The organism is Catellicoccus marimammalium M35/04/3 (genome assembly GCF_000313915.1).
Lineage (GTDB): Bacteria > Bacillota > Bacilli > Lactobacillales > Catellicoccaceae > Catellicoccus > Catellicoccus marimammalium.
Genome location: NZ_AMYT01000017.1, coordinates 230,687 through 288,357, shown reverse-complemented (window position 1 = coordinate 288,357; position 57,671 = coordinate 230,687). Strand labels below are relative to the sequence as shown.

Below are 57,671 nucleotides of genomic sequence, written 5' to 3'. Positions count from 1 at the left end.
ATCGAATTTGTATTTTAGAATACATGTTATGTTATCATATTCGCAAGATGGAAAGAGAACATCTTAAAGTTGATACAAAAGAAATTCGAAAAGAAGTAGCTGAAATTGAAGAGACGTTAGAGCAAGAACAATCTTTATCTTTGCTTTGTCACCAAATGAATAATATGCTACGTTCTTTTTGCTCTGAGCAAAAGAATCAATACTTTAGTACGATTATGGTAAATATTTTACAAGATATCTGCCATTTAACAGATCGTCATGCTCAAAAGAAAGTACGCTCTGTTTATAAGAAGATTGTTGAAGCTATTCAAAGTTCGGCAGAAATTTTAGGTGAAAATCAAGAAATTACTTTAGATAAAGTAATGGAAGCTACAAAAGTTTTACGCTATCATTTTAACGATATACAAATTTTACTATTAAAATAGATAATAAAAATAAAAAAAGGATGTTAGAAACAACATCCTTTTTTTGTCTATTTATAATTGACAAAAACGGCAGAAGAACGAGGACCTAACTCTAGTCCAGAATCAATCGCATGATAGACAAATTCTTTTGCATCACGTACAGCATCAGTAATATCTTTCTCTAAAGCGAGATTAGATGTAATTGCTGCGGCAAAAGAACATCCTGCTCCGTGATTAAATCCTTCGGTAATTTTTTCTCTTTCAAAATAATGGAATTCTTTTCCATCAAAGAGTAAATCTACTGCAACATCGCCTTCTAAACGCGCGCCGCCTTTAATAACTACATACTTAGGTCCTAACTCATGAATTTTTTCTGCAGCAGCAGCCATGTCTTCTTTTGTTTGGATTTTCATATCGGCTAATGCTTCTGCTTCTACTAAGTTAGGAGTGGTTACTGTAGCGAGAGGTAATAATTCCTTTATAATACTTTCTTTTAGCTTCTCTAGATTTTCTTCACCATTGTTCTTGCAGACCATCACAGGATCAATAATAATCGGTACATTATTTTCAGCTTGTGATTTTAGCCAACGAGCAACTAGATGAATTTGTTTTTCTTCGGGAAGCATTCCTGTTTTAATGGCATCTAAACGATTTAAATCTGTAATCGTATCTAATTGGTCTTTTAAAATAGACGCATGAACAGGATAAATTTCCGGCATATACTGATGAGCTTTGCTAAAAGTAACAATACAACTTAGAGCGCTCATTCCATAACAATGGTGAGCAGAAAAAACTTTCAAGTCAGCAGCTTGGCCTGCTCCACCTGTAATATCTGAGCCAGCAATAGTTAAGATTTTTTTTGTCATATAAATACCTCCTACGCCCTTTATTATAGCAAAAGTTAGCGTTTACAGCACGCTAAAATTATTGTGAAAATGAAAACTTTTTCATTTTGAGCAAAATAGTTGATTTGTAAAAACATTAAGTGATATTGTGAAATCAAAATAGGGGGAAAAGGAGCCAACATAATGATAGATTATAAAAAAATAAAAGAGCAAAGCAATCAACCAATGGATAATTTCCAATTATTAGATGAATCAGGAAAATTATTAGATGAACAAATTTGGGATTGGATGACAGAAGAAGAAATGGTTGAATTGATGAAACGTATGGTATTCATGCGTATTTTAGATGAACGTTCAACTAAATTAAATCGTCAAGGTCGTCTAGGATTTTACGCACCTACTGCTGGACAAGAAGCAAGTCAATTAGGGAGCGTCTTTGCTTTAAATAAAGGTGATTATGTCTTACCAGGATATCGTGATGTGCCACAATTACTATGCCATGGTTTATCTTTAAAAGATGCATTTTTATGGTCTCGTGGTCATATGGATGGAAACCGTTATGCGGATGATTTTTATGCATTACCACCCCAAATTATTATCGGGGCACAATATGTGCAAGCAGCTGGTGTTGCGCTAGGTTTGAAAAAACGAGGAAAAGAACAAGTTGTTGTTACTTATACTGGAGATGGTGGAACTTCTCAAGGGGATTTTTATGAAGGAATTAACTTTGCTGGTGCTTACCAAGCGCCTGCATTATTCTTTGTCCAAAATAACCACTTTGCGATTTCTACCCCACGTGAAGTACAAACAGCTGCCGAAACATTAGCACAAAAAGCAATTGCTGCAGGGATTAGTTATGCTAAAGTTGATGGAATGGATCCTTGCGCAGTCTTTGTAGCTACTAAAATGGCAAAACAATTTATTTTAGAAGGAAATGGTCCTGTCTTAATTGAAACCGATACTTTCCGTTATGGACCTCATACTTTATCTGGAGATGATCCTACTCGTTATCGTACAAAAGAAACAGAAAATGAATGGGAAAAACGTGACCCATTAATCCGTTTACGCTTATTCTTAACAGAACGTGGTGTGTGGAATGAAGAGATGGAAACAACAGTCATTGAAAAAGCAAAAGAAATGATTAAAGAAGCAATTCAAGAAGCAGATAAAGCACCTAAGCAAACAGTAACAGAGTCTTTACAAAATATGTATGAAGTGACTCCACAAAATATTGAGGCACAATTGAAGCAATATGAAGGAAAATAAGGAAGAGGACGAGAATTATGGCACAAATGACAATGATTAAAGCAATTACACAAGCTTTGGAAGTTGCTTTAGAACGAGATGAAAATACATTAGTTTTCGGAGAAGACGTAGGGAATAACGGTGGAGTGTTCCGTGCAACAGAAGGATTACAAGAAAAATTTGGTCCAGATCGTGTATTTGATACTCCATTAGCAGAATCAGGAATTTTAGGACTGGCTTATGGATTGGCATTAGAAAATTATCGACCAATTCCAGAAATTCAATTCTATGGTTTTATGTATGAAGCAATGGATGAAATTGCAGGGCAAATTGCTCGTGCTCGTTTCAAAATGGCTGGAACAAGAAATATGCCAGTAACAATTCGTGCGCCTTTTGGTGGAGGAGTTCATACTCCAGAAATGCATGCGGATAGTTTAGAAGGATTATTAGCACAAACTCCAGGGATTCGTGTAGTTGTTCCATCAAATCCTTATGATGCAAAAGGGTTATTATTATCTTCCATTGAAAGTAATGATCCAGTAATGTTCCTAGAACATATGAAATTATATCGTTCTGTGCGCGATGAAGTACCAGAAGAATATTATACAGTGCCTTTGGATAAAGCGCGTGTAGCGAAAGAAGGTTCTGATGTAACATTAATTGCTTATGGATATATGGTCCAAGAAGCATTAAAAGCTGCACAACAATTAGAAAAAGAAGGTATCCAAGCTGAGGTAATTGATTTAAGAACCATTTCTCCATTGGATACAAATACGATTTTAAATTCAGTGAAGAAAACAGGACGTGCAATTGTTATTCAAGAAGCACAACGTCAAGCTGGAGTTGCGGCACAAGTGGTCGCAGAAATTGCAGAACACGCGATTTTATACTTATCTGCACCTGTAATGCGTGTTACTGCTCCAGATACGGTTTATCCATTTGGTCAAATGGAAAATGCATGGTTACCAAATGCTAAAGATATTGAAAAAGCAGCCAAAGAGGCAATGACTTATTAGGAGGATTATTATGGATTACATTTTTAAATTGCCAGATATCGGAGAAGGAATTGCCGAAGGAGAAATTTTACAATGGTTTGTTAAAGAAGGCGATACAGTAACTGAAGATGATGTCTTATTAGAAGTACAAAATGATAAATCAGTAGAAGAAATTTATGCACCTGTAGAAGGGACGATTCGTTCTATTAAAACAGAAGCCGGTACATTAGCGAGTGTTGGTGATCCATTAGTGGTAATTGAAACTGATCATTTACCTCATGGCGAAGAAGCAACAGAAGAAGCAAGTACAGAAGAGGCATCAGCAAATGAACCAGCTGGAGAAGCAAAAGAAGAGCTAGCACCGCAAGTTCCAGCAAGCAAAAAAACAGATGATATTTTAAATCAACCATTAGCTTTCCCATCTGTTCGTCGTTTTGCTAAGGAAAATAGAGTAGATTTACATTTAGTAACACCAACTGGAAAACATAATCATATTTTACAATCCGATGTAGAAAACTTCTTAGAAAATGGTTCTTCTACAGCAGAAGCTCCTGTGGCTAAAGAAACGGCTTCTACACCAGTCGTAGAAAAAGCAGCTCCTGTTGCGATTGCCAAAGGTGAAGATGAAACAAGAGAAAAAATGACGCCAATGCGTAAAGCCATTGCTCAATCAATGAAACAATCTGCAGACAATATTCCAGCAGTAACTTTATTTGATGAAGTAGAGGTATCTGCACTTTGGGAACATCGTAAAGTATACAAAGAATATGCAGCAGAACAAGATGTTAAACTAAGCTTCCTACCATATATTGCGAAAGCATTAGCGATTGTTGTAGAGAAATATCCAGAATTAAATGCAAGTCTAGATATGGTCAATGAAGAAGTAGTCTATCATCATACATGCAATGTAGGAATTGCAACAAACACAGATCAAGGTTTATATGTTCCTGTATTAAAAGATGTAAAACGTAAAGGATTGTTAGCTTTAGCTAAAGAAATTTCTAATAATACAAGTGATGCTTTAGCAGGAAGTTTATCTGCAGAAGCAATGCGTGGTGGAACGATTACGATTACTAATATTGGTTCTATCGGTGGTGGATTCTTTACTCCAATTATTCGTTACCCAGAAGTAGCAATCTTAGGTATTGGTAAGATTAAAGAAGCACCAATTGTTAAAGATGGAGAAATTGTTGTTGGTAAACAACTTGCCTTATCTTTAAGTTTCGACCATCGCTTAATTGATGGTGCGTTAGCTCAAAACGCGATGAATGAATTGAAACGTCTGTTAGCAGATCCACAATTATTATTATTAGAAGGGTAGGAAGAGAAGCATGGTTGTAGGAGATTTTCCAATTGAATTAGATACAGTTGTTATTGGAGCAGGACCAGGAGGATATGTTGCTGCGATTCGTGCGGCTCAAATGGGACAAAAAGTAGCAGTCATTGAAAAAGGAAATGTCGGCGGTGTTTGTCTAAATGTGGGTTGTATTCCTTCTAAAGCATTAATTCATGCAGGAGAAGTGTTAGAAGCTGCTACTCACAGTGAATTTATGGGAATTCAAATCGAAAAAGCAACAGTTGATTTTGCTAAAACACAAGAATGGAAAGCAAGTGTAGTGAATAAATTGACTTCCGGTGTACGCTATTTATTAAAGAAAAATGGCGTTGAAATTATTGAAGGGGAAGCAATTTTTGTTGATGATAATCATTTGCGTGTAATGACAGAAGAAAGTGGCCAATCTTATTCTTTTGAACATGCGATTATTGCTACAGGAAGCACACCAGTAGAAATCCCATCTTTAGCTTATGGAACAAGAATTATTGATTCTACAGGAGCTCTAAATTTACCAGAAGTACCAAAATCTTTAGTCATTGTAGGTGGAGGAGTTATCGGTTGTGAATTAGGAACTGCTTACGCTCATTTAGGATCTGAAGTTACAATTTTAGAAGGTGCAGATCGCATTTTACCACCATTTGATGCTGATTTATCTAAATTGGTTACAAAAGAAATGGAAAAACAAGGTATGAAGATTGAAACTTCAGTTATGGCTAAATCTGCAACAGAAACAGAAACTGAAGCAACTCTAGTTTATGAAAAAGATGGGGTAGAACACACATTAACAGCAGATTATATTTTAGTTGCTGTAGGTCGTAAACCAAATACAAAAGAATTAGGATTAGAAATGGCCAGTGTTGAAGTCGATGAACGTGGCTTTATCCAAGTCGATGAATGTGGACGCACAACGAATGAAAGTATTTTTGCCATTGGTGATATTGTAGCAGGACCACAATTAGCGCATAAAGCTTCTTATGAAGGAAAAGTTGCAGCAGAAGTAATTAGTGGAAAAGATGTGACTGTAGATTATCGTGCGATTCCAGCAGTAGCCTTTACAAGTCCAGAAGTAGCCACTACTGGAGTTACGCTAAGTGAAATCGAAGGTGATGATCGTTTTGTTGTAAGTACTTTCCCACTAGCAAGTAATGGTCGTGCGTTATCTTTAAATGCAACCGATGGATTTATTCGCTTTATCTCAACAAAAGAAAATAAAATTCTAGTAGGTTGTCAAATTGCAGGACCAAGCGCAAGTGATTTAATTGCCGAAGCAACTTTAGCAATTGAAGCAGGAATGAATGTAGAAGATATTGCATTAACGATTCATCCCCATCCATCTCTTTCTGAGACATTGATGGATACTGCTGAACTTGCACAAGGAATGCCTATCCATATATAATAAGTCTTACTTAGTGTGAAGATAGAAAAGCAAACAGAAGTTCTGTTTGCTTTTTGTTTGGAGGAAAAGATGAAAGAAAATTATAGTTATCCTATTGATTTAGATTGGACGACAGAAGAAATGATTGCAGTAGTAAATGCTTTACAAGCTGTAGAAAAGGCTTATGAAGGAAAAATTAGGGTAAAAGATTTTGCAACTGCCTATAAAGCTTTTAAAGAAGTGATTCCTAGTATTGGAGAAGAAAAACGAATCGGTAGAGAATTTGAACAATTAACGAGATATTCTTTATATCGAGTAGTTCAAGAAATGAAACAAAAAAAAGAAACCGATTGGATCCAAATGCCTTGTAAAAAAATGAAAAGAAATGGAAAAAACTAGAAATCCATTTCATTTTTAATTTGAAAAGTGCTACAATAGAAAAGTATTAAGTCATAGAAGAATGGAGAGTATACTATTGAAAACAAGAGATGACATTCGTAACGTTGCTATTATTGCCCACGTTGACCATGGGAAAACAACATTAGTAAACGAATTATTAAAACAATCAGATACATTAGATGCACATACACAATTAGATGAACGTGCGATGGACTCTAATGATTTAGAAAAAGAACGCGGAATTACAATTTTAGCGAAAAATACTGCGGTTGATTATAAAGGTACTCGCATTAATATCATGGATACTCCTGGACACGCCGACTTTGGTGGGGAAGTAGAACGTATCATGAAAATGGTAGACGGAGTAGTTTTAGTTGTGGATGCTTATGAAGGTACAATGCCACAAACTCGCTTTGTATTGAAAAAAGCTCTAGAACAAAAATTAACTCCAATTTTAGTAGTCAACAAAATTGACCGTGATGCTGCTCGTCCAGAAGAAGTAGTGGATGAAGTGTTGGAATTATTTATCGAATTAGGAGCAGATGATGAACAATTAGAATTCCCTGTAGTTTATACTTCTGCTTTCAATGGAACATCAAGTTTAGAAAGTGATCCTGCTACACAAGAGCATACAATGGATCCTTTATTCGATACTATTATCGACCACATCCCAGCTCCAGTGGATAACAGTGATGAACCATTACAATTCCAAGTATCATTATTAGACTACAATGATTATGTAGGTCGTATCGGAATTGGCCGTGTTTTCCGTGGAACAATCAAAGTAGGAGACCAAGTATCATTATTAAAACTAGATGGTAGCGTGAAAAACTTCCGTGTTACTAAATTATTTGGTTTCTTTGGATTAAACCGTTTAGAAATTCAAGAAGCAAAAGCAGGAGATTTAATCGCTGTTTCTGGTATGGAAGATATCTTCGTTGGTGAAACTGTAACTCCTGTAGATGCCCAAGAAGCATTACCAGTATTACGTATTGATGAACCAACTTTACAAATGGAGTTCCGTGTAAATAATTCTCCATTTGCAGGTCGTGAAGGTAAATTTGTTACTGCACGTAAAATTGAAGAACGTTTAATGAGCGAATTACAAACAGACGTATCTTTACGTGTAGAACCAACAGATTCTCCAGATGCATGGATCGTTTCTGGCCGTGGGGAATTACATTTGTCTATCTTAATCGAAAATATGCGTCGTGAAGGATATGAATTACAAGTATCTCGTCCACAAGTAATTGAACGTGAAATTGATGGCGTATTATGTGAACCATTTGAACGTGTACAAGTAGATACACCAGAAGAATATATGGGTAGCGTTATTGATACATTGAACCAACGTAAAGGTGAAATGCAAGAAATGATTAACCAAGGAAATGGACAAGTTCGTTTAATTTACTTAGTGCCAGCTCGTGGTTTAATTGGATATCCAACAGAATTCTTATCATTAACTCGTGGTTATGGTATCTTGAACCATACATTTGACTGCTACCAACCAGTAATTAAAGGTCAAATTGGTGGTCGTCACAATGGTGCTTTAGTATCTATTGATACAGGAAAAGCAACAACTTATTCTATTATGTCTGTTGAAGAACGTGGTACGATCTTTGTTAACCCAGGTACTGAAGTTTATGAAGGTATGATTATTGGTCAAAATAGCCGTGATAACGACTTAACTGTAAATATCACAAAAGCAAAACAAATGACAAACGTTCGTTCTGCTACTAAAGACCAAACTGCGGTTATTAAAACTCCACGTATTTTAACACTAGAAGAATCATTAGAATTCTTAGCTGATGATGAATATTGTGAAGTAACTCCTGAAAGCATCCGTTTACGTAAGAAAATTTTGAATAAAAATGAACGTGAAAAAGCGGAAAAACGTGCTAAAAAAATGGAAAACAATAAAGATTAATAAAAGTGCTCTCGTAAAAGAGAGCGCTTTTTTTGTTGTAACCAAACTGTAACAATTGTTAGGAAATCGTTATTCTTTTGTTGCCCAATGTCATAATTAATTTGGTATAGTATAACAGTAGACAAGAACAGATACGAAAAGGAAGGAATTTATATAATGAATAATCAAAAATTAAAATTAGCTGTTATTACTGCCGCTCCAATCGCAACAATGTTCTTAGCACATACTGCTAGTGCGGATGAAACTTATACAGTACAATCAGGTGATAGTTTATCTGCGATTGCTAGCAAGTTTAATTCAAATATTGATTCTATTGCGAAAGCAAACAATATTCATGACATTAACCAAATTTACTCAGGACAAGAGTTAACTATTCCAACAGATAAAAAAGCAGAAAAAAATTATACATCTACAGCAACTGCTGTAACTACTTATAAAGCTGCTCCAGCAGCACCAAAAACAACATCTGCTCCAGCAACAGGAAACACATCAAGTGCTAAAGCTTGGATTGCGATGAAAGAATCAACAAATAACTACAACGCTCGTAATGGTCGTTACATTGGTAAATATCAATTAGACGCTGCTTACTTAAATGGTGACTTCTCACCAGCGAACCAAGAGCGTGTAGCAGAAAATTATGTGAAATCTCGTTATGGTTCATGGGAAGCTGCTAAAGCATTCCATCAAGCAAACGGATGGTACTAATTTGTAATTTAATCGTTAAAAGTTCAACCTCAGATGATATTCATCTGAGGTTTTTTGTTTGTTTTCTATTGATCTACTGTCTTATTTATGATCTAATTTTATTAGAATAATAATAAGGAGTGTTTTTTTGAAAGAGATTGTTGCACGAAGCCAAAAAGTAAAATCATTTTTAGATGATAATTATTTTAGAATTCCTGTCTATCAAAGAAGATATAGTTGGGGAGAAACTGAAATTGAAACTTTGATGGATGACATCAAAAATAATTCAGAAGGATATTATATCGGTAATATTCTTTTAGCAAAATCAGATAAGGAAGATAAAGATGTAGTTGATGGACAACAGCGACTAACAACTATTTTTTTAATTTTATTAGCAATTTATGAACAATATTACCTATTAATTAAGAAGGGAGAAAATAGTTTCAATTATTTAAAACGCTTTGAAAATATTTCAGAGGAATTAGGATTAAAAGAAATTCCATTAGATGATCTTGATGAAAATGAACCTCTTCGTCTAGAAAACTTAAAGCTGCTATTGCTAGAAAAAGATAAAAAATTATTGGAATGTTGTATAGAAGCAGCTCAAAGTCAAAATAAAGAAACAACAAAACCAAGTTATGCCAATCAGAAATTAGTAAAATCATATTTATATATTCGTTCTTATTTAGAAACCGAAATCATTGAAGAAGAGATAGAATCGAAGAAAATTTTTAAAAGGCTGACAGAATTTGAAAAAAAAGTACAGGAAGCAGTAGTTTTACCAATTATTTTAGAAGACTTATCGGATGTTTTTTCTATTTTCTCTTCGATGAATAGTAAAGGGCAACCTTTAACAACGATTGATTTATTAAAAGCAGATTATTTAAGTTATAGCCAAGAAAATCAAGAGGAAGCGTTGAAAGAGTGGCAGACATTTATCAGCTTATTATCATTTGATAAGAAAAAAGATGAAGTGAAAAAAGGAGATGCCGATCGCTTTTTACAAAATAATTATGATGCCTTTTGTAGTACGACAAGTAGTTCGATTACTGTTAAACAGTCTTTACGAAAATACCAGGATTTAATAAGAAAAAGAGTAGAAGAAGATAGAAGTGTACTTCCTTTCATTAAAGAGTTACAAAAAACGGCTTTGATTTATCGACAAATCGAGCAACCAGAAGAAAAACAAGAAGCGTTAAAGGAAGTATTGAACGAAGAAATTTTCGATTTATTAAAACAATTAAAGCTTTTAGATACGAATTCAGCGTATCCATTACTTTTCTTTTTATTACAAGAAAGGAGAAAGGAAAATGTTTCTAAAGAAAAATTAGCAGAGATTTTAGAGTATTTAGTTCATCTTTTTGTTCGTCGTAATACCATTAAAGTTCCAAAAGCTTCTAATTTAAGAGGACAATTATTGGGCATTTTACGTCGAATAGAGAAAAAAGAAAACATAGATTATGAAAAAGATCTTTTGGCAGAATTGAAAAAAATTGCAGATAAATATTTGAGTGATGATAAGTTCCAAAGCTCATTATCTGGATCGGTATATAGTGAGTTTACTAAGACCACACGATTTATGTTAGTGGGAATTGAACGAAATGCCCATAAAGAAGGAAAGGCATTTTACTTTGATAAACAAAATCAAGATTCATTAGATGAAAAAGATAAAAAAGGTTATCGTTGGGAAATTGAGCATATTTTCCCGCAAGATGAGAATCTACCTTCTCCATGGAGAAAAATGATATCAGAAGAAGATGACGAAAAAGCTAAAGAAAAACACCAATTATATAAAGATAAATTAGGAAATTTAACTTTGACAGGTTATAATTCAGGAATGGGAAATAGAAGTTTCCAAGAAAAAAGAGATTACAAACATAATGGAAAATATGTTGGATTAAAAACACCACTATATTTAAATTCTTCCATTGCGGAAGGAAATATTGATGAAAAAAAAGATTGGACTCTAGATGATATTGATCGTCGTACAAAGAATCTAATTCAGGAATTAATTACCATTTATAACATATAAAAAAATCCGGGAATCATTTTGATTTCCGGATTCTTTGTATAACTCAATTTATTTATTTTTATCGGATAAAATTCGATTATATTTTTTATAAAAGACAGCAAATAGTAGAGCAATCGCAATTGCATATAAAATACTTGTAATGTAATATGCATAACCGTATCCTGCAGGTGTTACAAATAAAATATAACGAGTAAATAATCCTACTAAGAAAGATAAGATTGCAAAGACAAAGTTCATTAAAGAGCTAAATGCTGGACGTAAACTTTTATCTACTAAATGCATTTGTAATGATTGTTGAATAGGTTTAGAAGCATTCGCAAATCCTGAACGGAAGAATAAAATAATTCCAATCATCAATGCGGTATGTGATCCAAACATCATTCCATTTGGCATTAGTAATAATAGTGGAATTACCACGATTAATAAACCACCAATAGAACCGATGGCCCCTAATTTTTTCTCTAACCATGGTGAAATCATGTAACCAATAACAACTGCTAAACTTTGTAAAGATAGAATAGTAGAAATTGTTCCACGATCAATATGTAGAGAAGTATTTAAGAAAATAGGGAAGTAAGGAGCAATAATGCTTGCACCTACTTGAATAATGATTAAAAAGGCAATCCAAGAGACCACTCGTTTAGATAATAGTGGCATATATTTTTCTTTGAATGATACCTTTGGTTTTTCTACTGATTTTGTAGTTTGTTCTTGATAATCTGCTTTCTTTTCTTTCAAAAAGAAACATAAGATTACTGCCGCAATGACTAATCCCATCGCGATGTAAATCACACGTTGATACGATTGAATATAGCTCATTTTTTGTGTTGCAGTTAATAAGCTTGGATCACTAGAAAGTGTGGCAGCTTTTTGGTATGAGGTATGCAATAATTTACCAAAAATCATAACGACCCATTTTCCAGCAAAGAAAGTTACAATCGTTTGTGTCAATAAATTAATATACATTGTACGAGAAAACATTTTAACTTGTAGAGAATCTGGTACATATGTAGTTAATAATAAAGGGTAAGTGTAGTCGAACATAGAATTTCCGACATACATAATAATATAAAGAATTGCAATAAGTGATGGCGCATGAGCCATTCCTGAAAAAAAGAGCGCTAATGAACTACAAATTCCGGCTCCAATTAACATTTTTTTATACCCAGTTTTTGGAATTACAAGCAATAGTAGTGAAATTAATACTGAAGAAATAGAAGTATACATTCCCATTCCTTTCACAATATTAGGGGCTACTAAATCTAGATAAGATAAGAATACATTGGTTGTAATCCCTGTTGCCATCCCCATGATAGCGTAAGATAAGATAAATATGGAACAATTCCATCGATAGCGTTGATTCCATACTTCCTCCATGTTTTATCCCCAACCTTTCTCTTTTAATAAGTTATACTAGGTTATTGTATCATTTTTTAAGAACCATGAATACATATAATAAAAAATTAACATTAAAAAACCAATATAAATATGTTATAATAATTATTCCTATATAGACAAAAGATATACATTTCACAAGAAAATAAATAAGAAAAATAAAGTGAGAGAGGAAATGATTTGGAAGAATAAAAAAATAAAATGGATTATATTGATTATTTCTATGTTTTTTATTACAAGTTGCAGAATAGATCATTCAAAAGAGGAATCAACCAAAGAAACAAAACCAAAAGTTGAAAAACAAAAAACAATAAAAAAAGAGAAAAAGAATGAAAACAAATCCGCCTCTAAAGCTAAAAAGAAGAAAAAGAAAATTTCTTCAAAGAAAAAAACAAAAGAAACATCGTCTGCAGAAAAGGAAAATATTAATACTGTAGATAGTTCTAATGCTACTTCTTCTACCTCCTCAGTACAATCATTGAATCCACCGCAAAATGAAGTACAAAGCTCGGTTCCACCAGGAGTAGATCCTGTAACTGGAATGGGACGTTGTTTAAGTTATGATGAAATGACACCTGAACAGCGAAAAGCTTGGGATGAGGCTTATAAACAATTAGAGGAGAAAGAAAATAATAATGAAGAAGAATGGAATGATGAAGGAACTCCTATCGATGAAGAAGTAGGAATGACTTCTTATGATATGTTGACGGAAGCAGAAAAACAAGAATTAAATGAATTAATGAATACTGGAGCAACATCAGGAAGAATTCAAAGTTGGTGGATGGAGCATGATCGTTTGCATGCGAATCAATAAAAAAAGAGGTCATAGACCTCTTTTTTATTTGCTTGCTGAGAATAATTTTGGTTGTAATTTATAAATTAAAACACAGAAGATGCAAGCAACAATAGCTGTAATTAAAGCACTTCCACCATTTACAACTAAAGAATATAGTACGGCAGGGAAGTTTTTAGGCGCATATTGTCCCCAGAAAACAAATCCTGCGATGAAATGCCAGAAGAAACGAGCAAATGTACCAACGGTTGCAGATAAAATAATAACGCGTACTGGATGATTTCCTTTGATAAATTGTTTATAGAATAAACCAGTAAATCCAGCAAAAGTAAATGCTAAAATGTATTCAATAAAACCTTGACTGAAAGATAAGATTTGAGCACTACCAATAACAATTTTCATTAGTCCCCAAACCAATCCACTACTTAAAGCAGGAATAAAACCACGACGTAATCCTAAAATAACCATAGGAATCATTCCTAATGAAATATCAATGATACCAAATTGGAGTGGAATTAAAGACAAGACATAAGCGATTACAGCGCAAAAAACCACTTCAATTGAACATACTAACTTCTTGTTTTTCATAAAAAACTCCTTTCTTAACATTACCTTTATTATAACAAGTTTATAGAAATAAGAATTTGGGATCTATAAATTTAAGAGAAAAATAAGAATTCAAGCAAAATGAATTATTTTTTCGTATAATAAAGACAGTAGGATAAGGAAAAAGGTGATGTACTCATGTATCAAGGAATTGTAAAATGGTTTAATAATAGAAAAGGATTTGGTTTTATTACTAAAGAAGATGGTGAGGATATTTTTGTCCATTATACAGCAATTTGTGATAATGGTTATCGTAGTTTAGCTCGAGGAGAACACGTAACTTTTGAAATCGCAGAAGGAGAACATGGACCACAAGCTTATCAAGTAACAAAAAATAAATGATGAAATAAATCAAAAAAAGAAACGTACAACAAAAAAGAATATGGTATACTGAAGCAAAGAATAAAAGGAAAGTAGGGGGAGTATGGCGCGTAGAAGAATGAGTAAGCATGAAAAACCTAAAAAAAGAACAGGGCTAAAAGCCACAGTCATTATTTTGGTTTTATTTATTATTTCAGGATTTAGTGGGTATTTTTATGCAAATTTAACAAAACAAAAATCAGAAGAAGCAAGTAATTCTATTGAGCGAAAAAAAGAAGAAGAAAAAGAAAAAAGCGAAAAAGTTCATTCCTTTAAATTAAAAGAATGGATTCGTTTTGATGAAAATGTTCGCTTAAAGGTGACGGATATTTCTTATTATGAAACACCAAATGGACCTAAAAATCCATTAGGAATTACAGTGACAGTAGAAAATGAAAGTAATAAAAAACAAGAATTACCGCCAAAATATTTATTTGATTTGTCTGCTAATGATCAATTATTCCAATCTATTGGAATTTATGGTCTACAAGAACTAGAAGCACATCAATTAAGTGCTAAAACTGCACCATTAGATAAAAAAGAGAAACGTGAAGTAGTTTACTTATTTACGACAAAAGATAAAAAAGCATTAGAGGCAAAAGAAGGGAAATTAACGATTGAAACGCCAGAAGGAAAACAAGAAGTAACATTGAAGATGCCAAAATTATCTGATGATAAGAAAAATATGATGGCAACAGAAGAAACTTCAAAAGAAAAAGTGATTCAATCTTCATCCACAGAAGAAAGTTATGTAGAAGAAAGTAGTACATATGAAACACATTCTTCTCAAGAACCACAAGCTCAAAATCAGCAAAATAATACAAATGCTTCTGTAGAAACTCCTATGGCACAAAATCAACCGACAAATCAAGGTCAACCACAAGTTTCTCCTTCCGGTCAAAAAGAAAATATGCCTGTTCAGCAGCAACCAATGCAAAATAATCATGAACAAAATATGCAAGGAAATGGCCAAAATCAAGGGTTTGTTAATCCACAATAAAAATAATTTTACTCTGTAAAGAAAAAACTCTTTACAGAGTTTTTTTTTTCTGATAAGATAAATACCGTGATAAAAATATAGGAGGTGCAAACATGGCAGTAAAAATTCGTTTAAAACGTATGGGTTCTAAGAAAAAACCTTTCTACCGTATCGTAGTTGCTGATTCACGTTCTCCACGTGATGGACGTTTCATCGAAACTGTAGGAACATACAATCCAGTAGCAGACCCAGCACAAATTACATTAAAAGAAGAAAATATTATGGAATGGTTATCTAAAGGTGCTCAACCATCAGATACAGTTCGTAATATCTTATCTCGTGAAGGCATCATGAAAAAATTCCATGAAGCTAAACAAGCGAAATAATAAATGATAATTTGCCTCGCCTTTGTGCGAGGCTTTTTTTACAGAAAGGATCTCTATGAAAATTTTAGGTCAAACAGAATATTTAAATGTTGGAAAGATTGTCAACACTCAAGGATTAAAAGGAGAAGTACGCGTTTTAGCTGTCACCGATTTTGCAGAAGAACGTTTTGCTCCTGGCAAAGAACTTTTACTTTTTTTACCTAAAAGTAAAGAACCAATTGCCTTAACTGTAGAAACAAGTCGTCGACATAAAAATTTCTATATTTTAAAATTTGTGGGTTATGATCACATTAATGAAGTAGAAAAATTCCGTGATGGCGAACTAAAGGTAAATCGAGAAGATACAGTAGAATTGGAAGAAAATGAATTTTACTATTTTGAAATTATTGATTGCTTAGTGGAAGATGAAACTCGTGGAGAATTAGGGAAAATTACTGAGATTTTGACTCCTGGAGCGAATGATGTTTGGGTAGTACAATCCAAAAAATATGGAGAAGTATTGATTCCTTACATTGAATCTGTAGTAAAATCAGTAGATGTAAAAAATAAAAAAGTCTTTGTTGATTTACCTGAAGGATTGATAGATTAATGAAAATAGATGTATTAACTCTTTTTCCAAAAATGTTTACCGCGTTAAATGAATCTGTGATTGGTAAAGCACAGGAAAAAGGATTATTAGAATTTTCCACACATGATTTCCGTAATTATGCTCAAAATAAGCAACATCATGTTGATGATTATCCTTATGGTGGTGGAGCAGGAATGCTACTACAAGTAGAACCGATTGATCTTTGTTTAGAAGAAGTCGTGGATAAAGAAAAAAAACCACGAGTAATCTTACTTGATCCTTCGGGAGTTCCTTTTAATCAAGCGTTAGCAGAAGATTTTGCTAAAGAAGAACAATTGATCTTTATTTGTGGACACTATGAAGGATATGATGAGCGAATTCGTGATTTAGTGACAGATGAAGTATCTTTAGGAGATTATGTCTTGACCGGTGGAGAATTAGGCGCGATGGTAATGATTGATGCAACGGTTCGTTTATTACCAAATGTACTGGGAAATCAAGAAAGTGCCAAAACAGATTCTCATTCCACTGGACTTTTAGAACATCCACAATATACCCGTCCTGCAGAGTATAAAGGAAAAAAAGTACCTGCAGTATTGATGAGTGGAAATCATGAAAAAATTCGACAATGGAAAGTGAAAGAAAGTTTACGCCGCACGTATTTACGTCGTCCAGATATGCTAGAAAAGTATTCATTAAATGAAGAAGAAGCTGAATTTTTAGCTCAAATTAAAGAAGAAGTAGAATGATTTTTTCATTCTGCTTTTTTTTAATCTAAAAATTTAAAAAATAAAAAAATGAAATCATATGTTTCTATTACAATAAGAAATAAAATAAATAGATAAAAGGAGTCTTTTATGAAGAAAGTATTATTTCATTCACTTTTGATTTGTAATTTATTTTTGATTTCAAGTTGTGGGACTTCAGGAGGAGAAAAGGAATCTAAGAACAGTGATTCAAGTGCTTCTCAAGAACAAATCAATAAGAAAAAACAAAATCAAAAGAAAAAAGAAAATAAGCAAGAAAATAAAGAGAAAGATGAGAGTAATAAGGGAAATCAACTCAATCCAACGAAACCGATTTCCTTATCTGAAATTCAGAAGGAAAAAATCAATCAAGAGATGGTAAGATATTGTAATACTATGGCAAGTAGAAATCAAATGATGTTATCACGTGAAGGTTTTATAACACCACGTGGTGTGGAAGGTGGAACATATACTGTAAATACTCAAGATGGTCCTGCTCATATTTTTGATCATCCATCAGGATTGAACGTTGTTGGTAAGGAGACATTTTATACCCCAACAGAAGATGGTTCAGGCGTACAAAATGATAGAGGAATTAGTGATGTTAAACCAAATACAGAAATAAAGAGATATGTTTGGTGTAATAATGGAAAGGTATACGAGTGGACTACACGAACAGATGGTACTATAGAAGATATGAAATTACAGGGATGGTATACATTATATAAAGATGGTGAACGATTAGCTAAAGAAGATGTTACTTTCCACGAAACAAAAGACAAAGAGATGCAAAAAGAATATATTCGTATTTTTGATGAAGTGAAAGCAAATTCTACCAAAAATAGTTCCGGAGAACAAGGAAAATGGAATAAAAATAAATCAGTGGAATTGGATCGTTTTATGCAGCAATGGTCTCAAAAGATGAATCAAAAATATAGTCCTGGAACAATTAATACAGAAAAAGACTATATTATGATGGCATTTAAGAGTATGTCTAATAGAAAAAATTTGGTAGAAGGTACAGAATGTTATGTCCCACAATATAAAGGAAAAGATTTTGATTATACTTGTGGTCAACCACAAAATAAAGATCAATATCAAGTGGTTGCATGCTATGGTCCAGCAGAAATTAAATTTGAAGATGGAAATTCTGAAAAACCACATTACTATATTTTTGCTATCCGAGATAATAAAGGAATTGTTTTTAATTGTGATGATGAAAATGGTTCTATTAGACAAACTTCCAATCAAGAATTACAAGAAGGATTTGCTAAAATTGTTGAACAAAAAAAATAAGAGGGAGAAAAATCTTCCTCTTATTTTTGTACTTTTCTGACTTTATAATAATGATAAGCTACAGTAAAACCAATTACGCTCACAACAATAACAAAGAAAACAGACGTTGGTAATTCAAATCCGATTTGCGGAATAGATAAGAATAATTTTACAGCGATAATTAAAATTAAAACATAAGCCATCGTTTCTAATTCTGGAATTTTTTCCATTAATTTAGTAATGATTTCCGCAATTCCACGCATACTTAAGATCCCAATCATTCCCCCAATTAAAATGACTACTGGGTTTGGTGATAAAGCTAAAGAAGCTAGGACAGAATCAACAGAAAAGACAATATCCATTAATTCAATACTAATAACTACTTTCCAAAACAAGGCTTTACCTGAAGATTTTACCTTATTAACATGAATTTCTTCTTCTTCATGTTTTCCTTTTTTGATTTCATATAGGTGGCGAATCGCTAAATAGAATAGATAAGCGGCACCTAAAATTTTAATCCATTCCATGTGAATTAAATAAGCACCCAGTCCGATAATAATGAAGCGGAATAAGTAAGCACCCCATAATCCATAAATTAAAGATTTTTGTTGCTCTTTTTCGGTTGGTAATTGTTTTGTTTGTGCTGCTAATACGACAGCGTTATCTACAGATAATAAACATTCCATAATGACTAAAGTGAAAATAATCATCCAGTCACTAGGTTCACATAGCGCTTCTTTCCAGTTCGCCAAATGGAAGAAAGGCGCATATAAAGATTCTAAAAATTGCATAGTTCCTCCTTTATAAGCATACAAATTTTAACCATTTTTTAGTGTACCATAGATAAGAAAAAATTGCTTAAAAGAGTTTTGAAAAATTTCCTTTACACTCGATTTTACTTATGATATATTAGGTAAAGAGTTTTGAACTCATATTACGAGTATTCCGCTGTAGATTCAACACTCTATACGAATGCTTTAGAAAAAAGGGGAAAATAAAATGAATCCATTAATTCAAGAATTAACACAAGAACAATTACGTTCAGATATTCCTGACTTCCGTCCTGGGGACACTGTTCGTGTACACGCGAAAGTAGTTGAAGGAACTCGTGAACGTATCCAAATCTTCGAAGGCGTTGTTATCAAACGTCGTGGTGCTGGAATTAGCGAAACTTATACAGTTCGTAAAATTTCAAACGGTGTTGGGGTTGAACGTACATTCCCATTACACACTCCACGTGTAGAAAAAATCGAAGTAACTCGTCACGGTAAAGTTCGTCGTGCTAAATTATACTACCTACGTAACTTACATGGTAAAGCAGCACGTATCAAAGAAATCCGTCGCTAATCAGAAATTTAAAAGAGTCACAGTCGTGGCTCTTTTCTTTTATGAAAAAATGCAAATAATTTTAGTTTTAGTGTTGTTTTGTAGCTAAATTATGTGATAATAAAAGAGAGCATAGAGAAAAAATAAAATATAAGAAAAGAAGGTGGAGAAATGGAGAACAAACGTTCGTTTTTCATGCGTTATCAAATGATTACGCGTTTTGTTATTGTCATTTTTACAGGAATTATTTCAGCGATTGCGGTAAATGATTTTCTTGTTCCAGGTGATGTATTTGCCGCAGGGGTAACTGGGGTAGCTCAGTTGTTAGAAGGATTGTTTTCATTTTTACACATTCCAATGAAGACTGGGATCTTAATCTTCTTGATTAATATTCCGATTATGATTCTAGGATGGGTGAAATTAGGAAAACAAAATACCATTTATAGTATTTTGACGGTTTTCTCAGTTTCATTCTTTACAACAATCATCCCACAAACAACAATTACAGATAACCAATTAATGAACTCATTAATGGGTGGAGTTCTTTTAGGGATGGCTGTTGGGCTATGTTTGAAATTCGGTTTTACGACCGGTGGTTTAGATATTGTCTCTTTAGTACTTTCTAAGACTACTGGAAAAACTGTAGGTAGCTTTATGATGTTAATCAATATGTTAATTGTTATTTTTGCTGGTATTTTCTATAACTTAGCGAGTGCATTATATACAATTATCTGTATTTTTGCGATGACTCAGGTCATTGACTTGATTCATACAAGTCACCAAAAACTAACTGCTTTTATTACAACAAGCAAAGCAGAAGAAGTAAAACAATCAATCTTAAAAGATTTAGTTCGTGGTTTTACTCTAATGCCATCTGTAGGTGGTTATAGTGGTCAAGACACAATGACAATTATGATTGTTATTTCTCGCTATGAATTATATGATTTAGAACAAGCAGTTTACACTGTAGATGAAAATGCGTTTGTAAATATCGTTCCAACACAAACAGTATTGGGTCGCTTCTATAATGAGGATGAACAGAAAGCAATAAAACGAAAATAGTGAAAAAGTTCCAAAGTAATGTAAACTTTGGAACTTTTTTTATATCAAAATACTAATGAAATTGTTTAAAGCATGAGCGCCAAAAGATAGTAAAACATTATTATTGTTGCGACTATACAGTAAGCTGAGCATCCACCCATTCCAAATATAAGGCAAAGCTTGTGGCCACTGACTAAAGGATGAAATGTGAATCAGCCCAAAAAGGAAAGAAGATATTAAAATAAGCATCCATTTTGGAAATTTAGTACTGAATTGGCCAATTATTACTTCACGGAAAAATAATTCTTCATTAAAAGGCCCAATCAAACTAACAGTTAGCATAAATAAAAAGTTAGATAAAGGACTACCTACTTTTAATAAAGAATCAACAGCAGCTTGATTTTCCGTTTGAATAAAAGATAAAAAGATAGATCCAACTAACATTAAGATAAAAGTGAAGATAATTTTTCCTAGACTTTTCCAAATTCTATTTTTTATCAATTGTAAATCATTTTTTAATTCTTGATAGAAAATCAAGATACCCAAGCTCATACACAACAAATGAAAAATAAAAAAGCCATATTGGCGTAACATTTCTGCATTCATTAAAGAACAATGGAAGATTTGTTGATAAAAAGAGCTGGATAGAGGAGCAAGAGTATATCCTAAACAAAGATATACAAATAGAAAAGCAATAATTTTACTCATTGGAGTTGCTAAAAATCTTTTTTGTTTCATTATTTCCTCCTTTTTTGATATATTAGCATAGAAGGAAAAAAAGAAAAAGAAGAGAGGAAAGATTGTGAATTATACAGAAGAGCAAATTGAAGAAATTAAAGAAGATATTTTAGAAGCTTTAGAGACTGTAATTGACCCTGAATTAGGTATCGATATTGTTAATTTAGGATTAGTATATAAAATTGAATTAAATGAAGAAGGACATCTGTATATTGAAATGACATTAACTACAGTAGGTTGTCCTTTAGCAGATGTGTTGATCCAAGGAGTTAAGGACGCGATGACAGAAGTGGATGAAGTGAAAACCGTAGAAGTAGAGCTAGTTTGGTCTCCAGCTTGGACAACCGATCGTATGAGTCGATATGCTCGTATCGCATTAGGAGTGCATTAAAAAACTCGGTAGTATTTACTACCGAGTTCTTTTTTTATGAATCCCATTCTACATCATAGGCAGGATAAGTATTTGGATCCATTTCACCATTACTATGGAACTTATAAGATTTTTCATCACGTTTATCAGGTTTATCTAATCCTAACTGAACACGTAAACGATGACGAATAAAGGCTAAACTATCTTTTTTCAAAGCAACAAAACTTTCTCCATTATAAGTAAAGCCACTCCAATCAAAAGTATAGTTGGTAATATGAATTCCTGTTTTTAATGCTTCTGATGCTAAACCTAAAATAATAGGTCGAGGCATATTTGTTTTAATATGACCATTTAATGTTTGTAGAACTTTCGCATACTTAGTTAAAGAAGCAGATTCCATTGCTCGATTTACAATCGCACCAATTACTTCTTGTTGACGTTTTCCTCGTTGAATATCATCATCAATATGACGTGTACGAGAAAAGGCTAAAGCTTCTTCACCATTCAATAATTGATGTTTTCCTTCTTTAAATGTAATGTTCATTTTACCATTTGCATCTTGCTCTGTTAAATTAAAAGGTACATCGATATAAATACCACCAAAAGCATTTACGACATCTTCCAACGTATCAAAATCCACACGAACATAATAGTCAATTGGGATATCCAATAATTTTTCTACAGCATCAATTGTTCCTTCTTCTTGAGCAATAGAATAGGCAGAATTGATTTTTCCAGTTGTATTATAATTCTTTTGTTTCATTGTGACATACGTATCACGTGGAATGGAAACCATTGAGGTATCTCCATTTTTAGGATTGTAAGTACAAACAATCATACTATCTGTACGTGTTGTAGACAGATGTCTTTCTTTTGTATTATCAATTCCCATAATTAAAATCGAAATGGGTTTATCTACTGTTTCTAATTTCAAATCGTCATCACTATCTTTTTCAGTAGGTAAGGCTTTATAAGAATTATCGAGTAATTGATTTGCATGATTTATTGTATAGCCAACATAAAAACAAGTGACACATCCTAAAACAGTAAGTAGAATCACAACACAACGTAAAATCGTTTTCTTCCAGTCTATATTTTTCTTTTGTGGTTGTGGTTCTTCTTCTTCGTTTGTAGGAGTTTCTTCTTTTGGCTTCTTCTCCGGATCATCAAAATCAGTGATAGATAACTTTTTCATATTCTCATGGAAAGAAGTCATATCAATCGCTGAAGTAGAATCTGACTTTGATTCTTGACTACCTTTAGAAGAATCATCAGAAACAGGGAGAGAATCCTCTACGTGTTTATTATCTTCTCTTTTTTCTGTCAAAAAAATCATTCCTTTAAAATTTTAAAAATCTACAACTTCTATCATACTAAAGATTATGCTATTTGAAAACTATAAAAAGGAAGATGAAGAAAGATTTAACAATGAAACGCCTTTTGCAAAACCTTTTCGATTATGTTAAAATTTTTGAGAAAATTACAATGTACAAAAAGATAGGAAGAAGTAAAATGCAACCAGCAAAAAGAAATGAAATAAAAGTACAATTTGATTTAGTAACCAAAGAATTTGATTTAGCAAAAAAAAAATCAGATAAGGTGAAAGCACTTTTTCATTTGAATAGAGAAGAAATTCCAACTTTTTGGGCTTTGAAAGGAATTAGTTTTAAAGTTTATAGTGGAGAAGCCATTGGACTTATTGGGATTAACGGAAGTGGGAAATCTACTCTTTCTAATGTTCTGTCTGGTATTATTCCTGAGACTACAGGAGAAATGACTGTTAATGGTGAGACTTCTATTATTGCTATTGGCGCTGGACTAAAAGGAAATTTAACAGGAATTGAAAATATTCGCTTTAAAGCCTTAATGAATGGATTGAATGAACAAGAAATTGAGGAAAATATGAATTCTATCATTGAATTCGCGGATTTAGGAGATTTTATTTACCAACCTGTTAAAAATTATTCAAGTGGGATGAAATCACGTTTAGGTTTTGCGATTGCAGTCCATCAAGATCCGGATATTTTGATAATAGATGAAGCTCTTTCTGTTGGAGATGAGACCTTCTATCAAAAATGTGTAAATAAAATTTTCGAATTTAAAAAACAAGGAAAAACAATCTTTTTTGTCAGCCACTCTTTAGGTCAAATAGAAACTCTATGTGATAAGGTAGTATGGATGCATTACGGTGATATGCGTTTATTTGGCCCTACAAATGAAGTTTTGGCGGAATATAGACAATTCATTCAATGGTTTAAACAATTGAGTGAAGAAAAAAAGAGTGAATATCAGAGACAAGAAAAAGAAAAACAAAAAAATTTCTCATTACAAAAAATGCTGGAGCAAAGAGTAGAAATAGAACAAAGAGATCAAATTCAAGAAGTAATGAATAAAAAGAAAAGTTCAGATAAGTTGGATGTAATATCGAAAATAATTTTATTTGTTTTAATAGTAATTTATTGTTTTGGATTATTAAATATACTAAATCCTCATTTTGTTCATCATATTCTTCGAACTGTTCATCATATTCTTCGCATGTTTTTATAAGAGGATAATATATCATGAAAGCACAGTTAAAAAAATGGTATATGTCTTTATGTAGACATTGGATCAAAAATGAAACGTTAGAAGAAGGTACTGTTTTTCTTTGTTCTTTTCCTAAAAATAATAATGGTTGGCTAGAAGAATGGATAGCATTACATCCTAATATGCCCATCGTAATTGCTTGCAATAAAAAAGTAAAAGAAGAGTATCAAAAGTTCAAAGAAGAAAAAAATGTTCGTCTTCTTTCTTTAGAACCTTCTTTTGTTTTTTTTAGAGAGGTTTTGCCTTTTATTGCTAAACAAAAATATATCTTTGCGGATAATTATTTTGCTTTTCTAGCTGCTTTTCCTTTCCAAAAAGAGCAAAAGATTATTCAATTGTGGCATGCGGACGGGGCAATTAAACAATTTGGACGTGAAAATCCTCAAAATGAAAAACGCAGTTTAGTAGATCAACAACGCTTTGAGGAAGTATATGCTCATTTTACGCATTATATTGTTGGTTCTAAACGAATGGGTGAAGTTTTTATGCACTCTTATGGTGCGAAAGAGGAACAAATTTTACCTTTTGGTTTTGTTCGGACGGATGCATATTTTAAAAAAGAAAATCGACAAAAATGGGAAGAAGAAGTGGAAAATATTTATCCAGGATGGCAAGGGAAAACGGTGATTTTATATGCACCTACTTATCGGGAATATGAAGAACAAGATCAATTCCCAAGAGAGAAAATTCGAACCCTTGAAGACGTAATTTTAATTGAGCGGTATCATCCACATAGTCGCTTTTCTTCTACAGAAATCGCAATTAGTAATGAAGCACTATGGTTAAGAACAGATATTTTAATTACGGATTATTCGTCCATTCCTTTTGAATATAGTTTATTGCATAAAAAAGGAACAATGATCTTTTATCAATATGACCAAGAAGAATATCAGAAAGCTTCAGGCATTCAACCATTGATGACAGATTGGCCAGGAGTGATTGTAAAAACAAAAGGTGAGTTATGTTCCGCAATTCAACAGAGGGTTGAGATTTCTTATGAGAGATTTAATGAACAATGGAACGAATATAATCAAGGAACTACCGTACAACAAATTACAGAATGGATGAAAGAACAATGAAACAAATCGAATCCTTTTTAGGTGTCCCTGTTGATGTTATTACAGAAGCAGAAGTGATTCAAAAAGCAAAACTTGCATTACAAAAAAAAGAGCAGTTAAGAATTACAAGTGTCAATCCACAAATTAGTTTAGAATGCCAAAATCACCCAAAAGCCAAAAAATATATTGAAGAAGCACAAATTCGTATTCCAGATGGAATTGGAATTGTAAAAGCGTCACGTATTTTAGGAGGGAAAATTATCGAACGAGTGACAGGATATGATGTCATGGTAAAATTGCTTTCTTTGGCAAATGAAGAGAAAAAGAAAATTTTCCTCTATGGAGCAAAGCCAGACGTAGTACTTGCGGCTAAAAAAGAAATTGAGCGAGAATATCCTTTTCTTTCTGTTGTCGGAGCAGTGGATGGTTACGGCAGTCTTTCTGAAGAAGAACTAGTGCAAAAAATTCAAGAAACGCAGCCAGATTTTCTTTTTGTTGCATTAGGATTTCCTAAACAAGAAGAGTGGATTGAAAGAAACTGTGCTCAATTGGGTTCAATGATTATTGAAGATGTAGGTGGTAGTTTTGATGTGATTAGTGGCTTTGTTTCTCGTGCTCCAGAATGGATTCAAAAAATTCATTGTGAGTGGTTATATCGATCATTAACACAAAAAGGAAAATGGATGAGAATTGTTCAAGTCCCTATTTTTCTTGGAAAAATTTATCGTCAAAAATTAAAAAGAAAGGACGAAGTAAATTGAAAGATGTAATTAGTGTCTTAAAAGAGAATATTACCCATTTGGGAATGATTGCTCGTATTGCTCGTTATGAGGATAAAGCAAATTATCAGAGTCATTATTTAGGCTTATTATGGCAATATTTAAATCCTGCAATTCAAGTTGGAATTTATTTCATTATTTTTGGCTTAGGATTACAACGTCATGGAATAGGAGGAGTTCCATATATTTTATGGATGTTAATCGGAATTGTACCTTGGTTTTTTATGTCTCAGTGTTTTACGGGAATGTCACGTAGTATCTTTTCTAAGATAGGAACAATATCTAAAATGAAATTTCCGGTTAGTATTTTGCCTACAATTAATATGGTGAGTAATTTAACCTCTTATTTTGCGATGATGGTTATTGTATTGATTATGTTATTTTGTTATCATACTCCAATTTCGCTATATTGGTTACAATATTTTTATTATGTACTATGCATGTTTGCACTTATTTTTTCATTAGGAATTTTAAATTCTACAATCTCTGTAATTATAAGAGATTATCATGTTGCATTACAGTCTGTAAATCGAATTTTATTTTATATAAGTGGAGTTATTCTAAATATTAATGATAAAAATTATCCACCATTGTTAAGAAAAATTTTCTCTTTAAATCCCTTTAATTATGTAATTAAAGGGTTTAGAGAAACTTTTGTTTATAAAAAATGGTTCTTTGATGATCCTATTATGATGATTTATTTTTGGAGTTTTGTTTTGTTAGTTTTAATTATCGGCTGTCACTTACATATGAAATTCCGTAATCGATTTATTGATTTTATTTAAAAAATAGTGGTTCTCCTTTTGGGGAGCCACTTTTTTGTTATAATAAAAAAGATAAGGAGCGAAATTATGAAAAAAATGATTCAACAATGTAGCCAATGGATTTTAGCATTTTACCGTAAAAAAGGGCCACAAAATTTTATCTATTTTGAAAGCTTTCATGGGAAGCATTATAGTGATAATCCGCGTGCTATCTATGAAGAATTAAACAAGGAATATCCAGATCTTCCTTGTATTTGGGGAGTAAAAAAAGGATTTGAGCAACCTTTTATAGAGGCAGGTGTACCTTTTGTTTATCGCTTTTCTAAAGAATGGTTCCAAGCTTTAGCACAAGCAAAAGTTTGGGTGATTAATAATCGAACAAAATATTGGTTGAAAAAATCACCTTTTACTCTATACATCCAAACTTGGCATGGGACTCCTCTAAAAAAGATTGGCTTAGATATTCCAGAAGTAACGATGCCAAATATTACTACAGATGACTATCGGACTTCAATTTTACAGGATACAAAAGATTGGGATATCGTTTTGTCTCCTAGTACGTATACTACGGAGAAATTATCTTCTGCCTTTTCTTTAAAACAAGAACAAATATTACCAAGTGGATATCCAAGAAATGACTTTTTAGTGGCATTAAAAGAAAAAAAAGATTGGGCTTTACAAAAAGTAGAAGCAATAAAAAAAGCTTTGCATCTTTCATTAGATAAAAAAATTGTGTTGTATGCTCCAACTTGGCGAGATCATTGTAGTGATGAAAAAGGAAATTACCAATTTAAAGTACCTTTTTCTCTAGAAGAATGGGAAAAAGAATTTGGAGAAAAATACATTCTTTTGATTCGGCTACATTATCTAGTTACGCCAACAGAAGATTTTCATGCTTTTTCTAGTGTTCGAGATGTTTCTTCCTATGAAGAGATGAGTGAGCTATTGGCGATTAGTGATCTTTTAATTACAGATTATTCGAGTTGTCTTTTTGATTACGCGTTATTAGAAAGACCACAGATTTACTATATGTACGACCAAGAGGAATATGAACATTCAACTCGCGGAATGTATTTCTCACCTAAAAAAGAGTTACCAGGAGTGATTGTTCACGATGAAAAGAGTCTCTGGGAGCAATTGAAAAAAGAGGGTTCTATGGATTTGACAAGATATCAAAATTTCTTAGCTTGTTATGCCAACTATGAAAAAGGGACTGCTGCAAAACAAGTAATCAATGTTATAATCAATCATATAGAAAAATAAAAGAGGTATAAGTAGTATGAAGAAAGTAATGTTAGTTTTTGGGACACGACCAGAAGCAATTAAGATGTGTCCTTTAGTAAAAACTTTGAAGGAACATTCTGATGAATTTGAAGTGAAAGTATGTGTGACTGGACAACATAAAGAAATGTTACAACAAGTACTTACCGTTTTTGATATTCAACCAGATTATGATTTACATTTGATGAAAGAAAATCAAACTTTATTTGATGTGACAACAGGAATTCTCAATCAAATTAAACCAGTACTAGAACAAGAACATCCAGATATTGTTTTAGTTCATGGGGATACAACCACAACTTTTGCGACAGGTCTTGCTTGTTTTTATCTACAAATTCCTGTTGGGCATGTAGAAGCTGGACTACGAACTTATGATTTATCTTCTCCATTCCCAGAAGAATTTAATCGAGAAGCAGTAGGCTTGATTGCCAATTTACATTTTGCACCTACAGAAATGGCAAAAGAAAATTTAATCCGAGAAGGAAAAGATCCAGCAACTATTTTTGTAACAGGAAATACAGCTATTGATGCGCTAAACACTACCGTTCAAGAATCTTACCAACATGAATTGTTAGATTGGGTAGGAGATCATAAATTGATTATGATTACTGCTCACCGTCGAGAGAATTTAGGAGAACCTATGCGTCATATGTTCCAAGCCATCAAAAAAATTATTGATGAATTCCCAGATTGTCGAGCAATTTACCCGATTCATTTAAATCCAAAAGTAAGAAAAGTAGCGAAAGAAGTATTTGGTGATGATGAAAGAATTCGTTTGGTAGAACCAATGGAGGTAGTGGATTTTCACAATTTATTAGCTCGTAGTTATTTAATACTAACGGATAGTGGCGGAATTCAAGAAGAAGCTCCATCGCTAGGAGTTCCTGTATTAGTAATGCGAGATACAACCGAGCGTCCAGAAGGAATTAAAGCAGGAACTTTACGCTTGGTGGGAACAAATGAAGAGACTATCTATGAGAACTTTAAGAACTTGTTAACAGATAAAAAAACTTATGATACAATGAGCAAAGCAGCTAATCCTTATGGAGATGGTACTGCATGTCAGCAAATTGCTCAAATTTTATCTGAATTTTTCAAAAAGTAAATAACAAACTGAAAATTGAATCATAAATATAGAGGAGAAAATTATGAAAAAAGTATTAACTTACGGAACATATGATTTATTGCATTGGGGCCATGTTCGTTTATTAGAACGTGCCAAAGAATTAGGAGATCATTTAACTGTTGCTTTATCTACAGATGAATTTAACCAACGTAAACATAAAGAAGCGTATCATTCTTATGAAAAACGTAAGTATATTTTAGAATCTATCCGTTACGTAGATGCAGTAATCCCAGAAACCGATTGGGATCAAAAAATTAAAGATGTACAAGAAAATGACATTGACGTTTTTGTTATGGGAGATGACTGGAAAGGTCAGTTTGATTTCTTGAAAGATTACTGTGAAGTGGTATACTTACCTCGTACAGAAGGAATTTCTACAACACAAATCAAAAATGATTTAAATTTAAAAAAATAAAAAAGATATGAGGTAAAGGGTTTCACGTAGTGAAATCCTTTACCTTGTCTCTTGGAATGGAGAATGGATATGAAAAATATGATTAAAGAATTTAAAGAGTTCTTAATGCAAGGTAACGTCATTGATATGGCGATTGGGGTTGTTGTTGGGGGTGCATTCACTTCTATTGTTAATAATATTGTTAGCGGATTTATTACACCATTAGTAGGATTAGCAATTAAATTTTTAACAGGAAGTAAAAATGCAGAATTTAGTGGATTAAATTTACATATTTTAGGCGTACAATTAAACTTTGGTAACATTCTTTCTGCGGTGATTACATTCTTAATTACAGCATTAGTGGTTTTCCTTTTATTGAAGACGATTACAAAAGCGAAGAATTTATTACCAATTGAAACTGAAGATACAGAAGAAGAAAAAGAGTTGACTCTTACTGAATCAACATTAAAAGACATTCAAGAAACATTACAAAAACAAAACGAAATGATTGAAATGTTGATGAAAGAAAAAGAACACTTAAATAGATAACTAATTAAAAAGAGATTCGGAAAGATAAGTTATGTGTGATATAATAAAGTCACATGTAACTTATTTTATTTTAATAAATTAAAAATAAAGGATGATTTTATGAAAAAAGTAAGAAAAGCTGTGATTCCTGCTGCAGGACTTGGGACACGTTTTTTACCAGCAACAAAGGCAATGCCAAAAGAAATGTTGCCAATTGTGGATACCCCAACCATCCAACTAATTGTAGAAGAAGCGTTAGAATCAGGAATCGAAGAAATTTTAATTATTACAGGAAAACATAAACGTGCAATTGAGGATCATTTCGATTCCAATTTAGAATTAGAAGAAAACCTAAAAGCAAAAGGAAAAATGGAATTACTAGAGGTTGTTGATAAAACAACAAAAATTAATCTACATTACATTCGTCAAAAATCTCCAGAAGGATTAGGTCATGCGGTATTACAAGCTAAGACATTTGTCGGAGATGAACCGTTTGTTGTTTTATTAGGAGATGACTTGATGGTAGATGAAGTACCATTAACAAAACAATTGATGGACGATTATGAAAAAACAGGTTCTTCAGTTGTAGCTGTGATGGAAGTACCTCATGAAGAAACTAATAAATATGGAGTTATTGATCCAAGTAAACAAATTACAGAAGATATGTATGAGGTACAAGGATTTGTTGAAAAACCAAATCCAGAAGAAGCCCCAAGTAATTTAGCTATTATTGGACGTTATTTATTAACTCCAGAAATTTTTGATTTATTAGCAACACAATCAAGAGGAGCAGGTAATGAAATCCAATTAACGGATGCCATTAATCGTTTAAATCAAGTTCAAAAAGTATATGCCCATAAATTTAATGGTATTCGTTTTGATACTGGAGATAAATTTGGTTATATGATGACAAATATTGCCTTTGGCTTACAACATCCACAAATTAAAGACCAATTACGAGAATACATTTTAACTTTAGCGGAACAATTAAAGAAAAAATAGGAGTAAAAAGATGAAAGAGAAAATAATGACAGAATATAATCGTTGGCTAGAGGCTGATTATATTGATGATGAAACGAAAGAAGAAATAAAGCGATTACAAGATTTTCCAGAACAATTGCAAGATTCATTTTATAAATCACTAGAATTTGGTACAGCAGGAGCAAGAGGAATTGTTGGAGTAGGACCTAATCGATTAAATTGTTATACTGTTCGAAGAATTACTCAAGGGTATGCTCAGTTTTTACAAAAAAATTATAAAAATGAAGCAAATACTCATGGAGTTGTAATTGCTTATGATAATCGTCATTATTCTAAAGAATTTGCTTTGGAAGTTGCTCGTACTTTAGCTGCTAATAAGATTAATGCTTATTTATTTTCACAAATTACAACTACTCCTGAATTGAGTTATGCTGTTCGTTATTTAAAAACAGTAGGAGGAGTGGTCATTACAGCGAGCCATAATCCACCACAATATAATGGATATAAAGTTTATGATGAGACAGGATGTCAAATGGTTCCTGAATTAGCCGAGCAATTAGTAGCGGAGATTCAAACGATTCAAAGCTATGATATTTCAGTAGCTGATGAAGAGGATGAGCATATCCATTTATTAGATACTTCAATTGACGAAGATTTTTTAAACGATGAATTGGCCGTATTGCATCATTCTGATGTCTTTTCTGAATTATCAGATGATTTTAAAGTATTGTATACTCCGTTACACGGGACAGGAAGGAAGCCAGTATTAGAAGGATTATCTCGATTAGGTTTGAAGAAAGTCTATACTGTGGAAGAACAGTTAGTGCCTGATCCAGAGTTTTCTACAGTAGAACTTCCGAATCCAGAAGATGTTAAAGCATTTACTTTAGCTTTAGAAGTAGCAAGAAAAGAAGATATTTCTTTATTATTAGCCACGGATCCAGATTGTGATCGTGTTGGTGTAATGGTACGGACAAATAAAGGAGAATATCAAGCATTAAATGGAAATCAAATTGGTGCTTTAGTGATTTATTATTTACTTTCTACGAATGAAGAATGGAAGAAACAACCAAAACCATATATTGCTTCAAGTATTGTAACTAGCGATTTAGGTGAAGTAATTGCAAAAGATTTTGGTGTGGAAAGTGTTCGTACGCTCACAGGATTTAAATATATTGGCGAACAAATGAACCAACGACTAAAAGATCAAACCTTCATTATGGGATATGAAGAATCTTATGGATTTTTAGTGAGCTTATTAGAACGAGATAAAGATGGAGTAAGTGCAAGTTTTGTGTTAACAGAAATGGCTGCTTATTATTGGCAACAAGGGAAAACATTAGTGGATGTTTTACATGAATTAGATGAGCGCTATGGTTACTATCGTGAAGCTCTAATTTCTTTAACGTTACCTGGTCAAAAAGGTATGGCAGAAATCCAGGCTTTAATGCAAAAATTACGCTATCTGGACTTAGAGAATGAAAGTTTCATTCATCAACGTATTGATTATCTCAAAGATGAGACTGGATTACCAAAAGCAGATGTTTTACAATTTACTTTGAAAAATCAAGCGAAAATTTTTGTTCGTCCTTCTGGCACAGAGCCAAAAATTAAATTTTATATTGGAGTTTGTGGCTCTTCAGAAAAAGAAGCTCAAGAACAAATATATGTTTGTCAACAATGGATTCAAAAGATACAAGAAGACTAGAGAAGGGCGATTTACAATTTGTAAATCGCTTCTTTTCTTGTACTAGAATAAAAATACGAGTATGGAAAGGAAACAATCATGTTAAAAAAATGGTTTGGGAAAAATGAACCAACAGATGCAGTGGAAAACACAACGAATCTCCAAGTGCCAAAACACATTGCAATGATTATGGACGGGAATGGACGTTGGGCTAAAAAACGTGGATTACCTCGTGTAGCAGGACATAAAGAAGGAATGAACACGGTCAAAAAGGTAACAAAAATTGCCAGTGATTTAGGAGTAAAGGTATTAACTTTATATGCTTTTTCTACAGAAAATTGGAAACGTCCAAAAGATGAAGTCAATTTTTTAATGCAATTACCGATTGATTTTTTTGATACGTTTGTCCCTGATTTGATGAAAAATAATGTGAAGGTGACAACCATTGGTAATATCGATGAATTACCAGAAAAAACACAACAAGCAGTGAAAAAAGCAAAAGAAAAAACAAAAGAAAATACGGGAATGATTTTGAATTTTGCTTTAAACTATGGCAGTCGTGATGAAATCACTCAAACTGTTCAACAAATTGCCAAAGAAGTAAAAGCAGGAGAGCTTTCTTGGGAGCAAGTAGATGAAGCTTGTATTTCTAATCATTTAATGACTGGATTTTTAAACAATTTATCAGATCCAGAATTAATTATTAGAACTAGTGGAGAAGAACGTTTAAGTAACTTTTTATTATGGCAAAGTGTTTATAGTGAATTTTACTTTACTTCTTGCTTATGGCCAGATTTTGATGAATCCATTTTTATGGAAGCGTTAGAAAATTACCAAGGACGTAATCGTCGTTTTGGTGGATTAAAGGAGGAAAAATAACGTGAAACAACGTGTAATTACAGCCATTGTCGCTTTGATTATTTTTATCCCTATCATTGTTTACGGTGGTGGCTTAATTGAATTTGCAGCAGCAGTATTAGGAATTGTTGCGATGGATGAATTTTATAAGATGAAATATGATACTCCTCATTATGGACAAGAAGCAGTAGCGATTTTAGCGATGCTAGCTTTAATTTTACCTTGGAAGCAATGGTTTCCAATTTTACCAAGTCCATTATTCCTATACTATATTTTCATTATGATTTTAATGGCAATGATGGTTTTTGATCAAAAAGATTTTCATATTGATAGTTTAGGATTTCCAGTTTTCACAAGTTTGTACTTAGGAATTGGCTTCCATAGTTTTATTGCTGCTCGTTTTACAAGCTTGATTGTTTTATTATTCGCTTTATTTATTGTTTGGTCTACCGATATTGGAGCATATATGATTGGACGAAAAATTGGGAAACATAAACTAGCTCCAAGTATTTCTCCAAATAAAACAGTAGAAGGTGCAATTGGGGGGATTGTTTGTGCGGTAGTCGTTTCTGCATTATATCTGTGGAAATTTGGCGCTCACTTCCCATACTCAATGCCTATGATGCTAATCTTTGTCGTGATTTTCTCTATTGCTGGACAATTAGGGGATTTAGTGGAATCTTCTTACAAACGTTTTTATGGCGTAAAAGATTCTGGAAAAATTTTACCTGGACATGGTGGAATTTTAGACCGCTTTGATAGCTTATTATTCGTCTTTCCAATGATGTATATTTTAGGCTTATTTACAATGTAGAGGTGGGGCTTCCCACCCTTTTTTGTATCCTTGATTTTACGATTTGAGTTCGCTAGAATGGAGATATCGAGAGCAGTATAGAAGGAGGAAAACCATGGTTAAAACCGTACTAACCTTTATTTTTGTGTTTGGAATCATCGTACTGGTGCACGAATTTGGACATTATTATTTTGCTAAAAAATCAGGTGTCATGGTGCGCGAGTTTGCGATTGGTATGGGACCAAAATTGTTTTCTATTCATAAAAATAGCACTACCTATACGCTGCGTTTACTGCCCCTTGGTGGGTATGTACGAATGGCAGGATTAGGAGAAGATACCGATGACCTATATAAAGGAATGAATGTTACTTTGGAATTAGACGATGCAGGTCGTGTAAAGAAAATTAACACCAGTGACAAAAACCTTTTTCAAGGAATTCCTTTAGAAGTTACCGATTTTGATTTACAAGATCAATTGTTTATTGAAGGGAATTGTCCTGTAGAAGAAGGTCAAACAAGATTCCCTGTCGATCATGATGCATTGATCGTTGAAAAAGATGGAACAGAAATTCAAATTGCACCCAAAGACGTGCAATATGATTCTGCTAAATTAGGTCAACGTATGATGATTAACTTTGCTGGACCGATGAATAATTTTATTTTAACGATTCTACTATTGATTGTGATGGCTTTCATGCAAGGCGGCGTACCAGATATGAATAGTACAGCGATTGGCGGTGTACAAAAAGAAAGTGTTGCCCAAAAAGCAGGCTTACAAGAAGGCGATAAAATTTTATCGGTCAATGGTACAAAAGTTGAAAACTGGGATGATTTAGTAGAAGATATTCATCAATCAACGAAAGGACCAGTAAAATTAGAAGTAGAAACAAACAAAGGGAAAAAAGATTTTACTTTAACACCGAAAGTGGAAAAAGTAGGAGATGAAAAGCAAGGATTTATTGGGATTCAACCAAGTATTACTCATTCTTTATGGGCTAAAATTCGTTATGGATTCACACAAACTTGGTCTATGACAAAACAAATCTTTACAGCCTTAAAAGATTTAGTAACTGGCTTTAGTTTAAATAAACTAGGTGGGCCGGTTGCAATCTTTAAAGTGAGTGAAAATGTAGCCAAACAAGGCTGGATTGCGATTTTATCTTTTACTGCTATGCTAAGCTTAAATATCGGAATTTTTAATTTAATTCCAATTCCTGCTTTAGATGGTGGAAAATTGTTATTGAATCTTTATGAACTAATTATGAGAAAACCATTGGATCCAAAAAAAGAAGGCGTTTTGACGATGATTGGATTTGGGGTTATGATTATTTTAATGATATTGGTAACGTGGAACGATTTACGACGTTACTTCTTTTAAAGAAAGGATATAGAATATGAAACAATCAAAATTATTCGCACCAACCTTACGTGAGGTGCCTAATGATGCTGACGTATTAAGTCACCAGATGCTATTACGTGGTGGATATATTCGCCAAGTAGCTGCCGGAGTGTACGCTTATTTACCATTAGCATATCGTGTAATTGAAAATGTTAATAAAATCATTCGTGAAGAAATGGATCGAATTGATGGAATTGAAATGCAAATGCCTGTTTTATTACCAGTAGAATTATGGCAAGAATCTGGGCGTTATGCTACTTATGGTCCAGATTTGATGACGGTAAAAGATCGTCATGATCGTGAATTTATTTTAGGGCCTACTCATGAAGAAACATTTACAGCTTTATTACGCGATGAAATTAAATCTTATAAAAAATTACCATTGAATATTTATCAAATCCAAGATAAATTCCGCGATGAAAAACGTCCTCGTTCTGGTTTATTACGTGGCCGTGAATTTATTATGAAAGATGGTTATTCTTTCCATGCAACAACAGAAAGTTTAGATGAAACTTATAATGATTATGAACAAGCATATCATAATATCTTTACTCGTTGTGGTTTAGATTTCCGTGCAATTATGGCGGATAATGGTGCAATTGGTGGTTCTGCTTCAAAAGAATTCATGGCGATTTCTGAAATTGGAGAAGATACTATTGTTTATTCTGATGAATCTGATTATGCAGCAAATATCGAAAAAGCAACGAGCCTATATGTAAAACCAACAAGTCAAGAAGCGTTACAAGATATGACAGAAGTAGCAACAGAAGAAGCACATAGTATTGAAGAAGTAGCTACTTACTGCTCAATGCCTGAACAAAAAATTGTAAAATCAATGTTAATGATGGTTGATGGAAAACCAGTATTAGCTTTAGTTCAAGGAACAGATGAAGTAAATGACGTAAAATTAGGTAATATTTTTGCTGGTAGCGATGTACGTGAAGCAACTCCAGAAGAAGTAGTTTCTATTTTAGGCTGCGAAATTGGAAATATTGGACCAGTGGGAGTAGGAGAAGAAGTAAGCATTGTAGTAGATACTCGTGTTGCAGATTTACAAAACGTAATGGTTGGAGCAAATCGTGCGGGATATCACTATCAAAATGCGAATTTAAATCGTGATTTCCGTGTGGATGAAATAGCAGATATTCGTTTAGTAAAAGAAGGAGAACCTAGTCCAGATGGAAAAGGAACTCTTCGTTTTGCTAAAGGAATTGAAATCGGCCATATCTTCAAATTAGGAACTCGTTATACAGAAGCAATGAATGCATGTGTATTAGATCAAAATGGGAAAAATATTCCAATGATTATGGGTTGCTACGGAATTGGTGTTAGTCGTTTAGTGGCTGCAATCATTGAACAATATGCAACAGAAGATGCTATCCATTGGCCAAAAGCAATTGCTCCATATGATATTCATATCTTACCTTTAAATATGAAAAAAGATGAGCAAGTGGCATTAGCAATGGAAGCACAACAACGCTTAGAAGAAGCAGGATACTCTATTTTATTAGATGATCGTAATGAACGTGCAGGTGTTAAATTTGCCGATGCTGATTTAATTGGAGCACCAATTCGTGTTACAGTAGGTAAAAAAGCAGATGAAGGAATTGTGGAAATTAAATTAACACAAACTGGAGAAACACTAGAAGTTCGTATTGAGGAACTAGTAGATAACGTGAAAATTTTAAGTAACGAAATCGAATAAAAGTAAGAATATAAGAAAAAAGAAAGAGGCTTAAAAAAGCCTCTTTTTTGTATGTTACAAGAAAAAAAGTATGGTATAATGTTGAAAATTATAAAAATGAAAAGGAAAAAATTATGAAACCAAGAAAAGTAGCAATTATTGCAGATACAGCATTAGATGTGCCTGTAGATTTTGCAAAAGAATATGATGTATTTTTATTACCTATCAGTGTGATTTTCTCTGATGGAGAATACCGTGATCAAATTGACATTAGCACCGAAGAGGTATATCGTCGTTTACATGAAGAAATCCCTAAAACTTCATTGCCTTCTGGGGAAATGATATTACGTACTTTTGATGCGGTAGCAGCAAAAGGATACGAAGAAGCATTATTTTTCACGCTTTCTAGTGGGATGAGCGGAACATATAATATGCTACACTTAATGGCACAAGAAGAAACACGCTTTCAAAGTTTTGTTTTTGATACAAAAAATATTGGACTAGGTGGCGGTTTTTTTGCAATGCATGCGGCTGTATTAGCAAAAGAAGGTCATGATTTAGCCTCTATTAAGGCACAAGTTTGTGATACGACTAAAAAAAGTAAGCAATTTGGTAAATTTAAAAATTTTGAATTTTTAGAAAAAGGAGGCCGTATTGGCTTAGTAACAGCTAAAATCGGCACTTTATTAAATATTAAGCCAATTATTTCAGTGAACGATGATGGAATTGTTTATACGGCAGCAAAGGTAAAAGGAAATAAAAAAGCACGAAAAGAAATGGTAGAATTATTGAGTCAATTTTTAGAAGGTCATGAGCATTTCTGTTTATCCGTGCAACAAGGAGAAGCAGAAGAAGAGGCTTCTATTATGATTGATTTGTTGGAGGAGCGTTTTCCAGGAAAACCATTATTAGAGGGACATATTGGAACTGCCTTTGGTGTACACACAGGTCCAGGAATGATTGTTATTGGTGCCTATATTTATAAATAAAAAGGTCGTAGCGAAAGCTACGGCCTTTAGTTATTATTTTTTAAAAAGCTACTTGCACTACTGCTTGAATTAGGGGTAGTGATTACTGGCGTATTAGGATTTGGCGCTTTTGGTACTGGAACGGTGATGGTTAATACTTCGATATTGGCTTTTTGTAGAGCTTCTAAGTAATAGACGGTCCATTCTCGTTGAATTCGATCTTGATTTCCTTTTTCGACATAAATATGAATGCGTAAAGCATACTGTCCTTGACCTAAAGGAGTGAAGCCAATTACCTCTGGATCTTTAACGATAGCTTCATCTAATGGATGTTTCTTTGATTCTTCTTCTAGCGTAGCTACCGCTTTTGGGATATCAATGGTTGGTGGGACATAAAAGTCAATTTGAACGCGATGTTGCTTTCGATTCGCATTGCAAATGATTGTAATCGTACGATTTGGAATATAGTTTAATGTACCATCAAAACTTTTAATTTGTGTTGTCCGAAGTCCTACTGCTTCTACAGTACCTGTTAGGTTATTAATGGTTACTTCATCACCCACTTCAATTTGTCGTTCTAAGATGATAAAAAATCCAGTTAAAATATCATTGATAAAACCTTGGGCTCCCAGTCCAATCGCTAACCCAGCGATTCCTGCTCCAGCAATTAACGATCCCACTGGAATACCAAATAAATATAGAACACTATAACAAACAAAAAAGAAAATCGTGTAGTGATAAATATTTAAAATTAAACGTTCTAGTGTCTTGATTCGACTAGGATCAAAAGGAGTGGTTTCGTTATACTTTTCAAATCCTTTTTTGATTAAAGTAGAGCCTACTTTATATAAGAAAAAGAAAAGGATAGAGATAGCTAATAAAATGATTGCCTTATTTAAAAAAGTCGCAATCACATGATCCCAATCAATTGAAGTCCAGTATGTAGCCCATCGATTAGCTAAATTTTGTCGAATATTCATAAAATATTCCTTCCCTCTCATTGAATTCTGTTTTCATCTTACCATATTTTAGAAAAGAGAAGGAAACTTCTACTAAAGAAAAGGAATTTCCTTTGTTGTTTTAGGGAAATCATGTTATTCTTAAGAGGAAAAGAAGGAAAGGAGATTGAATATGACAGGAGGAGAAATTGCTGCTTTGATTGCTGCAGTTGCTTTTGTTGTGCTAGTCATCTTTTTAATTCAAGTATTACGTAACGTAAATCAAACGTTGACAATGGTACAGACAACAGTGAAAGAAACAAATCAAACAATTAAAGTAGTAACTCGTGATGTAGATATTTTAACCACAGAAGTGGAAGGATTGTTAGTAAAATCAAATGAATTATTAACAGATGTTAATGGTAAAGTTCAAACATTAGATCCTTTATTTACTGCAGTAGCAGATTTAAGTGAGAGCGTTTCTGATTTAAATCGTACAAGCCGTAATGCAGTAAGTACTGTAGCAGAAATTGGGAAGGAAAGTGCAACTGTAGGTCGTGCGATGCATATTGGTAGACGTGCTTCCCAAGTAATGAGAAGAATTAGAAGACATTAGAAGGTGAGATTATGGGTAAAAAATTAACAGGATTCCTTTTAGGAACAGTAATCGGTGGAGGAGCAGCGTTATTATTTGCACCTCGTTCAGGAAAAGAATTACGTCAAAAAGTAACAGATAAATTAAATAAAACTTCTTTACAAAATGCGGTAGAGACCGTTGATGAAGTAGCAAACGAAGTGACAAGTAACTTACAACAACAAACAGAAGAAATTGCTCGTCAATTAAAAGAAAAAGCAATGCAAAATGATACATCAACAGTAGTAGAAGAAGAAGAAATTGTTGTTCCTTTCCAAGAAGAAGCAGTAGAAGAAGCTCCAGTCGAAGAAACAGCAGAAACAACAGAAGAAAAAACTGCAGAATAAAAATAAGAAAGCTCAAGGATAATCCTTGAGCTTTTTTATTAGTCTTTGATAATATATAATTCTTTTGGTAATTTTGTGAAAGCTTCAGATCCATCTTTTGTTACATGGACACAATCTTCTACACGAACTCCGATTTCATTTGGAATATAAATTCCTGGTTCAATAGAGAAGCACATACCTTCTTCGATGACCATATCGTTACCACCAACGATAGATGGGAATTCATGACATTGTTGACCGATACCATGACCTAAACGGTGAGTGAAGTATTCACCATATCCTTTGCTTGTAATATAGTCACGAGCAATCGCATCTAATTCTCCAGCAGTTACTCCTGGACGAATAGCTTCCTGTGCACGACGTTGTGCTTCATAAACGATGTCAAAGATTTCGCGTTGACGATCTGTTGGTTCACCATAACAAGCCATACGTGTAGCGTCACTAGCATAACCATTCCACATACAACCTAAATCAAATAGAGCTAATTGATGATTTTCTAAATGATGTTCTGTATCTGGCATACCGTGTGGGCTAGCTGCATGAGCACCAAATAAAACAATAGTATCAAAACTCATGTGATGAACACCTTGTTTTTTCAATTCATATTCTAAGTAAGCAGCAACTTCTTGTTCAGAAACGCCTTCTTGTAAAGCAGAAAATCCTTTTTCAAAAGCAAAATCTGCCCATTTTCCAGCTTCCATCATAATAGCAATTTCTTCTTGAGATTTGCATAAATGCATACGTTGGATTAAAGGTGAAACATCCATTGCTTCTGTTAGAGTAGGTAATGCTTCTTTTAATGCTTCCCAACGATTTACAGGGAAAACATCTTTTTGAATGGCGATACGTGATTGTACCCCACGATTTTTTAATTGTTCCGAAATGATTGTCCAAGGGTTTTCACTATCTAAATATCCATATACAGGGAAATTAACAACTTGTTCTGCTGATTCTACTTCTAGAGCAGGAGTGAATAAGAATGGTTCCTGATCTGGGAAGATGAATAAAGCTAATACACGTTCATGAGGATCGCTGTGGAAATTTGTAAAATAAGCGATGTCAGAAGGAGCGTGGATATAAGCGGCCTCCAATTGATTTTCTTTTAACCAATTTTGTACTTCTTTTAATTGTTGATTCATAATATCAACCTCCTTATTCCTATTATGCCCTTAAAATCACAAATAAGCAAAGGAAATTTTTAAAAAAAGAAAATTATATGAAAATATGAAAAAAATATGAAAATAATGAATAAAACGCTTGCATCTCTATCTTTAATTTGATAAAGTAAAAATGATTTTTAAAAGAAAGAAAGGGAAACAATGATGGAAAAACAGAGCGTGACCATTTATGATGTAGCAGAACAAGCAGGTGTATCGATGGCAACCGTTTCCCGTGTTGTAAATGGTAATCCCAATGTAAAAGCTGCTACACGTAAGAAAGTAATGAAAGTAATTGAAGATTTGGATTATCGCCCAAATGCAGTTGCTCGTGGACTAGCAAGCAAACGAACAACAACTGTGGGTGTGATTTTACCAGATATTAATAATGCTTTTTTTGCAAGCTTAAGTACAGGGATTAATGATATTGCCTTAATGTATCATTATGATATTTTATTAGCTACAGCAGAAGGGGAAAAAGATCGTGATGTTTCTGTTTTCCAAAGCATGTTAGCCAAACAAGTAGATGGTATTATTTACTTAGGAAATGAAATTTCGTTAGCATTACGCCAAGAAATTGAGCGTACAAATACACCTGTTGTTTTAGCAGGGACACAATTAGAAGATACGAGCTGTGCTTCTGTAAATATTGACCATGAAGCCGCAGTCTATGATGCAGTTTCTTATTTGGCAGAACGTCATGAGAAAATTGCCTTAATTACAGGACCATTGACAGAATATATTAATGGACATGACTTATTATTAGGTTATAAAAAAGCATTAAAAGACCATGAACGTGCCTACTCTGAAGCTTATATTTTTGAAAGTCATTATACTTTGAAAGCAGGCGAACAATTAGCAGAACGTTTGCATAATAGTGGTGTAACCGCAGCTTTTGTAGCAGATGATTTATTAGCTGTAGGTATTTTAAATGGATTGCAAGACCAAGGATACCACTTGCCAGAAGATATGGAATTAATTAGTGCTGATAATACAATTTATACGGATATGGTACGTCCAAAAATTTCAAGCATTCAACATCCACTATATGATATTGGTGCAGTAGCGATGCGTTTATTAACAAAAATGATGCATAATGAAGAAATCGAAGATAAAAATATTATTTTACCGTATTCTTTACGTTTTAAAGGAACGACAAAATAAAAAGAAAAAGAAGTGCATTTGCACTTCTTTTTTTTATCTTTTTTTCCAAGCAGTGATGTATTGTTCCTCTGTACCACCAATACCAAAACGGAAAGTAGGCTTTTTGAAGGCTAAGTCACTATTGCCATAGGCTTCTACTTTTTTCCCACCAACGGTATATTTGGTTCCATCATGATAACAATGACCAAAAAGAGTTCCTGTTTGACTAGAAACTTTTTCTTTCACCACTTCATCATTTAATTTAAATTTCTGATCTAAACCGAGTACTTCAGGTTTTGTTTTATAAACAGCTTGTACCAATTGTACCCAATATTTTGTATTGTTATCGCGTACTTTATCAGACATTTTTTTATTATTATCATATCCTACCCAAGAGCCTAAAGTCACTTTAGGGGTGCTAGCGATAAACCAAAAATCAGTATTATATTCGGAAGTTCCTGTCTTTCCAACCCAGTCGCCAGCGTTAATTTTTTTGTTGACTTTTTCCATTTCTTTAGCAGCTAAATATCCAGTTGCATCTTTATCACGAATCACATGACGCATCATTTCATTCATAATAGAAGCGGTAGCTTCTGTGAAAACTTCTTTATTTTCTTCTTCAAAACGATAAACGTCATTGCCTTCACTATCTTTAATAGATTCAATTAAATGTGGAGCATTGAAAACTCCTTTATTTGCTAGACAAGCAAAGGCTCCGGTTTGAGCTGCAACGGTTACTTCATTAGTTCCTAAAGGACTAGATTCATAATTCACTTGTTTTTTTGATAGACCAAGTTGTAAGTCCGCAATATAAGAATAAACGCCACCTTTTTTCAATAAATCCTGGTATAAGCTAATCACTGGGATGTTATGTGAGAATTTCAATGCGTCGGTAGCACTTTCAAATCCAACGCCAGTAGTGTGACCATAATTGGTTACTTGTTTCCCATTTTTATAAGCTACATACTGATTATTTAACATTGATTGACTATGAATAATATCCATATCAATCGCTGGTGCATAAACCATAATCGGTTTCATCGTAGAAGCAGGGGAGCGTTTCGTTTGGAAAGCATGGTTCACTTGATTGGTTTTGAAATCACGTCCACCAACAAAACCATAAATTTCTCCAGTTTGGTTATTCATTAAGACATTTCCGACTTCAGAAGTAGGTTGTCCTTTAATATCTAAACTAGATCCATAACGAGCTACAGTATCTTGCATTGCTTGATAAATCTCTTTATCAATCGTTGAATAAATACGATAACCGTTTGTACTTAATTTTGTTTCAGCTAAATTATAATAATGTTGGTATAGCTTTTGATCTTGTTCGATAGTTTCTTTTGTATACCCATCTTTTTCATATAATTCAGGCATTAAACATTTTGTTGCTTCATCACGAATTGCAAAATATAAATAATTATAAGATTGATTTCCTTTTTGTTGATGTGGCAAGAAATCATTTTCGATAGGATAAGCTATTGCCTCTTGATATTGTGCTTTAGAGATAGAACCATGACGATACATATTTTCTAAAACAATATTTTTTCTTTGTAGTCCAGCTTTTAATTCTTCTTTTGATTTTAACTGTCCTGTACTATCATAAGGGCAATAAATAATTGGACTTTGTGGTAATCCAGCAATATAGGCAATTTGAGCGAGGTTCAATTCATCTAAAGATTTACCAAAAATTCCTTTCGCTGCTTCACGTACCCCAGCAATATTTTCTCCTTTATTATTACGACCAAAAGAACAAACATTTAGATAAGTGGTTAAAATATCTTGCTTAGAGAAGTATTTTTCCATTCGTTTTGCTAATAATACTTCTTTTGCTTTTCGTTCTAAACTGGATTCTGTAGTTAAAAACTGTTGTTTTACTAATTGTTGTGTTAAGGTTGAACCTCCAGAAGGAGAGCCAAATCCTGTCGCTTGTGCTAAAAAGGCACGTAAAATAGCTTTGGGAACGACTCCTTTATGTTGATAGAAGTAAGGATCCTCGGTATCGACAATAGCTTCTTTTAATGTTTTAGGAATTTCACTTGCATCTACTTTTGTTCGAGCAACATCAGAATCTAAGGTCGCAATTTTTTCTCCGTTATCATAATACATATAAGAGCGTTGATTGATTTGATGCATTTTTTGATCCATTTCTTGTTCGCTTGGAATAGGCAAATCTTGTACTAATTTTGCAAAATAACCACCTGCAGCACCAGCACCAAAGACAAAAATCCCTCCAAGAACAAGGCTTCCACCAATTAAAATATTACGTAAACCACAATAAGTTCGGTCAATCGTTTGATTGGTTTTTTTATAAAGCGATTTTCTTTTTTGTTTCTTTTCTTCTTTTGCTTCTTTTGTTAGATGTGGAGGTAAACTTGGTTTTTCTAAAGTTGAGGCTTCATTTTCTTTTTTTATTTCTGTTTCATTGTTCAATGTGTCATCATTTTCCATAGATTGTGATTCATTGATTTCTTCTTCTGTTCCATTTTCTTTTTCCAAATCTTGAAAAGAAAAAGAATGAGGTCTATGGGTTGATTGATAATTTGGTCCTTTTTTCTTCATCATTTCCTCCTTTATATTCGTTTTTCATTTTACCAATTATTGCTTCACTTTTAAATGGAAAATTCCAATTCTTAAAAAGGATATGGTAGAATAAAGTGATTGTCAAAGAAGAAAGGGGAACAAAATGTATATTGGATCTCATGTTTCCATGAAAGGAAAAGAAATGTTTATTGGTTCTGTCAATGAGGCAAGTTCTTATGGCAGTACAGCAATGATGATTTATACAGGAGCGCCACAAAATACACGCCGTAAAGAATTAGCAGAACTAAAAATTGAAGAAGGTACAAAATTACGCTTAGAAAATCAAATTATGGCACCTGTTGTCCATGCTCCTTATATTGTTAACTTAGCGAATGATAAAGATAAAGAAAAACAACAATTTGCGATTGATTTTTTATCTAAAGAGATGCAACGAGCTGCAGCCTTAGGGGCAGAACATGTATGCCTACACCCAGGAAGTCATGTTGGTCTAGGAGTAGAAAAAGGAATTGAAAACATCGTTTATGGATTAAATCAGGTGTTAACTTCAGAAGAAGGACCTAAAATTGCTCTAGAAACAATGGCTGGAAAGGGAACTGAATTAGGTCGTAATTTTGATGAATTGGCACAAATGATTGCAGGTGTAAATCATCCAGAACGTATTAGTATTACACTAGATACTTGTCACTTGAATGATGCAGGTTATGATGTAAAAAATCATTTCTCTGATGTATTAGCGGAGTTTGATGATAAAATCGGAATTGATAAAATTGGTGTCGTTCACGTGAATGATTCTAAAAATGAATTGGGAGCAGGAAAAGATCGACATGAAAATATTGGATTTGGAACGATTGGTTTTGATGCATTATATGAAGTTGTTCATGAGCCAAGATTTGCACATTTGCCAAAAATCTTAGAAACTCCATATGTTGGAAAAGATAAAAAAACCGCTGTTGCCCCATACAAGAAGGAAATTGAAATGCTAAAAAGTGGGAACTTTGATGCCAACTGGAGAGACAAATATCAATAAAACCTTTTCATTAAGGAATATTTATATTACAATAGAAAAGAATTGAAAGAAAGATAGGTGAAAGGCATGAGTACAGGAATGGTTGTCCTAATCGCAGTAATTGCGTTAATCGCAGGGACAATTATTGGTGTGATGGTAACACGTTCTGCAGTGAAAAAGCAATTAGAACAAAATCCACCATTAAATGAAGATATGTTACGTATGATGATGATGCAAATGGGTCGTAAACCATCAGAAACTCAAATTCATCAAATGATGCAAAACTTACGTAATCAAGCACGCAAAGCAAATAGCAAAAAGAAATAATATAGGAAGTCTCCCATTTGTGGAGACTTTTTATTTTATAAAGCTAAATAGATTGTTTAAAAAGTTGAAAGCATATTAATGGAGATGAAGTTCGAATCCCTCTATAATAAGCTTAGGAATGTGTATATGAATAAGATAGAATAAAGGAATTAAAAGATTAAAGTGAGGGATTACCACGATGAAAGATGTAATAGTTATCGGCGCAGGTCCTGCAGGAATGACTGCAGCGATGTATGCTGCACGTGCACAACTCAAAGTAGCCTTGATTGAACCAGGACCATATGGCGGTCAAATGAATAATACGGATGTAATTGAAAATTACCCTGGATTTCTTTCTATTAAAGGAATGGAATTGGGAGAAAAGATGAAACAAAATGTAGATCGCGATGGGGTAGAAGCCATTTATGGACGTGTCACATCCATTGAAGACAAAGGGGACGTTAAACTTGTTTATACAGAAAAAGAAGTTTATGAAACTAAAGTTGTGATTATTGCTAGTGGCGGCTTCCATCGTATGTTAAATATCCCTGGTGAAGAAGAATATGCAGGAAAGGGTGTTTCCTACTGCGCAGTATGTGATGGAATGTTTTTCCGCAACCAACACGTAGTGGTTGTAGGTGGTGGTGACTCAGCAATTGAAGAAGGAATTTACCTAAGTCAAATTGCTAGTAAAGTAACCGTCGTTCATCGTCGTGATGAATTACGAGCAAAAAAAGATCTACAACTTCAGGCATTCAAAAATGAAAAAATGGAATTTATTTGGAATACTGTGGTTAAAGAAGTAAAAGGAAATGATATGACTGTAACTTCTGTAACTTTAGAAAATACGATTACAGGTGAACAAAATGATTTCCCTTGTGATGGAATCTTTATTTATGTAGGAATGAGTCCAAATACAGACTTTATTAAAGATTTACCTTTGGAACAAAATCATGGTTGGATTCCAACGAATGAAAAGATGGAAACAAATATCCCAGGAATTTACGCTGTTGGAGATGTAAGAGATAAAGATTTACGCCAAGTAGCTACTGCTGTTGGCGATGGAACGATTGCGGGACAAGAAGCATTTCAATATGTTCAATCTTTAGAAATGAATAATCAATAAAAACGTAATTTTCTGTCTTGACGGTGTAAAATGGATATTCTATAATATTAACGGACTATTTTTTTGTTATGAAATTGTTCAGTACAAAAAACAGTTACTTAAAGCTCGGAGGGAGGGAATTTAAATGTCAAAAACTGTCGTTCGTAAAAACGAATCTCTTGATGATGCTCTTCGTCGCTTCAAGCGTTCTGTTTCAAAAACAGGTACTTTACAAGAATACCGTAAACGCGAATTTTACGAAAAACCAAGTGTTAAACGTAAGAAAAAATCTGAAGCTGCACGTAAACGCAAAAAATATTAATAGTTAGGTGCTGAAGATAATATGGTATTAAAAGACCAATTAACAGCGGATATGAAAGAAGCGATGAAAGCAAAAGATAAAGAACGTCTATCTGTCGTTCGTATGCTGAAAGCTTCTGTACAAAACGAGGAGATCAAGTTAGGTCATGAGCTAACAGATGAAGAAGCATTGACTCTATTATCCCGCGAATTGAAACAGCGTAAAGATTCTTATGAAGAGTTCAAAAGTGCTGGTCGTGAGGATTTACTAGCTCCTCTAGAAAAAGAAATTTGTATCGTGCAAACTTATTTACCAGAACCATTAACTACAGAAGAATTAACTTCTATTATTACTGAAACAATTTCTGAAGTTCAAGCAGAACAAATGAGTGATTTTGGTAAAGTAATGGGAGCTGTAATGCCTAAGGTAAAAGGGCGTGCAGATGGTAAAGAGATACAAGCAATTGTAAAACAACAATTGCAAAAATAAAAGAAGCTGAGTGTTCAGCTTCTTTTTTTTGTCCTATTTATCAACCAAATAAAAAGGGTATGAGAAAGTATTCAAATAGGGTATAATAATTTGAAAGTTAAATTTAATAGGGTATAATAAATAGCTAAATCCATTTACGATTGATCCATTCATACAAATTATAGGGTGAGAATCTGTATGTTAAACGTTTTTGGATTTACGGTTTAAGTTGATAAATATTACATTGGGAATTTTACCATAAAATACAAAAAAATAGGAGATGATTTTTCAAATTTTTAATGAGATTCTCATTTTTTAAAAAAATAAAGATGAGTTTGAAAGGAAAAAATAGGTAAAAAAGGATAATGTGAAAAAAGGTACGAATAATCTTTTGTTTTTCCAGCTAAAAAGAGAGAAATAAGAGAGGAAAATAAGGGTAGATAGGATGTCTATCTGTAAATTTTGATAAAAAATAGAATGAAAATTAAAAAACAATGATAAAAAAATTGTCGCTCCGTCTGAAAGAAAAAATAAATATGGTAAAATAAGGATAGAAATGAAGAGGTGACAAGCATGCAACAATTTATTGAGATTCCTGATTTAGAAATTTTTTCTACTTTAGTAGGAAATCATCATAAACATTTATTATTTTTAGAAGATAATAGTGATGTTGAGATTTATGATCAAGGAAATGCGTTACTTGTGCAAGGAACAGATGAAAATGAAGTGCAATTGATTGTACAAGTATTACAAGCATTGATTGTTCTTTTAGAAAGAAAAATTCCTATTGGGCTTTCTGATGTGGTAATGGCATTAAAAATGGGACGTAAAGGAACGTTAAACCAATTTACAACTCTTTATGAGAAAACGATTTTGACCGATTACCATGGAAAACCCATTCGCATTAAAACATTAGGACAAAAGAAATATATTGAAGCAATTGAAAAAAATGATATTACTTTTGGGATTGGACCAGCAGGTACAGGGAAAACTTTTCTAGCTGTAGTTATGGCGGTAAAAGCATTGAAAAAGGGAGAGGTAAACCGTATCATTATTACTCGTCCTGCAGTAGAAGCAGGAGAGAGTTTAGGTTTTTTACCTGGCGATTTAAAAGAAAAAGTAGATCCTTACTTACGTCCAATTTACGATAGTTTATACTCTGTTCTTGGAGAAGATCAAACCAATCGATTAATGGAACGAGGGGTAATTGAAATTGCGCCATTAGCTTATATGCGTGGACGTACATTAGATGATGCTTTTGTTATTTTGGATGAAGCACAAAATACAACTACTTCACAAATGAAAATGTTTTTAACTCGCTTAGGATATCGTTCAAAAATGATTGTAAATGGGGATAAGACACAAATTGACTTGCCTCGTGGAGTAAGAAGTGGATTGATTGATGCTCAACAAAAATTAGCACAAGTTCCAGATATTGCATTTATTCGCTTCCAACAAGGAGATGTCGTTCGTCATCCAGTAGTTGCTAAAATTATTGCCGCCTATGAAGAAAAGGAGATTGGCGATGAAAAATAGGTTAACGCAACATAATGGGAAATGGTATATGCCAGTGTTGATGATTTTATTTTCTCTTTCTATTTTTGCGTTATTATTTCATAATGTGCAACAAAAAGAGCTAAATCTGCATGAAGGACAAGTTGCTAGTGAAACAATACGTGCCAACAAAACGGTTGAAAATAAATATGAAACAAGAGAAAAGCAACGAATTGCAGAAGAAGCGGTTGTGCCAGAGTATAATTATGATGATAATTTAAAATCAGCACAAATAAATATGATCAATCAATTGTTTGATTTAGTTAATAAGGTAAATAAAGAAGATAAAAAACTAAGCGTAGATGAAAAAATCGCGAAGTTAAAAAAGAAATTTGAGGATATTAGTAGTGATCATTTTGCTTCTTATCAAAAACTGCCTGAAAGTTTCTATCAACAATTATTTAGTTTAAGTCATAATGAATTAGAAAATGCTCGTAAAGTAAGTACTGCGTTAGTCGATAAATATATGAGTATGCATATTCGAACGAATACGTTAGCGAATACAAAGCAACAAGCGTTAAGAGAATTAGATCAATTGCAAATTCCCAAAAATGAGCATGTGATTGACGAAGCTTTGATTAACAATGGTTTAGTTGTTAATGAAATTTCCAACAGTAAAAAAACAGAAGAGCTTCGAGAAAAAGCAAAACAAAGTGTAGCTCCAGTGATGATTTATCAAGGGGAAATCATTGTTCGAGAAGGTAGTCCTATTGATGCCAAGGCAATGGAAAAATTAAAAGCATTGGGCTTAACCAATAAATCAACCACACTATTCCCATTAGAAGCTTTAATTTTAACAATTGTTTTCCAAGTCATCTTAATACTATATACAGCAAAACAAATGAGTAGTTTGACAAAACGTAAACGTTTTATTTTATTCTATGTCATGATGATGTTAATTAGTATTGTAGTGATGAAGTTTTTACAATTATTCCAAGGAGAAGGCAGCATCTATATTCCATATTTATTCCCTGCAGCCTTCATGCCACTTGTTTTGAATATTTTCATTAATCGTAGGACGGCAGTAATGGCTGTAATTTTCCAAGCGATATTTGCGATGTTTGCCTTTTATCATTCAATCGGAACAAGTACATTATTAATGATTATTATCACTTATGTTTTGACTGGATTATTAGCAACACTAGTGAAAAGGAAACGAATTGCACAACAAATTTTTCCTTCCTTCTTATGGTTAATTGCTTATCCAGTTATTTTCCAAGTGATTTTAATGATTTATCAAGGAATGGACTTTACGAGTCGTGAAACATGGTTGACTTTATTATGTGTAGTCATTGGTTGTGGACTATCATTTTTACTAACGATGGGTATGCATCCCTATATTGAACTAATTTTAACGGATGATAGTTCTATCGTGTTGAATGAGTTAAGTAATCCAAATCAACCTTTATTAAAACGTTTATTAGAAGAGGCTCCAGGAACGTATCATCATAGCATGATGGTAGCCAATTTATCAGCTAATGCAGTGGCAGAAATTGGTGGGCGTTCGATGGCTACTCGTGTAGGTTGCTATTATCATGATATTGGTAAAGTAAAACATGCGAATTTCTTCGTAGAAAATTTACCAGCAGGAGCAGAAAACCCACATAAATTCTTATTACCAGAAGATAGTCGTCAAATTATTTTTGGTCATATCACAGATGGAATTAAGATGTTACAAGATGCGCATATGCCGCAAAGTATTATTGATATTTGCGCTCAACACCATGGAACTACATTAATGCGTTATTTCTATGTGACAGCGAAAGAACGCGATGATTCAGTAACAGAAGAAGAATATCGTTATCCAGGACCAAAACCGCAAACGAAAGAAGCGGCAGTCGTAAGTATTGCAGACAGTTCTGAGGCGGCAGTGCGTGCGATGGGTCAACCAAGTAGCCAACAAATTGCAGATTTTGTACATAATTTAATCAATAATCGAATTGAAGATGGACAATTTGATGAATGTGATATTACAATGAAAGAGTTGCGAATTGTAGAAAAATCAATTGTGAATGGATTATGTAGTACGTTCCATTCACGTATTCAATATCCAGAATTGAAAAAAGACGATCATAATTAGAAAGGAACTATTTTATGGAAATTTACTTACAAGATCATACAGGAGCATTAACTTCTGAATATGAACATTTAATTATGGATCTTTTAGAGTATGCAGGTAAAGAGTTATCTTTAGCTCCAGATACAGAGATGTCTGTGACTATTGTCGACAATCAAGAAATTCAAGAAATTAATCGTAAGTATCGTCATAAAGATCAACCGACAGATGTGATTAGTTTTGCGATTGAAGATAATCCAGAAGACATTTTTTTACCAGAAGAATTTGCCATGGAAATTCCTCGTGACTTAGGTGATATTTTTGTATCCATTGATCGAGCAAAAGAACAAGCAGAAGAATATGGTCATTCTTTAAAACGAGAATTAGGATTTTTAGTTGTTCATGGATTTTTACATTTGAATGGCTATGACCATATGGAACCAGAAGAAGAAAAAGAAATGTTTGCGCTGCAAAATCAAATTTTAGAACATTATGGATTACAAAGATAAACAAATTGATAAAAATAAAAATTTTCATTGCTCCTTTGTACATGCATGGGATGGATTGAAAATTGCATTTTTAGAAGAAAAAAATATCCAACGTCACTGTGTGATTGCCCTAATAGTGATTGCCTTAGGCTTTTTCTTTCATTGCAGTGGAAAGGAATGGTTATGGCTTTGGGTTGCGATTTTCACAGTGATTATTTTGGAAATTATTAATACATTAGTAGAAAATATCGTGGATTTAGTTGTGGGTCATCAATATCATCCACTAGCCAAAAAAATTAAAGATTTAGCTGCAGGGATGGTACTTGTAGGTGCCATTATTGCAGCTATTATTGGCGTGATGATTTTAGGACCTCATGTACTTTCATGGTTAACATAAAGGAGAAAAATATGACAGAACATAAATCAGGGTTTGTAGCCTTAATCGGTCGTCCAAATGTCGGAAAATCAACCTTATTAAATCGAATTGTAGGACAAAAAGTAGCAATTATGAGTGATAAAGCTCAAACTACTCGTAATAAAATTCAAGGGGTGTATACGACAGAAGATGCCCAAATTATTTTTATTGATACTCCAGGAATTCATAAACCAAAATCACGCTTAGGCGATTTTATGGTAGAGTCTGCTTATAGTGCTTTACATGAAGTAGATGCAATTTGTTTTTTAGTATCAGCAGATCAAAAAATGGGACGTGGAGATGAGTTTATCATTGAACGCTTACGTAAAGTAGACACTCCAGTTTATTTAGTTATTAATAAAATTGATAAGGTTCATCCTAATGACTTATTACCATTAATTGAACAATATATGGCCGCTTACCCATTCAAAGCAGTAATTCCTATTTCTGCCACTCAAGGAAATAATGTCGATGAATTATTAAAAACATTAGTAGAAGAATTACCAGAAGGACCACAATATTATCCAGAAGATCAAGTAACAGACCATCCAGAGTATTTTATTGTTTCAGAATTAATTCGTGAAAAAGTACTAGAATTAACACGAGAAGAGGTTCCACATTCTGTTGCTGTTGTTGTCGATAAAATGCGCGGTGATGAAAATGGAAAAATTCATGTTCAAGCAACAATTATTGTAGAACGTGCAAGTCAAAAAGGAATTATCATTGGTAAAAATGGCCAAATGTTAAAAAATATTGGTACTCGAGCAAGAAAAGATATTGAACGTTTACTTGGAAACAAAGTATATCTAGAGCTATGGGTTAAAGTACAGAAAAATTGGCGTGATAAACAAGTTTATCTGCAAGACTATGGATATCGCAAAGATGAATATTAAGTAGGTAAAGGAGAGGATTAGATGTACGTTAAAGGAGAAACGGCAGGGCTAGTCCTCTCTGTTCGTCCTTTTAAAGAAAAAGATCAATTAGTTCAGTTATTCACCGAAAAATATGGAAAACGAATGATCTTAGTAAAACGAGCAGCAATGCCTAATTTTCGTTATAAAAAAGCTTTACAATGTCCAGGAGGAGGGATCTTTTATCTTTCTTTACAAGAAGAAGGACTCGGATTTATCCAAGGAGTGAAGGAAGAATTTTCTTATCCTTATTTACAAACAGATCCTTTAGCTTATACTTATGCGCAGTACATTTTAGAATTAGCTCAATATGCCTTAGAGGATGGAGAGCCTGATGCTATTTTTTATGGCTATATTCGTCAAGGACTAGTTTATCTAGAAGAAAAGAAACCACCTGCTGTTATTGCGGCAATTATGGCTTTGCAAATTTTACCCAAATTTGGAGTAGATATTCGTTTTGACCATTGTCAGTTATGTGAAGAAACGCGATGGGATATCCCTTATGATTATTCTTCTTTCTATCATGGAGTGATTTGTGAACGACATTTTGCGACGATAGAGAATCGATGGAATTTACCTCCGCAAGTACTATTTTATTTGCGTAAGTTTCAAGATTTTAATTTTTTCCAAATTGGTAAAATTGATATTCATCCTCAATGGATTCGTCAAATTTGGCAAGTGATTGATTCTATTTATGAGGAAGAATTAGGGATTCGCCCAGCGAGTCGTCGTTTTCTTTGGAAAATGGAACAAAGTGAAGCAAAAATTCAAGCGTTATGGGAAAGAAATGTTGACAAGAGAAAAGACCTTTCCTAAAATATAAAAGTATAGAAGTACGAAGAACAGAAAGAATTATTGTGGATATTCACAGCAACTTTGGGAAGATGAGAGCCAAAGATAAAAGCAATAAGGGGCGTCTGGGAGTACACAAGTAGATAAAGTAAGGTGCCTTTATTGGAAATAGGGTGGAACCGCGATATATTCGTCCCTATGTATTGTTTTTGCAATGCATAGGGCTTTTTTTATAGTTAAGGAGGAGAATTATGACCAAAAAATTGACGGTACAAGAAATGATCGAAACATTAAAATCATTCTGGTCTGAACAAGGATGTATGTTGATGCAATCTTATGATACAGAAAAAGGAGCAGGAACAATGAGTCCATTTACGTTCCTTCGTGCGATTGGACCAGAACCTTGGAATGCTTGTTATGTGGAACCTTCTCGTCGTCCAGCAGATGGTCGTTATGGAGAAAACCCTAACCGTTTATTCCAACACCATCAATTCCAAGTAATTATGAAACCATCTCCAGAAAATATTCAAGAATTATACTTAGAATCATTGAAACGTTTAGGAATCAATCCTTTAGAACATGATATTCGCTTTGTTGAAGATAACTGGGAAAACCCATCCATGGGTTGTGCCGGTGTTGGTTGGGAAGTGTGGTTAGATGGTATGGAAATCACACAGTTTACTTATTTCCAACAAGTTGGTGGATTGGAATGTGCTCCAGTTACTTCAGAAGTAACTTACGGAATTGAGCGTTTAGCTTCTTACATCCAAGAAGTGGACAGTGTTTATGATTTAATTTGGACAGAAGATGTTAAATACGGGGATATTTTCTTAGAACCAGAATATGAACATTCAAAATATGCTTTTGAAGAAAGTAACCAAGAAATGTTATTACAATTATTTGATATGTATGAAAAAGAAGCACACCATTTAATTGAATTGGGATTAGTTCACCCTGCGTATGATTATATTTTAAAATGTAGCCACACTTTTAATTTATTAGATGCAAGAGGAGCTGTTTCTGTAACAGAACGTGCTGGATACTTACATCGTATTCGCTCAATGGCTCGTCAAGTAGCTCAAGCATTTGTAGATGAACGTGAAAAATTAGGCTTCCCATTATTGAAGAAGGAAGATTAATTAGAGGAGGATGAATGGAATGATGAAAGAAGACTTTTTACTAGAATTAGGATTAGAAGAAATGCCTGCTCATGTGGTAACTCCATCCATGGAACAATTAAAAGAACGCATGACAAAATTTTTAGAAGAACATCGTTTTTCTTTTGATTCTATTGAAGCTTTTTCTACTCCTCGCCGTTTAGCTGTTCGCGTAAATGGAATGGAAACAAAACAGCAAGATATTGAAGAAGAAGCAAAAGGACCTGCTTTACGTATTGCAAAAGATGAAAATGGCGAATGGACAAAAGCTGCGCAAGGCTTTGCTCGTGGGCAAGGAATGACTACAGAAGACTTATACACAAAGGAATTCAATGGTGAAGAATACGTATTTGTACGTAAGTTTATTGCTGGAAAATCAGCAGTGGAAGTATTACCAAATTTAGTTTCTGAAGTAATTGAAAAAATGACTTTCCCAACAATGATGCGTTGGGGCAATGAAACATTGAAATTTATTCGTCCAATTCATTGGTTAGTTGCTTTACTTGGAGAAATGATTGTACCAATGGAAATTTTATCCATTGGTTCTGGAAACATTAGTCGTGGCCATCGCTTCTTAGGTCAAAATGTGATGATTCAACATCCAAAACAATATGAGAAAGCATTGATGTCTCAATATGTATTAGTAAATTCTGATTACCGTAAAACAATGATTATGGAACAAATGGTTGAATTTGCAACAAAAAACCAGTGGAAAATTGATTTTGATGAATCTTTATTAGAAGAAGTAAACAACTTAGTAGAATGGCCAACGGCCTTTATTGGTACTTTTGATGAAAAATATTTAGAAGTTCCTTCTGAAGTATTAATTACTTCTATGAAAGAACATCAACGTTATTTTGCAGTAATGGATTATGATGGAAAATTATTACCTTATTTCATCGCTGTTCGTAACGGAAATGCAGAAAAAATCGAACAAGTCATCTTAGGAAATGAAAAAGTATTAACTGCTCGCTTAGAAGATGCTGCTTTCTTCTATGAAGAAGATCAAAAACATACGATTGAAGATTATATGGCAAAAATTGCAAAAGTTACTTTCCATGAAAAAATTGGTACAATGACAAATAAAATGGGACGTACTAAAGCAATCGTACAAATTTTAGCAGCAAAATGGAATTTTACTGCTGAAGAATTAGAAGCAGCTTTACGTGCAAGTGATATTTATAAATTTGACTTAGTAACAGGTATGGTTGGAGAATTTTCTGAATTGCAAGGAATTATGGGTGAAAAATATGCTCTATTGCAAGGAGAAAGTGAATGGGTAGCTGCAGCCATTCGTGAACATTACTTACCAACAACAGCGGAAGGTTCATTACCAGTAACAAAAGTAGGGGCTTTATTAGCAGTGGCTGATAAATTAGATTCTATTTTGAGTTTCTTTACTGTAGGGTTAATCCCTACTGGTTCTAATGACCCTTATGCTTTACGTCGTCAAACATATGGTATTATCCGTATTTTACAAGATCAAAAATGGAATTTACCATTAGAATGGTTAGAAGAAATGACTCGTCAGGTCGAAAGTGCAGATGGCTTCCATTATGATGTTGCTATGGAAAAAATTCGTGAATTCTTTGCTGGTCGTATGAGTCAATATCTAAGCTTACAAGGGGTACGTAGTGA

General features: G+C 33.4%; 59 protein-coding genes (2 of these 59 running past the window's edge). 50 read left to right on the top strand and 9 right to left on the bottom strand.

Features of this window, described 5'->3' with window-relative positions:
- On the top strand, positions 1-425 hold the 3' portion of the coding sequence (locus C683_RS04130) for a GntR family transcriptional regulator (protein ID WP_009490307.1). It extends 241 nt beyond the left edge of the window; 425 of the gene's 666 nt are visible here — the last part of the coding sequence; the start codon falls outside the window, past its left edge; it ends in the stop codon at positions 423-425.
- 47 nt (positions 426-472) lie between these two features.
- On the opposite strand, the gene C683_RS04125 is transcribed toward C683_RS04130, so the two are convergent.
- Entirely contained in the window at positions 473-1,270 is a 798-nt protein-coding gene (locus C683_RS04125; RefSeq protein WP_009490305.1) for a bifunctional hydroxymethylpyrimidine kinase/phosphomethylpyrimidine kinase, read from the bottom strand.
- A gap of 162 nt (positions 1,271-1,432) precedes the next feature.
- Here C683_RS04125 and pdhA point away from each other — a divergent pair, with 162 nt between their 5' ends.
- The 8 genes from pdhA to C683_RS04085 all read left to right on the top strand — a co-directional run bounded on the left by pdhA (position 1,433) and on the right by C683_RS04085 (position 11,242).
- Positions 1,433-2,515, top strand: a complete 1,083-nt coding sequence (gene pdhA, locus C683_RS04120) for a pyruvate dehydrogenase (acetyl-transferring) E1 component subunit alpha (RefSeq protein ID WP_009490304.1) — start codon at positions 1,433-1,435, stop codon at positions 2,513-2,515.
- Positions 2,516-2,532: 17 nt separating this feature from the next.
- A complete protein-coding gene (locus tag C683_RS04115; RefSeq protein WP_009490302.1) occupies positions 2,533-3,510 on the top strand; it encodes an alpha-ketoacid dehydrogenase subunit beta in 978 nt (325 codons plus the stop codon).
- Positions 3,511-3,520: 10 nt separating this feature from the next.
- The gene (locus C683_RS04110) at positions 3,521-4,810 is read left to right on the top strand and encodes a dihydrolipoamide acetyltransferase family protein (RefSeq protein ID WP_009490300.1); all 1,290 of its coding nucleotides are present in this window, start codon (positions 3,521-3,523) and stop codon (positions 4,808-4,810) included.
- A 10-nt stretch (positions 4,811-4,820) separates the two neighbouring features.
- Positions 4,821-6,221, top strand: coding sequence for a dihydrolipoyl dehydrogenase (lpdA, locus tag C683_RS04105; protein ID WP_009490298.1), 1,401 nt, complete (start codon positions 4,821-4,823; stop codon positions 6,219-6,221).
- A 69-nt stretch (positions 6,222-6,290) separates the two neighbouring features.
- Positions 6,291-6,599, top strand: coding sequence for a UPF0223 family protein (locus tag C683_RS04100; protein WP_009490296.1), 309 nt, complete (start codon positions 6,291-6,293; stop codon positions 6,597-6,599).
- Positions 6,600-6,675: 76 nt separating this feature from the next.
- Complete coding sequence (gene typA / locus C683_RS04095) at positions 6,676-8,526, top strand: translational GTPase TypA (RefSeq protein WP_009490293.1); 1,851 nt, start codon at positions 6,676-6,678, stop codon at positions 8,524-8,526.
- Positions 8,527-8,682: 156 nt separating this feature from the next.
- A complete protein-coding gene (gene apf / locus C683_RS04090; protein ID WP_009490292.1) occupies positions 8,683-9,231 on the top strand; it encodes an aggregation-promoting factor in 549 nt (182 codons plus the stop codon).
- A gap of 127 nt (positions 9,232-9,358) precedes the next feature.
- Complete coding sequence (locus tag C683_RS04085; RefSeq protein WP_009490290.1) at positions 9,359-11,242, top strand: DUF262 domain-containing protein; 1,884 nt, start codon at positions 9,359-9,361, stop codon at positions 11,240-11,242.
- A gap of 48 nt (positions 11,243-11,290) precedes the next feature.
- Here the strand turns inward: C683_RS04085 and C683_RS04080 are convergent, their stop codons facing one another.
- Positions 11,291-12,619 (bottom strand): MFS transporter, encoded by a 1,329-nt coding sequence (locus C683_RS04080; RefSeq protein WP_040388689.1) that lies wholly within the window; start codon positions 12,617-12,619, stop codon positions 11,291-11,293.
- Between the two features lie 193 nt (positions 12,620-12,812).
- On the opposite strand from C683_RS04080, the gene C683_RS04075 reads away from it, so the two are divergent.
- Positions 12,813-13,451, top strand: a complete 639-nt coding sequence (locus tag C683_RS04075) for a hypothetical protein (protein ID WP_040388647.1) — start codon at positions 12,813-12,815, stop codon at positions 13,449-13,451.
- A gap of 24 nt (positions 13,452-13,475) precedes the next feature.
- On the opposite strand, the gene thiT is transcribed toward C683_RS04075, so the two are convergent.
- Complete coding sequence (gene thiT, locus C683_RS04070) at positions 13,476-14,018, bottom strand: energy-coupled thiamine transporter ThiT (protein WP_009490281.1); 543 nt, start codon at positions 14,016-14,018, stop codon at positions 13,476-13,478.
- A 156-nt stretch (positions 14,019-14,174) separates the two neighbouring features.
- On the opposite strand from thiT, the gene C683_RS04065 reads away from it, so the two are divergent.
- The 6 genes from C683_RS04065 to C683_RS04040 all read left to right on the top strand — a co-directional run bounded on the left by C683_RS04065 (position 14,175) and on the right by C683_RS04040 (position 18,371).
- The gene (locus C683_RS04065; protein WP_009490279.1) at positions 14,175-14,378 is read left to right on the top strand and encodes a cold-shock protein; all 204 of its coding nucleotides are present in this window, start codon (positions 14,175-14,177) and stop codon (positions 14,376-14,378) included.
- Between the two features lie 82 nt (positions 14,379-14,460).
- Complete coding sequence (locus C683_RS04060) at positions 14,461-15,396, top strand: hypothetical protein (RefSeq protein WP_009490277.1); 936 nt, start codon at positions 14,461-14,463, stop codon at positions 15,394-15,396.
- 92 nt (positions 15,397-15,488) lie between these two features.
- A complete protein-coding gene (gene rpsP / locus C683_RS04055; protein WP_009490275.1) occupies positions 15,489-15,761 on the top strand; it encodes a 30S ribosomal protein S16 in 273 nt (90 codons plus the stop codon).
- Positions 15,762-15,816: 55 nt separating this feature from the next.
- The gene (rimM, locus tag C683_RS04050; RefSeq protein WP_009490273.1) at positions 15,817-16,350 is read left to right on the top strand and encodes a ribosome maturation factor RimM; all 534 of its coding nucleotides are present in this window, start codon (positions 15,817-15,819) and stop codon (positions 16,348-16,350) included.
- A complete protein-coding gene (gene trmD / locus C683_RS04045) occupies positions 16,350-17,078 on the top strand; it encodes a tRNA (guanosine(37)-N1)-methyltransferase TrmD (protein ID WP_009490270.1) in 729 nt (242 codons plus the stop codon). The genes rimM and trmD overlap by 1 nt, the downstream gene beginning before the upstream one ends.
- Positions 17,079-17,186: 108 nt before the next feature.
- Positions 17,187-18,371 carry a DUF4767 domain-containing protein gene (locus C683_RS04040; protein WP_009490268.1) on the top strand — a complete coding sequence of 395 codons (1,185 nt, stop codon included), beginning with the start codon at positions 17,187-17,189 and terminating at the stop codon, positions 18,369-18,371.
- 20 nt (positions 18,372-18,391) lie between these two features.
- Here C683_RS04040 and C683_RS04035 read toward each other — a convergent pair whose 3' ends face one another.
- Complete coding sequence (locus C683_RS04035; RefSeq protein ID WP_009490267.1) at positions 18,392-19,141, bottom strand: TerC family protein; 750 nt, start codon at positions 19,139-19,141, stop codon at positions 18,392-18,394.
- Between the two features lie 208 nt (positions 19,142-19,349).
- On the opposite strand from C683_RS04035, the gene rplS reads away from it, so the two are divergent.
- Positions 19,350-19,697: a 50S ribosomal protein L19 gene (gene rplS, locus C683_RS04030; RefSeq protein WP_009490265.1), complete on the top strand. Its 348-nt coding sequence runs from the start codon at positions 19,350-19,352 to the stop codon at positions 19,695-19,697.
- Positions 19,698-19,847: 150 nt separating this feature from the next.
- Positions 19,848-20,738: a YitT family protein gene (locus tag C683_RS04025; protein ID WP_051011329.1), complete on the top strand. Its 891-nt coding sequence runs from the start codon at positions 19,848-19,850 to the stop codon at positions 20,736-20,738.
- A 39-nt stretch (positions 20,739-20,777) separates the two neighbouring features.
- Here the strand turns inward: C683_RS04025 and C683_RS04020 are convergent, their stop codons facing one another.
- Positions 20,778-21,455, bottom strand: a complete 678-nt coding sequence (locus C683_RS04020) for a CPBP family intramembrane glutamic endopeptidase (protein ID WP_009490261.1) — start codon at positions 21,453-21,455, stop codon at positions 20,778-20,780.
- 64 nt (positions 21,456-21,519) lie between these two features.
- On the opposite strand from C683_RS04020, the gene C683_RS04015 reads away from it, so the two are divergent.
- Positions 21,520-21,846 carry a metal-sulfur cluster assembly factor gene (locus tag C683_RS04015; RefSeq protein WP_009490259.1) on the top strand — a complete coding sequence of 109 codons (327 nt, stop codon included), beginning with the start codon at positions 21,520-21,522 and terminating at the stop codon, positions 21,844-21,846.
- 34 nt (positions 21,847-21,880) lie between these two features.
- On the opposite strand, the gene C683_RS04010 is transcribed toward C683_RS04015, so the two are convergent.
- Positions 21,881-23,152, bottom strand: coding sequence for an LCP family protein (locus C683_RS04010; protein ID WP_009490256.1), 1,272 nt, complete (start codon positions 23,150-23,152; stop codon positions 21,881-21,883).
- Between the two features lie 185 nt (positions 23,153-23,337).
- Between C683_RS04010 and C683_RS04005 the strand changes: the two genes are divergently transcribed.
- The 15 genes from C683_RS04005 (at position 23,338) to C683_RS03935 (ending at position 38,732) form a co-directional block, all read left to right on the top strand.
- A complete protein-coding gene (locus C683_RS04005; RefSeq protein ID WP_009490254.1) occupies positions 23,338-24,372 on the top strand; it encodes an ABC transporter ATP-binding protein in 1,035 nt (344 codons plus the stop codon).
- A gap of 14 nt (positions 24,373-24,386) precedes the next feature.
- The gene (locus C683_RS04000; RefSeq protein WP_009490251.1) at positions 24,387-25,490 is read left to right on the top strand and encodes a CDP-glycerol glycerophosphotransferase family protein; all 1,104 of its coding nucleotides are present in this window, start codon (positions 24,387-24,389) and stop codon (positions 25,488-25,490) included.
- Complete coding sequence (locus tag C683_RS03995) at positions 25,487-26,230, top strand: WecB/TagA/CpsF family glycosyltransferase (RefSeq protein WP_009490249.1); 744 nt, start codon at positions 25,487-25,489, stop codon at positions 26,228-26,230. The genes C683_RS04000 and C683_RS03995 overlap by 4 nt, the downstream gene beginning before the upstream one ends.
- Entirely contained in the window at positions 26,227-27,033 is an 807-nt protein-coding gene (locus tag C683_RS03990) for an ABC transporter permease (protein WP_040388646.1), read from the top strand. The genes C683_RS03995 and C683_RS03990 overlap by 4 nt, the downstream gene beginning before the upstream one ends.
- A gap of 66 nt (positions 27,034-27,099) precedes the next feature.
- Complete coding sequence (locus C683_RS03985) at positions 27,100-28,275, top strand: CDP-glycerol glycerophosphotransferase family protein (protein ID WP_009490246.1); 1,176 nt, start codon at positions 27,100-27,102, stop codon at positions 28,273-28,275.
- Between the two features lie 16 nt (positions 28,276-28,291).
- The gene (wecB, locus tag C683_RS03980; protein ID WP_009490244.1) at positions 28,292-29,398 is read left to right on the top strand and encodes a non-hydrolyzing UDP-N-acetylglucosamine 2-epimerase; all 1,107 of its coding nucleotides are present in this window, start codon (positions 28,292-28,294) and stop codon (positions 29,396-29,398) included.
- Positions 29,399-29,441: 43 nt separating this feature from the next.
- Entirely contained in the window at positions 29,442-29,834 is a 393-nt protein-coding gene (gene tagD / locus C683_RS03975) for a glycerol-3-phosphate cytidylyltransferase (RefSeq protein WP_009490242.1), read from the top strand.
- A 78-nt stretch (positions 29,835-29,912) separates the two neighbouring features.
- Positions 29,913-30,362 (top strand): large conductance mechanosensitive channel protein MscL, encoded by a 450-nt coding sequence (gene mscL, locus C683_RS03970; protein WP_040388683.1) that lies wholly within the window; start codon positions 29,913-29,915, stop codon positions 30,360-30,362.
- Positions 30,363-30,461: 99 nt separating this feature from the next.
- Positions 30,462-31,343 (top strand): UTP--glucose-1-phosphate uridylyltransferase GalU, encoded by an 882-nt coding sequence (gene galU, locus C683_RS03965; RefSeq protein WP_009490238.1) that lies wholly within the window; start codon positions 30,462-30,464, stop codon positions 31,341-31,343.
- A 10-nt stretch (positions 31,344-31,353) separates the two neighbouring features.
- Positions 31,354-33,030 (top strand): phospho-sugar mutase, encoded by a 1,677-nt coding sequence (locus tag C683_RS03960; protein ID WP_009490236.1) that lies wholly within the window; start codon positions 31,354-31,356, stop codon positions 33,028-33,030.
- Between the two features lie 78 nt (positions 33,031-33,108).
- Positions 33,109-33,888 (top strand): isoprenyl transferase, encoded by a 780-nt coding sequence (locus C683_RS03955; RefSeq protein ID WP_009490234.1) that lies wholly within the window; start codon positions 33,109-33,111, stop codon positions 33,886-33,888.
- A 1-nt stretch (position 33,889) separates the two neighbouring features.
- Positions 33,890-34,681, top strand: a complete 792-nt coding sequence (locus C683_RS03950) for a phosphatidate cytidylyltransferase (protein WP_009490232.1) — start codon at positions 33,890-33,892, stop codon at positions 34,679-34,681.
- A gap of 94 nt (positions 34,682-34,775) precedes the next feature.
- On the top strand, positions 34,776-36,038 hold the full coding sequence (gene rseP / locus C683_RS03945; RefSeq protein WP_009490230.1) for an RIP metalloprotease RseP: 1,263 nt from the start codon (positions 34,776-34,778) through the stop codon (positions 36,036-36,038).
- Between the two features lie 16 nt (positions 36,039-36,054).
- The gene (locus C683_RS03940; RefSeq protein WP_009490228.1) at positions 36,055-37,764 is read left to right on the top strand and encodes a proline--tRNA ligase; all 1,710 of its coding nucleotides are present in this window, start codon (positions 36,055-36,057) and stop codon (positions 37,762-37,764) included.
- A 113-nt stretch (positions 37,765-37,877) separates the two neighbouring features.
- A complete protein-coding gene (locus C683_RS03935) occupies positions 37,878-38,732 on the top strand; it encodes a DegV family protein (RefSeq protein WP_009490226.1) in 855 nt (284 codons plus the stop codon).
- 26 nt (positions 38,733-38,758) lie between these two features.
- On the opposite strand, the gene C683_RS03930 is transcribed toward C683_RS03935, so the two are convergent.
- A complete protein-coding gene (locus tag C683_RS03930; protein ID WP_009490224.1) occupies positions 38,759-39,691 on the bottom strand; it encodes a mechanosensitive ion channel family protein in 933 nt (310 codons plus the stop codon).
- A gap of 151 nt (positions 39,692-39,842) precedes the next feature.
- Between C683_RS03930 and C683_RS03925 the strand changes: the two genes are divergently transcribed.
- Positions 39,843-40,265, top strand: coding sequence for a DUF948 domain-containing protein (locus tag C683_RS03925; RefSeq protein WP_009490222.1), 423 nt, complete (start codon positions 39,843-39,845; stop codon positions 40,263-40,265).
- A gap of 11 nt (positions 40,266-40,276) precedes the next feature.
- Positions 40,277-40,630: a YtxH domain-containing protein gene (locus tag C683_RS06595; RefSeq protein WP_009490220.1), complete on the top strand. Its 354-nt coding sequence runs from the start codon at positions 40,277-40,279 to the stop codon at positions 40,628-40,630.
- Positions 40,631-40,668: 38 nt separating this feature from the next.
- Here C683_RS06595 and C683_RS03915 read toward each other — a convergent pair whose 3' ends face one another.
- Positions 40,669-41,769, bottom strand: coding sequence for a M24 family metallopeptidase (locus tag C683_RS03915; protein ID WP_009490218.1), 1,101 nt, complete (start codon positions 41,767-41,769; stop codon positions 40,669-40,671).
- A gap of 183 nt (positions 41,770-41,952) precedes the next feature.
- Here C683_RS03915 and ccpA point away from each other — a divergent pair, with 183 nt between their 5' ends.
- The gene (gene ccpA / locus C683_RS03910) at positions 41,953-42,951 is read left to right on the top strand and encodes a catabolite control protein A (protein WP_009490216.1); all 999 of its coding nucleotides are present in this window, start codon (positions 41,953-41,955) and stop codon (positions 42,949-42,951) included.
- A gap of 33 nt (positions 42,952-42,984) precedes the next feature.
- Here the strand turns inward: ccpA and C683_RS03905 are convergent, their stop codons facing one another.
- Positions 42,985-45,495, bottom strand: a complete 2,511-nt coding sequence (locus tag C683_RS03905; protein ID WP_083848952.1) for a transglycosylase domain-containing protein — start codon at positions 45,493-45,495, stop codon at positions 42,985-42,987.
- A 121-nt stretch (positions 45,496-45,616) separates the two neighbouring features.
- Between C683_RS03905 and C683_RS03900 the strand changes: the two genes are divergently transcribed.
- From C683_RS03900 to glyS, 13 genes are all read left to right on the top strand, one after another.
- On the top strand, positions 45,617-46,501 hold the full coding sequence (locus C683_RS03900) for a deoxyribonuclease IV (RefSeq protein WP_009490212.1): 885 nt from the start codon (positions 45,617-45,619) through the stop codon (positions 46,499-46,501).
- Between the two features lie 66 nt (positions 46,502-46,567).
- Positions 46,568-46,807, top strand: a complete 240-nt coding sequence (locus C683_RS03895; protein ID WP_009490210.1) for a YneF family protein — start codon at positions 46,568-46,570, stop codon at positions 46,805-46,807.
- Positions 46,808-46,985: 178 nt separating this feature from the next.
- Positions 46,986-47,912, top strand: a complete 927-nt coding sequence (gene trxB / locus C683_RS03890; RefSeq protein WP_009490208.1) for a thioredoxin-disulfide reductase — start codon at positions 46,986-46,988, stop codon at positions 47,910-47,912.
- 124 nt (positions 47,913-48,036) lie between these two features.
- Positions 48,037-48,213: a 30S ribosomal protein S21 gene (gene rpsU, locus C683_RS03885; protein ID WP_009490206.1), complete on the top strand. Its 177-nt coding sequence runs from the start codon at positions 48,037-48,039 to the stop codon at positions 48,211-48,213.
- Positions 48,214-48,234: 21 nt separating this feature from the next.
- Positions 48,235-48,681 carry a GatB/YqeY domain-containing protein gene (locus C683_RS03880; RefSeq protein WP_009490205.1) on the top strand — a complete coding sequence of 149 codons (447 nt, stop codon included), beginning with the start codon at positions 48,235-48,237 and terminating at the stop codon, positions 48,679-48,681.
- A gap of 552 nt (positions 48,682-49,233) precedes the next feature.
- On the top strand, positions 49,234-50,196 hold the full coding sequence (locus tag C683_RS03875) for a PhoH family protein (protein ID WP_009490203.1): 963 nt from the start codon (positions 49,234-49,236) through the stop codon (positions 50,194-50,196).
- Positions 50,186-52,294 (top strand): HD family phosphohydrolase, encoded by a 2,109-nt coding sequence (locus C683_RS03870; RefSeq protein ID WP_415710372.1) that lies wholly within the window; start codon positions 50,186-50,188, stop codon positions 52,292-52,294. The genes C683_RS03875 and C683_RS03870 overlap by 11 nt, the downstream gene beginning before the upstream one ends.
- 14 nt (positions 52,295-52,308) lie before the next feature.
- Positions 52,309-52,779 carry an rRNA maturation RNase YbeY gene (ybeY, locus tag C683_RS03865; protein ID WP_009490199.1) on the top strand — a complete coding sequence of 157 codons (471 nt, stop codon included), beginning with the start codon at positions 52,309-52,311 and terminating at the stop codon, positions 52,777-52,779.
- On the top strand, positions 52,763-53,155 hold the full coding sequence (locus C683_RS03860) for a diacylglycerol kinase family protein (RefSeq protein WP_040388645.1): 393 nt from the start codon (positions 52,763-52,765) through the stop codon (positions 53,153-53,155). Before ybeY ends, C683_RS03860 begins: the two co-directional genes overlap by 17 nt.
- Positions 53,156-53,166: 11 nt before the next feature.
- A complete protein-coding gene (gene era / locus C683_RS03855; RefSeq protein WP_009490195.1) occupies positions 53,167-54,066 on the top strand; it encodes a GTPase Era in 900 nt (299 codons plus the stop codon).
- 21 nt (positions 54,067-54,087) lie between these two features.
- The gene (gene recO, locus C683_RS03850; RefSeq protein WP_009490193.1) at positions 54,088-54,900 is read left to right on the top strand and encodes a DNA repair protein RecO; all 813 of its coding nucleotides are present in this window, start codon (positions 54,088-54,090) and stop codon (positions 54,898-54,900) included.
- A gap of 227 nt (positions 54,901-55,127) precedes the next feature.
- Positions 55,128-56,015 (top strand): glycine--tRNA ligase subunit alpha, encoded by an 888-nt coding sequence (glyQ, locus tag C683_RS03845; RefSeq protein ID WP_009490191.1) that lies wholly within the window; start codon positions 55,128-55,130, stop codon positions 56,013-56,015.
- Between the two features lie 22 nt (positions 56,016-56,037).
- On the top strand, positions 56,038-57,671 hold the 5' portion of the coding sequence (gene glyS / locus C683_RS03840; protein ID WP_040388678.1) for a glycine--tRNA ligase subunit beta. The gene runs 418 nt beyond the window's last position; the window shows 1,634 of its 2,052 coding nt (coding positions 1-1,634); the start codon lies at positions 56,038-56,040; its stop codon lies beyond the right edge, outside the window.

Bases quoted from the DNA above. Each gene is read 5' to 3' on its own strand.
- trxB (WP_009490208.1), top strand. From the start codon at position 46,986: ATGAAAGATGTAATAGTTATCGGCGCAGGTCCTGCAGGAATGACTGCA.
- rpsP (WP_009490275.1), top strand. From the start codon at position 15,489: ATGGCAGTAAAAATTCGTTTAAAACGTATGGGTTCTAAGAAAAAACCT.
- lpdA (WP_009490298.1), top strand. From the start codon at position 4,821: ATGGTTGTAGGAGATTTTCCAATTGAATTAGATACAGTTGTTATTGGA.
- C683_RS04020 (WP_009490261.1), bottom strand. From the start codon at position 21,455: ATGAAACAAAAAAGATTTTTAGCAACTCCAATGAGTAAAATTATTGCT.
- C683_RS03935 (WP_009490226.1), top strand. From the start codon at position 37,878: ATGAAACCAAGAAAAGTAGCAATTATTGCAGATACAGCATTAGATGTG.
- rimM (WP_009490273.1), top strand. From the start codon at position 15,817: ATGAAAATTTTAGGTCAAACAGAATATTTAAATGTTGGAAAGATTGTC.
- C683_RS04075 (WP_040388647.1), top strand. From the start codon at position 12,813: ATGATTTGGAAGAATAAAAAAATAAAATGGATTATATTGATTATTTCT.
- C683_RS04060 (WP_009490277.1), top strand. From the start codon at position 14,461: ATGGCGCGTAGAAGAATGAGTAAGCATGAAAAACCTAAAAAAAGAACA.
- rplS (WP_009490265.1), top strand. From the start codon at position 19,350: ATGAATCCATTAATTCAAGAATTAACACAAGAACAATTACGTTCAGAT.
- pdhA (WP_009490304.1), top strand. From the start codon at position 1,433: ATGATAGATTATAAAAAAATAAAAGAGCAAAGCAATCAACCAATGGAT.
- C683_RS04100 (WP_009490296.1), top strand. From the start codon at position 6,291: ATGAAAGAAAATTATAGTTATCCTATTGATTTAGATTGGACGACAGAA.
- C683_RS03985 (WP_009490246.1), top strand. From the start codon at position 27,100: ATGAAAAAAATGATTCAACAATGTAGCCAATGGATTTTAGCATTTTAC.
- C683_RS04115 (WP_009490302.1), top strand. From the start codon at position 2,533: ATGGCACAAATGACAATGATTAAAGCAATTACACAAGCTTTGGAAGTT.
- glyQ (WP_009490191.1), top strand. From the start codon at position 55,128: ATGACCAAAAAATTGACGGTACAAGAAATGATCGAAACATTAAAATCA.
- ccpA (WP_009490216.1), top strand. From the start codon at position 41,953: ATGGAAAAACAGAGCGTGACCATTTATGATGTAGCAGAACAAGCAGGT.
- C683_RS03925 (WP_009490222.1), top strand. From the start codon at position 39,843: ATGACAGGAGGAGAAATTGCTGCTTTGATTGCTGCAGTTGCTTTTGTT.
- C683_RS04080 (WP_040388689.1), bottom strand. From the start codon at position 12,619: ATGGAGGAAGTATGGAATCAACGCTATCGATGGAATTGTTCCATATTT.
- recO (WP_009490193.1), top strand. From the start codon at position 54,088: ATGTACGTTAAAGGAGAAACGGCAGGGCTAGTCCTCTCTGTTCGTCCT.
- C683_RS03915 (WP_009490218.1), bottom strand. From the start codon at position 41,769: ATGAATCAACAATTAAAAGAAGTACAAAATTGGTTAAAAGAAAATCAA.
- C683_RS03860 (WP_040388645.1), top strand. From the start codon at position 52,763: ATGGATTACAAAGATAAACAAATTGATAAAAATAAAAATTTTCATTGC.
- C683_RS03940 (WP_009490228.1), top strand. From the start codon at position 36,055: ATGAAACAATCAAAATTATTCGCACCAACCTTACGTGAGGTGCCTAAT.
- C683_RS04125 (WP_009490305.1), bottom strand. From the start codon at position 1,270: ATGACAAAAAAAATCTTAACTATTGCTGGCTCAGATATTACAGGTGGA.
- C683_RS03875 (WP_009490203.1), top strand. From the start codon at position 49,234: ATGCAACAATTTATTGAGATTCCTGATTTAGAAATTTTTTCTACTTTA.
- C683_RS03930 (WP_009490224.1), bottom strand. From the start codon at position 39,691: ATGAATATTCGACAAAATTTAGCTAATCGATGGGCTACATACTGGACT.
- mscL (WP_040388683.1), top strand. From the start codon at position 29,913: ATGATTAAAGAATTTAAAGAGTTCTTAATGCAAGGTAACGTCATTGAT.
- ybeY (WP_009490199.1), top strand. From the start codon at position 52,309: ATGGAAATTTACTTACAAGATCATACAGGAGCATTAACTTCTGAATAT.
- rpsU (WP_009490206.1), top strand. From the start codon at position 48,037: ATGTCAAAAACTGTCGTTCGTAAAAACGAATCTCTTGATGATGCTCTT.
- C683_RS03955 (WP_009490234.1), top strand. From the start codon at position 33,109: ATGTTAAAAAAATGGTTTGGGAAAAATGAACCAACAGATGCAGTGGAA.
- galU (WP_009490238.1), top strand. From the start codon at position 30,462: ATGAAAAAAGTAAGAAAAGCTGTGATTCCTGCTGCAGGACTTGGGACA.
- C683_RS03905 (WP_083848952.1), bottom strand. From the start codon at position 45,495: ATGATGAAGAAAAAAGGACCAAATTATCAATCAACCCATAGACCTCAT.
- C683_RS04065 (WP_009490279.1), top strand. From the start codon at position 14,175: ATGTATCAAGGAATTGTAAAATGGTTTAATAATAGAAAAGGATTTGGT.
- C683_RS03995 (WP_009490249.1), top strand. From the start codon at position 25,487: ATGAAACAAATCGAATCCTTTTTAGGTGTCCCTGTTGATGTTATTACA.
- C683_RS03895 (WP_009490210.1), top strand. From the start codon at position 46,568: ATGAGTACAGGAATGGTTGTCCTAATCGCAGTAATTGCGTTAATCGCA.
- C683_RS03900 (WP_009490212.1), top strand. From the start codon at position 45,617: ATGTATATTGGATCTCATGTTTCCATGAAAGGAAAAGAAATGTTTATT.
- trmD (WP_009490270.1), top strand. From the start codon at position 16,350: ATGAAAATAGATGTATTAACTCTTTTTCCAAAAATGTTTACCGCGTTA.
- C683_RS04110 (WP_009490300.1), top strand. From the start codon at position 3,521: ATGGATTACATTTTTAAATTGCCAGATATCGGAGAAGGAATTGCCGAA.
- rseP (WP_009490230.1), top strand. From the start codon at position 34,776: ATGGTTAAAACCGTACTAACCTTTATTTTTGTGTTTGGAATCATCGTA.
- apf (WP_009490292.1), top strand. From the start codon at position 8,683: ATGAATAATCAAAAATTAAAATTAGCTGTTATTACTGCCGCTCCAATC.
- wecB (WP_009490244.1), top strand. From the start codon at position 28,292: ATGAAGAAAGTAATGTTAGTTTTTGGGACACGACCAGAAGCAATTAAG.
- C683_RS03880 (WP_009490205.1), top strand. From the start codon at position 48,235: ATGGTATTAAAAGACCAATTAACAGCGGATATGAAAGAAGCGATGAAA.
- era (WP_009490195.1), top strand. From the start codon at position 53,167: ATGACAGAACATAAATCAGGGTTTGTAGCCTTAATCGGTCGTCCAAAT.
- C683_RS04005 (WP_009490254.1), top strand. From the start codon at position 23,338: ATGCAACCAGCAAAAAGAAATGAAATAAAAGTACAATTTGATTTAGTA.
- C683_RS04035 (WP_009490267.1), bottom strand. From the start codon at position 19,141: ATGCAATTTTTAGAATCTTTATATGCGCCTTTCTTCCATTTGGCGAAC.
- thiT (WP_009490281.1), bottom strand. From the start codon at position 14,018: ATGAAAAACAAGAAGTTAGTATGTTCAATTGAAGTGGTTTTTTGCGCT.
- tagD (WP_009490242.1), top strand. From the start codon at position 29,442: ATGAAAAAAGTATTAACTTACGGAACATATGATTTATTGCATTGGGGC.
- C683_RS03960 (WP_009490236.1), top strand. From the start codon at position 31,354: ATGAAAGAGAAAATAATGACAGAATATAATCGTTGGCTAGAGGCTGAT.
- C683_RS03870 (WP_415710372.1), top strand. From the start codon at position 50,186: ATGAAAAATAGGTTAACGCAACATAATGGGAAATGGTATATGCCAGTG.
- C683_RS04000 (WP_009490251.1), top strand. From the start codon at position 24,387: ATGAAAGCACAGTTAAAAAAATGGTATATGTCTTTATGTAGACATTGG.
- C683_RS04025 (WP_051011329.1), top strand. From the start codon at position 19,848: ATGGAGAACAAACGTTCGTTTTTCATGCGTTATCAAATGATTACGCGT.
- C683_RS04040 (WP_009490268.1), top strand. From the start codon at position 17,187: ATGAAGAAAGTATTATTTCATTCACTTTTGATTTGTAATTTATTTTTG.
- C683_RS06595 (WP_009490220.1), top strand. From the start codon at position 40,277: ATGGGTAAAAAATTAACAGGATTCCTTTTAGGAACAGTAATCGGTGGA.